This window comes from Marinobacter sp. SBS5, assembly GCF_048285575.1.
Taxonomy (GTDB): Bacteria; Pseudomonadota; Gammaproteobacteria; order Pseudomonadales; family Oleiphilaceae; genus Marinobacter.
Genome location: NZ_JBLWAZ010000004.1, coordinates 57,672 through 113,864, shown reverse-complemented (window position 1 = coordinate 113,864; position 56,193 = coordinate 57,672). Strand labels below are relative to the sequence as shown.

The following is a 56,193-nucleotide window of genomic DNA, read 5'->3' as shown; positions in this document are numbered from 1 at the left end:
TCGGATGGATGACGGGCCCGGAAGGGTCGGGGCGATAGCGTTGGATCAGGAACTCTTTCAAAGCGCAGGTGCCTCATCATGATCTGCCGGTACCGGAATTAGCCCGGAACCGGGTGTTCTTATGGTTGTTTGCCGGCGTTGCTACGAGCTGCTCATCATACTGGCTATCAAGATGAAAAAAACCTCTTGCCTAACGTGCCGCACCGATACGGAGCTGACCTCGCGGTCCGGGACGGGTCTCGGGTATACTTCGTCTATTATTCACGCAAGGGTAAACGTATGCAGACAATGAGAGCGCGTCGGTTGGGCTATGTAGCATTGTGTCTGCTGGCCATGCTCGTCATGAGTGGCTGTGGTCAGAAAGGGCCGCTGTACCGGGAAGCGCCGGTGGCAGTGGATGTTCCTGCTGCCGTATCGGAAGTTCCGGAAACGGACACCGGGGCCCTCGGTGATGAACAAACGGCGCACTGACTTTCACGTTTACCTTACCTAACGAGTTCAGGAAAAGAATGGATCATTTCAATTACCGTGATGGCGAGCTTTACGCCGAAGATCTTCCGGTTGCCCAGATTGCAGAGCAGTTCGGCACCCCGGCTTATGTGTACTCTCGCGCTACTTTGGAGCGACACTACCGGGCGTATGACGATGCATTGAGCAATCGCCCCCACCTCGTATGCTACGCAGTAAAAGCTAATAGTAATCTGGCCGTGCTGAACGTATTGGCGCGACTGGGCGCCGGTTTTGACATTGTCTCGGCCGGTGAGCTGGAGCGCGTGCTCCGGGCCGGTGGCGATGCTGGCAAGGTCGTGTTCTCGGGTGTTGGTAAGCAAGAGTGGGAGATGAAGCGGGCCCTGGAAGCCGGCGTTCGCTGCTTCAACGTGGAGTCTGATACTGAACTTGACCGTCTGAACGCTGTTGCTGGCGAGTTGGGCGTAAAAGCGCCGGTATCCTTGCGGGTGAACCCGGACGTGGATGCCGGTACGCATCCCTATATTTCAACCGGGCTGAAAGAAAACAAGTTCGGCATTGATATCGCGGAAGCACCTCAGGTATACGCTCGCGCGGCCACTTTGCCGAACCTGGATATCAAGGGGGTGGATTGCCATATCGGATCTCAGCTGACCACCGTATCCCCGTTCCTGGACGCATTGGATCGGGTTTTGGCGCTGGTTGATGCGTTGGGCGAGCAAGGTATCAACATTCGCCATCTGGATATGGGCGGCGGACTGGGTGTGACCTACGATCAGGAAACGCCACCTGAACCTTCCGAATACGTGAAAGCCTTGTCGGAGCGAATGGGTGATCGTCAGCTGGAGCTGATTCTTGAACCCGGGCGTTCCATTGCCGCTAACGCGGGTATTCTGGTGACCAAGGTGGAATTCCTTAAGTGCACTGAACACCGAAATTTTGCCATCATCGATGCCGCCATGAACGATCTGATTCGCCCGGCTCTTTATAGTGCCTGGCAGGCGATCGTGCCGGTTAAGCCACACAATGACGGTGAAGAGAAGATTTGGGACCTGGTTGGGCCGGTCTGTGAAACGGGGGATTTCCTCGGCAAAGACCGCGCGCTGACCCTGAAAGCGAACGACTTGCTGGCTGTGCGCTCAGCCGGCGCATACGGTTTTGTTATGGCCTCCAACTACAATACTCGCAACCGTCCGCCGGAGTTGATGGTCGATGGTGATCAGGTGCATGTGGTACGTCGCCGGGAAACGCTGGATGACCAGCTGGCCCCTGAAAGTTGCTTGCCAGAATGAGTGGGGAGCCGGAGATGACGCAGCAAAGACGGGGGCAAGGCCCGTTGCTTCGGTTTACCAAAATGCACGGGTTGGGCAATGACTTCATGGTGGTGGACGCGATCAGTCAGCAATTCCGCCTGCGCCCGGAAGTGATTCGTGATCTGGCCAACCGTAATTTTGGCATCGGTTTTGACCAGCTGCTGGTGGTTGAGCCTCCCGGGCTGCCCGATGTCGACTTCCGTTACCGGATCTTCAATGCCGATGGCTCGGAAGTTGAACAGTGTGGCAACGGTGCACGCTGCTTTGCACGCTTTGTCCGGGACCAGCGTTTAACGAACAAACGGGTGATTCGAGTCCAGACCGCGAAAGGGGTCATTGAACTGAAAGTTGGCAAAGATAGCCAGGTGATGGTCAACATGGGCGTGCCCGAGCTGAACCCGCCGGCGATTCCCTTTGCCGCCAACAGTGAGAAGACCGTGTATACGGTTGATGTTGACGACCAAACCGTGGAGCTTTCCGCGGTATCCATGGGTAACCCCCATGGTGTTCTTGTGGTCGAGGATGTGGATACTGCGCCGGTTTCGGTCTTGGGGCCGCTGCTGGAAAAACATCCCCGTTTCCCGGCCCGGGCTAACATCGGATTCTTGCAAATTATTGATCGTACGCACGCTCGTTTGCGGGTGTTCGAACGCGGTTCGGGTGAAACCCTGGCCTGTGGCAGCGGGGCTTGCGCGGCCGTTGTGGCGGGCCGCTTACGCGGTTTGTTAGATGAACGTGTGAAGGTAGAACTGAGAGGGGGCCCCCTAGTGATCGAATGGCAGGGTGAAGGGACCCCTGTTATGATGGAAGGCCCTGCCACAACAGTCTTTGACGGCCAGTTGCGGCTGCCGGGCGACACACTGCCCCGCCGACGGAAAAGCTCAAGAACGCATAAAAACAGGGCCTGACGGTTCAGGAGAACGTGATGACAGAACAAACGGCCCGCCAGAAGGCCGGCGAACTAACCCCGGAGCAGGTTGCGGAGTACCTTCGCGCCAACCCTGATTTCTTTCTCGACCAAGACGAGCTGCTGCGCAGTTTGACCTTGCCCCACGCCAGTGGCCGCGCGATTTCGTTGGTTGAGCGTCAGGTTCATTTGTTTCGCGAGCAACGGGATACCCTGCGCAGTGAAATGATGGAGCTGGTCTCTATTGCGCGCCATAACGACCGGTTGTTTGAAAAGAGCAAGCGCCTGTTAATGCAGGTAATAGAAGCCAAGAATCTTCAGGACATGGCCTCGGCCATTGATGACAGCATTCGGGGCGATTTTGGACTCGACGCGGCCTCGATTCTGTTGTTCGGTGACGTGAACAAGCTGGGTCAGTCCCATGGTGCCTTGCACATTGTAGGCAAAAGTCAGGCTGAACAGCGGCTGGGTGCTTTGCTTGATGGCGACCGGGCGGTGTGTGGACAGTTCCGGGAGACTGAACGTGCCTTCCTGTTTCCAGATCGTGACGAGCCGATCGCCTCGGTGGCTTTGGTGCCTCTCCGTTATGAAGGGTTGGTCGGGGTGTTTGCGGTAGGCAGTTGCGAGCCCGGGTATTTTGATCAGAGCATGGGTTCGCTGTTCCTGAGTTACATCAGTGACACCCTCAGCCGGTTGCTGCCCCCGGTGCTTAAGCGTCATGGCTCGGATGCCGCAAAAGTTGCTGAGTTAACTGTGGAGAGCGGTCAAGGGTGACCAAAACCGGTTCCGACGACCGAATGCCAGAGGCGCTTACGATGCCGCTGGCAGGCTTTGCTAACCATTTATCCTCTGAAAAACGCCATTCCCCACGCACCTGCGAACATTATCTCCGCGACTTACAACGTTTTTGTGCCTGGCTGACCACGGTCGATATTGATCAATGGGCGACGGTGACAAGCCACGATGTGCGTCGGTACGTCGCCAACCTGAGCAAAGAAGGACTGGGTGGGCGAAGCATTGCACGACACCTCTCTTCTATTCGTCGTTTTTACCAGTTTTTGCTTCGGGAAGGGATGGCAAAAGACAACCCGGCTCTGGACATCCGCGCTCCCAAAAGCGGTCGCCGCTTGCCCAAAGTGGCGGATGTGGATCAACTGAACCGGTTGCTTGAGGTTAACCCGGATGATCCGCTCGAAGTGCGTGACTTGGCCATGTTTGAGTTGATGTATTCCTCCGGTCTGCGGCTATCAGAATTGGCAGGTCTCAATTTGGGCGCTTTGGACTTGGCCGGTGGAGAAGTCAAAGTGTTGGGTAAAGGCAGTAAAGAACGGGTATTGCCGGTGGGCGCCAAAGCCGCTGCTGCCGTACGTCGGTGGCTTAAATGCCGTGCTGAGTTCGTTGCTGGTAGTGAGGCGGCCATGTTTGTCAGCCAGCGGGGCGGGCGTTTAAGTCGGCGCAGTATTCAAGCGCGTTTGGCGCGCTGGGGAACGCTCCAAGGGGCTGATCAGCGTATGCACCCCCATATGCTTCGTCATTCATTTGCCAGTCATATGCTCGAATCCAGTGGGGATTTAAGAGCGGTTCAAGAACTGCTGGGGCATGCGGACATAGCGACGACTCAGGTCTATACTCACTTGGACTTTCAACATCTTGCCCGGGTTTATGATCAAAGCCACCCTCGGGCTCGTCGGCGTTCGGGTGCCAGCACACCCGTCTTGTCTGGCAGCGATTCGGCTGGCCAATAACGGAGCATGGCATGGCATCGGAGCAATCCTGGAAGAACAAATACCAACAGGTTTTAAAAGAAGCAGAACAGCAGGAGCAGCGATGCAAGGAGCAGCGTGACCTACTAGGACGTATGCTGGTACGAACCTGTGTTGCCTCGGAAGGCCAGCGGCCTGAGCTGGATCACTTGCTGGGCCGGTTGAGAGCTGATCTACGTCGTAAAACTGTTAACGCACAAGCCTGGCTCAGTCTGCAGGAGCAGATTGATCGTCAGATCGCGCTGTTGGATGATGAAAGAGCACCGAATTCCACTGAAGGTAACGCTCGGCAGCCGTCACCAAGGGTGGCCGCGGGAGACGGCATTGATATTTCAGATCAGGATCATCGCCTCCTCATCGCCCGGCGAGTGGGACAGCTGCTGAATCAGGTTCTGGAGCAAGTGACGCTGGAGCCTGATGCCGAGGCGAAAGCCAAAGAGCTCCAACAAACGCTTCTTTCCAGTATCGATTGGAGTACGTTGCGTACCAGCCTCGAATCTGTTTCTGAGCTGTTAATCCGGGCGATTACTCGCAATCAACGTGAACTCGAAGCTTTTTTGACACGTCTCAATGATCGTCTTGAAACCTTGCGCGAGCATTTTTCGCACCAATCGGAATCCAATTCGTCACGCAAAGATGATACGGAGGTCCTCGATCAGGAAATTCGTCACGAGATTGGTTTGGTCAGCGAAGACCTCAGGGCCAGTGACGATCTGGAAACCCTCAAGCAATCGGTGGGGCAGCGGCTAGATCAGATTGGGAACGCCCTTGGGCGTTTTAAAGAAAAGGAAAGTCGGCGAGAACGTTTCATGGCTGAGCAACTTGAGTCCATGCAGCAGAAAATGGCTGCGATGGAAGCGAGTTCTGAGCAAATGCAGGAGCAGATTCGCCGGGAGCGCGCTCGCGCCATGACCGATCTGCTGACCCAACTGCCAAACCGCGAAGCGTGGCAAGAGCGACTGCATTTTGAATACAACCGTTGGCAGCGTTATAGCCACCCCTTGACCGTGTCGGTCGTGGATATTGATTTGTTTAAACGAATTAATGATAGCTATGGGCACAAGGCGGGCGATCGGGTACTGCAATTGGTTGCCCGAGAGCTACAGGGGCGGTTGAGAGCGACCGACTTCATCGCCCGTATTGGCGGCGAAGAGTTTGCATTGCTGCTGCCGGAGACCAAAATGGATGAGGCTGTTTCAGTGATGGATAAACTGAGAGGCTATGTCGAGAAACTGCCATTTCATTTTGGTGGGAATCCGGTCAGCATTACGTTTTCTTCCGGTCTTGCGCAGTTTGTTCGTGGAGACAGTCAGGACCAGGCCTTTGAACGTGCCGATCGGGCCCTGTACCGAGCCAAGGCAACAGGCCGCAACCGTGTCGTAGCTAATTAATCATCCACACTCGTGGCTCCGTGAGGGTATGCAGTGACGTTTTTTCTCCAGCTCGTGTTGTTTCTGTTGGTAAGCTTTTCGACCGCAGCTGCGCAAGCGGACCCGCCACAAGAATCACCAGCTCCCGTATTGGGCCTCGAGGATTTGATGTGGCTGGAGGAACTCGACACCATCAGAGTCGGCGTTCGACAAACCCAGATGCCACTGATTTTTGACAGTGGAAATGGGCAGTTGGTGGGGTTGCTGGCGGACTATCTCGATCTTCTTTCCCGAAAACTCGACCTCCCTGTCGAACCGTTCATGCTGGATGAGCAGGAGCAGCCTGCCGATCTGGTGCTCACAACTCGTGTTCCCGGCGCGCCCGTAATACCGGGGTTGCGGCACACTACTCCGATCATGAGTCTCACCTACGGTGTCTTTGTAAACGCCGGGGATGCCGGTTTCCGTACCTTGGCGGATTTGGAGTCGGCTAATGTCGCCATCATCGGGGACGACCCGAACCAATTCCCCCTGCTTGACCCCGTCAACAACTTCACGCCGGTGCCGGTCGATAATTTAGGAGAAGCCATCAGTCAGGTGTTGGCCGGTAGCGCAGATGCCTTCTTGGCACCGGTCCCCGTGGTCTCTGACTACCTGGAATCGACGATGGTCAACGGCATCGGATTGGCGGTCCTGTTGGACAACCGGCCGGTGGATGTGGTGCTTCAAGTGCCAACCGAGAAACATCAATTATTTCGAGTCGCTGATCGAGCGGTTGTATCCATTAGCCACAACGAGCATCGGGAAATCCGGCAGGCTTGGTTGCAAGGCGATGTCCCGATGTTGGAAGGTCGCGGCGTTGCGCTGACTGCGGCGGAGAAGGGGTGGCTCGAGAAAAATCAGGGCCTGAAGGTCGGGCTGCGTAGGGATTGGCCTCCTTTCGAATTTGAACAGGATGGCCGGCCGGCCGGGCTGATTGCGGATTTGCTGAGCAGGTTGGAAGAAAATTTGGGCATTCGTTTCGATAAACAAATCATGGATACCCGGGCCTCCGCCGAAGAGGCGTTGAAGGCCGGCACGGTGGATATTCTGCCAGGTATGTCGCGGACTCCCCGAACCGAACAGGAATTTCTGTTCACCCGTGCTTACGTGACGGTGCCCATCGCTTTGGCGATACGGGACAGCGGCCGTTTTATTGGAGACCTGCGGGAATTGCGCGACGAGAAGGTTGGCGTTGTAAATCGTCAGGCCAGCCACGATTATTTGCTGATTAACCACCCGGATCTTGATCTCTATCCTCAGGCCACTGTGGCCGATGGCTTGCTGGCGTTGTCCAACGGCGATCTTGATGTGATGGTGACGCACATCCCGGCAGTCAGCTATACGGTTGCACGATTGGGGCTGTCGAACCTCAGGATCACGAGTATCACACCGTATCAGTACGATTTACGTTTAGCGGTGCGCAAGACCAACCCGGAGTTGCACCGGATTCTTAACAAGGCATTGGGCAGCCTGCCTGAGTCTGAGGGCGAGGCAGTCTACAATCGCTGGATCCACCTGGATATCGAGCAAGAGACGGATTACACGGTGGTTCGGCGCATCATTCTGATCGCCGTCGTCGTGGTACTGATATTCCTGTACTGGAACCGAAAGTTATCCCTGGAAGTGGATGAACGCATACGGTCTGAGAACGCACTGCGACGGAGCGAGGACGAGCTGCGAGCCGCCAAGCTTGAAGCCGAACGGTTGGCGCGGGAGGCGGAAATGGCCAACCGTGCGAAAAGTGAATTCCTCGCGAACATGTCCCATGAAATCCGAACACCGATGAACGCGGTGATCGGCTACAGTGACTTGCTGTATAACTCGGTGACCGATCCGCAGCAGCGGAATTATCTGAACGCAATCCGTGCCGGTAGCCGCAGCTTGCTGATGTTGATCAATGACATTCTGGACCTGTCGAGGATTGAGGCTGGCAAAATGCGTCTGGATTTTGCTCCGGTCTCCGTGCGCCGATTACTGAGCGATGTACGTCATATTTTTGATCTGCGGGCAACGGAACAGGGCATTGCGCTGGAAGTCAGTGTGGGTGCTGGTTTGCCATCTGCGATGATGCTTGATGAAACGCGGTTGCGGCAGGTGTTGTTTAACCTGGTTGGTAATGCGATTAAGTTCACTCACGAGGGCGAAGTGACGGTCCGAGTGGTGGCCGAGTTATTGGAAGAGCCCGACGACAGCGAGGCTGACGCTCGATACTACCGGATGGTGGTGACTGTAACGGATACCGGCATTGGCATTGCTCCGGATCAGCAGGGCCGAATTTTTGATGCTTTCGAACAACACGAAGGCCAAAGCTCCAGACGCTACGGCGGTACCGGCCTGGGGCTCGCCATCAGTCGTAAGCTGGTGGAAATGATGGGGGGCGAGCTGACGCTCGAAAGTGAGGCCGGAGTCGGTTCGACGTTTACCATCGTTTTGCCCAAGGTTGAAGCCACCGGGGAAGAAGCCGAAGACGAGGGTACGCCGGAAGAGTCCGAGCGTTTGTTGGCCCAGACCATGAGCATGCAGGAGCGTGGTTGGTTACGGGAAAGCCTCGCACGAGACTTTGGCGATGAGTGGCAAGACGTTCGGGAGAGCGGCGATCCGGAACAAATGAAAGACTTTGCCCTGAGAATTATCGATTGGGGGCAGCGTCACCGTTCGCTGTCGGTTACCCGTTACGGTGAGAAATTGTTGGCAGACGTGGAAGCGTTTAATTTGGATGCAGTGAATACCGCGCTGGAGACCTTTCCCCGTCTACTTGGGCAAGGCTGAGGCGGCTTACAGGCAATCGAACTGCGACTGACGATCGAAGGCCACAGACACCATGTCGTACCCGGAGTCGGTGAGCGATTGCATCAGCTGCTGATCCTGAAACAAGGTCGTGCACACCTTGTGAACCTTGGCTTGGAGTTGCGGTTTCGATGGCGTCGGTCCTTTAAGACGGAAATCCACCACAAGGTATTTTCGGTCAACGCCAGCGGTTGCGGGGATGTCTTCTCGCTCAACGCTTTCAAAGCCGATGTAGGTTGCTTCCGCTTTTGGAAACACTTGCTGCATGAGAAGGTCCAGATTCTCTGCTTGTACATGGGTGGTCGTTGCGCCGGTCAACAGCGCCCAAGACAAGACAAAGTTTCGAATCCGCATAGGCGTATCTCGTCAGACAATGGATGCAATGCCGTAACCAAGTGTAAGTTTTGGTTACAATTAATTATTGCAGAGAGTGCCGGCTTTTGCTGCATGAAGCCGTGGGATTTTTCAATTGTTTGCAATGCTGACACAATCAGAGTTTGCTAAGAGAGTTCACTGAACACCGTGAGTCTCCTGCAGCAGTGTTTTCAGCTATGATGAAACCGAGCACCCTGAAAAGAAAAATGAGGTAACGTCATGTTCCAGCTCGTATTCAAGGGCGAATGTACTTCAGGCACTGATCTGAATACCGCCCGTGCCAACGCCCAAGCTTTGTTCAAAGCCAGTGTTGAACAACTGGACCGCATGTTCAGTGGTCAGGCGGTGGTGATCCGTAACAAGCTGGATCAGGAGCAAGCCGAGAAATACCAAGCGGTACTCAAGAAGCATGGCATGGTGGTGTATGTGCAGCCAATGGCCGAGGCAGGCCGACAGACGTCAGCCCCGCCCCGCCAGGTTGTGACGAAGGAAAACGCTGAAGGCACACCTTCTGCTCAAGAAGATAAAACTCCGATTCCAAAAGCTACTTCAGGTAAAACGCCAGAAGTGGAGCCGGGTGACCGTTTACCAGTAGCCGGTGAAAAAGTGGATGAAATTTTGGCTGGCTCGGGCCTGAGCCTCGATCCGGTCGGGGTAACTCTGGTTCAGCCTCAGGAAGTTGAAGCCCCGATGTTTGAGCATCTGGATGAGTGGAGTATAGCGCCGCCGGGCTCCGATCTTGGCGTTAAACGGGAAACGCCACCACCCATCGTTCCGGATACCTCCCATATATCGTTGGCCGACGATGACAAATCCAGCTAATTCGAACTGACCTATTTTGAACCTTTCATCAAGAACGCTCGTTCTGTTCGCTGTCGTGATGGTGTTTTCGGCGCTGCCAGTGCTGGGTGTTGCACAGGAAAACCGCCCGAAAGTGGGGCTGGTGCTGAGCGGTGGTGGCGCCAAAGGCATGGCCCATGTTGGGGTGCTCCGGGTCCTGGAAGAAATGCAGGTGCCGGTGGATATGGTCGTTGGTACCAGCGCCGGCTCTGCGGTGGCAGCCTTGTACGCTTCTGGCATGTCGGTTGATGAAATTGAACAGCGTTTCATTGATCTGGATTGGCTAGCCAGTTTCAGGGATGACCCGGGGCGTGCCTACAAACCAGTTCGTCGTAAACAATCGGATTGGCGCTTACCCATTTCGCCGGGAATCGGAGTCGACACCGAGGGCATCCATGTCGGTGGGGGCTTGGTCACCGGCCAAAATCTCGGTCTGATTCTTAATGAACTCACCAGAAATGCTGCGTTGGTGGACGATTTTGATCAACTCCCCATTCCGTTCCGTGCGATAGCGACTGATCTGGAAACCGGGGTAGAGGTGGTCATTGGTAGTGGCAATCTGGCGGAAGCCATACGCGCCAGCATGAGCATTCCCGGCGTTTACGCGCCGGTTGAACGTGGCGGCCGTTTATTGGTGGATGGTGGTGTGGCCAACAATTTGCCCGTCAGCGTAGCCCGGGATATGGGGGCCGATATTATTATCGCGGTGGACATCACCGACCCGTTGCTGAAGACCGATGAAATAAAAGAAGCATTTTCCGTCGTTGGCCAGCTAACAACGTTGCTAACCCGCCGGAATACTGAAGATCAGCTCGCCTTGATAACGGATAACGACGTACTTATCCGGCCCAAGCTGGAGGGGTACGGCTCTGCGGATTTTTATGATGGCCCGGTGCTTTTTGAATTGGGGGCTACCGCCGCTAGGGAGCATGCAGTGGAGCTTAATCGCCTAACCGTGCCGGCGGAGGAGTGGCAGGCTTTTCGTGCTGGTTTGGAACAGCGCGCAGTGTCTGTCGGGCGGGTGGCACGAATTGAGTTCAAAGCCGGGCGCAGATTATCGACGGAATTCCTCAAAGAGCGGATACGTCAGAAAGTGGGTGAGCCTCTGGATATCGAGCAACTCGAGTCTGATCTGAAACGTATCTATGGGCTGGGGTATTACGAAACCGTGTCCTGGTCTTTGCGGCCCTCGGAACAGGGCCCAATACTGGATATTCAGGCTCGCGAAAAACGCTGGGGCCCGAACTACCTTTCTTTTGGCCTGAGCTACGAAGACAATTTCAACGGCGGAACGCAGTTTAACCTCGCGTCGGGGCTTCGGATGACCGAACTCAATAGTCTGGGGGCGGAATGGCATACCGGCGTGCAGCTGGGTACAGAGCCGTGGGTTCGCACCCAGTGGTATCAGCCGCTGGACTTTGGTTACGAACGATTTGCGGTGATCGGTTTAGAACACGACCGGGATGAGTACAGTGTCTACGAGAATGGTACCCGTATTTCTGAGATTGATGTCACCCGGACGCAGGTAGATGCCGCAATAGGCATGGAGCTGGGCGGCGACGGCGAAATTCGTGTCGGTTATGTTCGAGGCTCTGCGAGAGTGGAGGATTCGGTGGGTGAAAAAGTGGCGCCATCAGGCCGGATTCACCAAGGCTACGCTAAAGTGCAGTTGGTGCACGACTCGCTCAGTGATTCTTTTTACCCGAAATCTGGTGCTTTTGCGGGGATTCGCGCCCGTTTCGAACGGCCTGAATTAGGTTCAGATCGGGATTTTGACTCAGTGACCGGCATGATACTGGGAACCACCAGTTGGCAGCGTTTCAACATCACCGGCCTGTTGTTCACCGAGCAAGTCGTGAGTGGCGAGTCGGGTATTGAGAACGCAGCCCGTTTGGGCGGGTTCAGGAGGCTATCGGCCTATGCTGCTGGCGAACTGAGTGGCAATGATACCGCATTGGCCTCAGCCTATGCTCGAAGGGAGTTTGGTGGCCCGTTCATGCCTTGGTTTGCGGGCGTCGGGTTTGAAACGGGGAATGCATGGGACAGCATCGACGATGCACGTTGGAACAATTTAGTGCGTTCGTGGAGCCTATTTGCAGGCGTCGATACCTTTGTTGGGCCGGTCCAGTTTTCTGTCGCCTACAACAACGAAGACGATTGGACTGCCTACATGAATATCGGTTTCTCGTTTACCCAACTGTTTTACTGAGCTATGGCCGTCAGCACTTGCTGGCATTGTTGCAGAGCATACCGGTGCAGAATCTCTGCCAGGGCCTGCTCATCGCGGGCTTTAATGGCTTGTATGGACTGCTCCATATGCGCCAGGTTGTCCTCGAGGACTTGTTTGCCGCCCTGACGGAAAGCCGCGAAAGCGCACCGTTTGGCTGATGGCCATAAATTGTCGATTGCAGAAACAATGAAGTAGTTGTCCGCGTAAACCAGCGATGCCTGCGTGTACTCGATCCCTAATTCCAGAAACGCCAACAAGTCGTTTTGTTCGTAGCAACGCTGCATCTTTTCGCGCAGTGATTCCAGTCGTTCCATGTCCTCGGGCTGCCACTGCCGGACCAGTTTCCGACCGGTATGGGTCAGGTAAAGCTCGAGCGTTTCATACAAACTGTGCACGAAATGCTCATCTAGTGTGGTTACGAATGCGCCTTTGCGCGGAACGTTCTTCACCAGATGCCGCTTTTCGAGTAACAGTAGGCCTTCACGTACGGAACCGAGGCTGACGTTCAGCTCTTTGGCCATGGCACTTTCGTAAATCCGTTCGCCGGAGCGGAGTTGCCCGAAGGCAATCAGGTTCTCAACGTGGCGCGCAACTTGTTCGGTCAGAGTTTCTTTCGGCTTGAATGCGTTCATGTAGGATCAGCGGCTACTTCGACTGTTTTCGAGAACGTCATATTCGCACAAGCCCTAACTGAGAACCAGTTCAAAGGAGCGGAGCGAGAAGGCGAACGGTGCGGCACCATAAGCGGAACAGCAATGAGCGATCCTCGTAATCGCTTTCGGTCATCAGCCTACAATGCCTCAGGTCGTCTTCCAGCATAGCCTCCACTTCTTGAACGAATTGAGGGCTGGTATTGATGGCCATAATTTCAAAGTTCAGGCGCATGGAGCGGTTATCGAGATTCGCGGTACCAATCGAAGCATAGCGATCATCCACCAAAACCACCTTTTGATGCATGAAGCCGGGCTGGTACCGATAGATTCCGATGCCGGCCTGGCGGGCCTGAATGAGATAAGAATACGCTGCGACCCGGATGAGTAGACTGTCGGACTTTTCGGGAATCAGTATGCGAACATCAACCCCGCGCAGTGCCGCCAACTGAAGGGCGTTGATGACCTGAACATCGGGCACAAAATAGGGCGAGGCTATCCAGACACGGGTTCGGGCGTTGTTGATACTGTTCAGGAAAAACAACGCACAGGTTTCCCAAGTATCGGCTGGGCCGGTTGGCAACACCAGAACCTTGTCCTCTCCAGGCAAGGTAAAACTCGGGGTCCAATTCAATTCAGGTTTGGTGTCGCTGGCCCAGTTCCAGTCCTCCAGCCAGGCCAGTTGCAAACCGGTCACGGCCGGCCCTTCGATTCGGCAATGGGTGTCGCGCCAGGGCTCTTGATCCATGGCGGTGCCTAAGTACTCATCGCCTAAGTTAATGCCCCCAACGAAGCCGGTCTTGCCATCACAGACCAGCAGTTTTCGGTGATTTCGAAAGTTAATCTGAAAGCGACGTCGACGAATGTTGCCTTTGCCGAAGGAGGCAACGCTGGCCCCTGCACCGGCCAACTCCTTGAGCCAGCGGCGAGACAGCGAAAGGCTGCCGATATCGTCGTAAAGCAACCACACTTCCACGCCTTCGGCCAGCTTGCGCTCTAGAATCGCTTTGATGCGTTGGCCAACGCGGTCGGAGCGGACAATGTAGAACTCCAGCAGGATGTAGTGTTTGGCATCCTCCATCGCCTGGAAGAGTGCGTCGAAGGTGGCTTCGCCATCCTTTAGCAGGGTCACTTTGTTGCCGCTGGTAAAGGGTTGGCGGCTTAATTTGCACAGAACTTGCAGCTCGTCCCCGAACTCCTGTTGAGTCGGGTCTGGTATCGAGGTGGTTTGGCACTCGAACTCTTCGAGAAGGCCGCTGAGGGCTTTGTTGCCCGAGCGCCGTGCCTTCATGTAGCCGCCGAAACGATAGCGGCCAAAGAGAATGAACAGAGGCACGGTCACGTAGGGCAAAGCGATCAGCGTGGTGATCCAGGCGATAGCGCCCTGAGTCGTGCGGTACGTGAGTAGAATGCGATAAATACAGGCCAGGGCCGCGATATAGAGCAGCCCAAGCGGGATCGCCAGTAATGTAAAGGTGTCCTCTGTCATGAACTGCTGTCCTTGTGTTCGGCTCGGAATTGGGCCGGTGCGACGCCCGTCCAGCGTTTAAAGGCCCGGCTGAAGGCACTAAGTTCCGAAAAACCGAGCAGAAAAGCAATCTCGCCCAGCGCGTATTGGTCGTTGGCCACATACCGAAGTGCTTTATCACGGCGTACTTGCTCCACCAGATCCTGAAAACTCAAACCCTCTTTCTTCAATCGGCGATAAAGGGTTTGTCGGCTCATGTGGCACTGGCGGGCCAAAGTATCTGCGTCAATTTTGTCGGTCGCCATCTGCCGGGAGATGAGTCTTCGCACCTTGCGGCTGAACGAGCGGCGGGTTTGAAGCCGGGCCAACACGGCGTTGACCTGTTTCAACACCGCGGAGTACACGTAAGGGTTGCGATGTGGAATGGCGTGGTCCAGATGCTCGCTTGAGAAGGCGATGCGAGTAATGCCGCAGCCGAACATGACGGGACCGCCGAACAATTTCTCGTATTCCTTTGCATAGGTCGGCGCCGGGTGGGCGATTTCGACCCAGTCCGCGGCCATGCCTTTGTGAATGAAATGCCGGGTTCGGCAGATAGCCGCAGCGAGCGTGCGGTCCATATCCAAGCGAGAGTAATAATCAGGGTTGTCAGGTTGCCAGGTCAGGATTGCCTGGTTCGGTGTTTGCTCGAAACTGAGGGTGACCGACTCGTTAATCAAACGGTACAGGCGAACGTACTGGATCACCGCTTCACCTAAAGTGTCGCAATTAAAAAATACGTGCCCGACCAGCCCCATTCGTTCGGGATCGATAATACGGCCAGCATCCAGACCCACAGCGGGGTTGCCGGTTAACTTTTCGGCCCGCTCCCAAAGACGGTAATGGATGGTCGCGGGAATGCGAAGGTCGGGGTCTTTCAGCTTGTCCAGATCCAAGCCAGTTTCACGCTCGACCTCCGCACGGTTGAGCAGCCCTCGAGTGTCCAGATAGTGCAGCAACGCGAGCGTGCTGGAAGCCGCAACCTGCGGAACATGTGCATTGTCTGAGTGGACGTCAGTCATGCGAGTGCCTGAAATGTGTGGTTTTTGTAAGAAGTGTTACAAAATGTCAAGTGAATGGCACGGCGCGTCAACGGCCAATCACTGTTTAGACGATAGCATGTGTGGCATCAGGTTGAAGTAACCGAAAGGTCAAAGTGGAGGTGTCGCATGGAACAGGAAATCTTTGTACCGCACAGTCAGAGTGAACGTGAAAACGTTATGGCTCTCGCAGAGTACCTTGGCGGAATGTATTACTGCTAAGCATTCAGGCGTACGGAAGACATGGTTATAGCCGGGCTAAATGCCCGGCTTTTTTGTGGGCGGTTGCTTGCTGAAATTTCCTCTTGCTCCGTTATCTGGCGATGGTAATGTAGTCGGCTACATTCTTTGAGCCGGAGAGTGCCCCCTATGAGTGTTGAACTGAATCACCGGATATCCGGGCAAGGCGAACCGTTGATCCTGCTACACGGGTTGTTTGGTTCGTTGGAAAACCTGGGTGGCGTGGCCCGCCGTCTTGAAGACAGCTGGCAAATTCACGCGCTGGACCAGCGCAATCACGGCAGTTCTCCTCACACGGAAGAGATGAATTATCCGGCGATGGCATCAGACGTAGTGGCTTACATGGATGCCAAAGGCATCGAAAAAGCCCGCCTTCTCGGCCACTCCATGGGCGGTAAAGTCGCCATGCAGGTCGCTCTGAGCTATCCCGAACGCGTGCAGGCGACCATCGTTGCAGACATAGCCCCGGTTACCTACCCGCCACGCCACGATGCCATTCTTGACGGCATGAAAAGTTTGGACCTGCGGGGCGTTAAATCGCGAACTGAGGCGGATGCTCGCCTGGCCGAGTATGTTGAAACCCCCGGTGTGCGACAGTTTCTGCTGAAAAACCTCGAGCGTATTCCCAAAGACAAGAGCGACCAGGATAACCTGCTGTTTCGCTGGCGCTTGAACCTGCCTGTGATCGATGCCAGCTATACCAACCTTGCGGCCGCTCCCGAGGGCGAGGGCCCGCACGAAGGCGACGTTCTGTTTATCAAAGGCGCCGATTCCGCTTACATCCAGGAAAAGCACCAAGACACGATCCAGAGCTTGTTCCCCAGCGCTGAATTGAAAATTATTGAAGGCACGGGGCATTGGCTGCATGCGGAAAAAGCAGATACCTTCGCCAACTTGTGTCGACGATTTCTGGAGCAGTGAGCGCCTGCCTTCACCCGCCACTCGTTAATGTTTGCTAAGGTAAGGAGGCTCTGATGAGTCTCCGAGACGCCTGAGGAATAACAATGATAAAAAGGGTTGGATGTACATCATGAAGTGGTTGTTAATCGGTTTGCTGGTGCTGTTCCTGATGTCCGGTGGTGTTCTGTTGGCACCGTCTCCTGTGGATAGCAAAGCTTGGGAAGCGCCAAAACCGCCACCGATGACGGGTGTTTATGCGCCGAATGAGTATTTGCGCCAAGCGGAGCTGTTAGCGCTGGGGCAGGTGTATGGCCCGGAGGATACAACCGTCGGTGCTGATGGTGCGCTCTACGCCGGCACTCAGGATGGCAAAATTATTCGCGTTTACCCCGATGGCCGGGTGGATACCTGGCTGGAAACCGGAGGCCGACCGCTTGGGATGGTGATGGACGGTCGCGGCAACCTGTTGGTTGCTGATTCCGGAAAGGGCTTGCTGTCGATTACACCGGAAGGTGACATCACCGTACTCACCCGAGAAGCCGCTGGGACACCTTTTCGTTTCACCGATGATTTGATCGTTGCGCCGGATGGCCGAATCTATTTTACCGATGCCAGCTCTCGTTTTGGTCAGCAGGACTATCTGCTCGACCTGCTGGAAATGCGCCCTCACGGCCGCCTGCTTCGGTACAACCCGAAAACCCGAAAAACTGAAGTACTGCTGGCGAATCTGCACTTCCCCAATGGCGTTGCTGTGTCGCCGGAAGGCGATTACGTGTTGGTCAACGAAACCTGGAAGTACCGAATTCTAAAACACTGGATTGCGGGTCCTAAAGCCGGTCGTACCGAAGTGTTTGCCGACAACCTGCCGGGGTTCCCGGATAACCTGGCCATTGATCACGCAGGCCGTTACTGGGTCGCCTTCCCCACGCTGCGAAACCCCCGAGTGGATGCGATGCACGCCAAACCGTGGCTGAAGAACCTGGTGGCGAAACTGCCCGACAGTTTTAAACCAAAGCCGCAAGAGTATGGTCTGGTGGTGGCGTTTGATGCCACGGGTAAGGCGCTTGTTAGCCTGCACGATACAACGGGCAGCCACTTGCAGGAAATCACCTCGGTGAATCCTCATGACGGGGTCTTGTACTTCGGCTCACTGCACAATGACCGAATTGGAAAATTATCGATGCAGGCTATTCCCGGTATCGGAGAGCACTCCGAGTGAACTGGCCACGGTGACCCGAGCACTGCTCGAACCGAAACCGCTGGAAGCGCATAGAGTCGAAAGTCTGCTAGTCTGAACTTGAACACGATTGCCTTTGTTGACACCTGATCCAAACCTGTCTGGAGAGACCCCATGGCCCCCAATGATTCAACGGAAGCCGAGACTATGCGCCAAGTGGTTTATGACCGGTTTGGTGACAGTGATGTGCTGCAAGTTGTGGATGCGCCGATTCCTGAACCCGGGGCGGGCGAGGTGTTGATCCGTGTTCATGGCGCCGGATTGAACCCCATCGACTGGAAAACGCGTTTAGGCTTGGGTTTTGTAGCGAGCCAAATTGAAAATGATCTGCCCTGGGGGCCGGGTTACGATGCCGCCGGTGAGGTGGTTGCCGTAGCCGAGGATGTCACCACCCTCGCCAAGGGCGATCGGGTGATGGGGATGATTGGTTTCCCTGTGACCGGTGGTGCGTGTGCGCAATATGCCGTTGCCCGAGCCGACGAGCTGGCAATTGTCCCGGAGGAATTGGATTTGGTGACCGCAGCGGGCGTGCCTTTGGCTGCGCTCACAGCGTGGCAAGGTTTATTCGAGATTGCCCGGTTAGAGCCCAACCAAAAGGTGCTGATACACGCGGGCGCTGGCGGGGTTGGCCACTTTGCCGTTCAGTTCGCGTTGGCTCGGGACGCTCATGTAATTGCCACGGCTTCTGCAGGGAATCGCGACTTTTTGGCGGAGTTTGGTGTCCATGAAGTCATTGATTACAAAACGATGGACGTTGCCGACGAGTGCTTCGGGTTGGACGTGGTTTTGGATCTGGTGGGGGGCGAGGCCGGCATGCGTTCCCTTCACACCTTGGGAGCATCTGGGGTTCTGGTCACCATACCGACCGTCTCCGCGGATGAGGTTGTCAGTGCCGCGGAAGCGATGGGCGTTCGGGCCCACGGTATGCGTGTTCGCCCTGACGTGTTTCATCTCGAAGAGATTGCCGAATTGATCGAAGACGGCGATGTCCGGGTGCACATCGAAAAAGTGTTTCCGATGGAGCAGGTGCGTGAAGCACATGACCTGCTGGAAGCAGGCCATGTTCGTGGCAAACTGGTGCTCGATTGCCGCTAGCTCGCCCCGAGCTGAGGCATTAATCGGCTGTGGTGGCTTCCGCTTCCTGACTTCCGTTCGTGTCGCGATCTTTCTGAGGTTGCGGCGGCACGAGGCTGATCAAGATCCAGTCGTCTTCCGGTTCCAGGGAGTCCATGTCTTTCACCGGGTGAATGTGCTCTTTGCTGTCGATGGTGAACAGCACCAGAGCCTGTTGCTGGTATTGTCCCAAGAAATCCTCGTAGCTGAACTCGTCGCTTAATTGGGTCGTTTTGACGCTGTAGCCTTGGCTGACCAAACTGGCGAGCTTGGCGTAGCTTACGCCATCAAATACACCTCTTGTGCGCTGCACCTTGCCCGCTGTCTGCAGGCGGGCTTTCTGATCCTGGTCGCCTTCGGTTAAGCCAAACACGGAGTTGTCACCGAACCAATCCATAAAATGATAGGTGGCCGAGCTGTTCATCTGCTTGTAGGGGGACAAAATCAGCAGGTTGCCAATGCCCGTCAGATCCATATGGGTAGCGGCGTGTTCAGAAGCCGGGTTGCCAAAGTACACCGGCAGGTTTTCCATTCTGGATTGGCGGACGTTTTCCCAGTTGGTGTCTGAGAGCATGACCGGTATCTCGTGTTTTTTCAGCGATTGAGCAATCAGCCGGGCAATAGGGTTGGCTCCCAAGATCAGGAAGCCGTGTGCTGGCGGCTCTTTCACGCCCAAAAGCTTTGCCATCGGCCGGGCAGTCAGGCTTTGCAAGGTTACGGTGGTGATGATCAGCATGAACACCAGTGGCACCAGAGCCTCTGCCCCTTCATACCCGAGCCTCTCCAGCTGGAAGGCAAACAGCGCGGAGACCGCTGCTGCAACAATGCCGCGGGGCGCAATCCAGCTCAGATACAGCTTTTCGCGCATGTTCAACGAGGTACCGATACCTGAGAGAAAAATGCTGATCGGGCGGGCGATAAACATCAGGCAGGCCAAAACGGCCACCAGCCCCCAGCCCAGATCCACAATGGCCGAGAACTCGACCCGCGCTGCCAGAATGATAAACAGGGCAGAGATCAATAGAACGCTCAGGGATTCCTTGAACTCCAGAATGCTATCGATCGGAACCCGCTTCATATTGGCCATCCAGATCCCCATAACGGTTACCGTCAGGAGTCCGGACTCGTGGGCCATCTCATTAGAAATGGCGTAAACGCCCAGCATGAACGTGAGTGTGCCCGCATTATGCAGGTACTCGGGTAACCAGTGTTTTCTTAGGGCCTGACCGTTCAGGTAGCCCGCGACGGCGCCAATGATAAAACCGACAACCAGGGTTTTTCCGAAAATATAGAGTGAGTGGCCGAAGACATTGCCCTGGCCCCAGGAAACAATGCCTTCAAAGACCAGAACGGCCAGCAGAGCGCCCACCGGGTCAATAATGATGCCTTCCCAGCGCAGTATGTTGGAGAGCTTGGCCGTGGGCCGAACCGCTCTCAATAGCGGCGCGATGACAGTAGGGCCGGTCACCACGGAAATGGCCCCGAACAAGAGTGCGACCTCCCAGGAAACCTCCAGTATCCAGCGCGCGGCCAGAGTGCCGATCGTGCAGGTGACTATGGAGCCTACGGGCACAAGGTTTCGGACCATCTTGCCGTGATCTTTGATCTCTTCGTAGCGGAGCGTCAGGCTGCCTTCGAACAGAATAATGGCGACCGCAAGAGAGATGACGGGAAACAGAATGTCGCCAAAGACTTCCGCAGGCTGAAGAAACCCTAATACCGGCCCTGCGATGATCCCCCCGGCCAACAGAAACAGAATTGCTGGCATGCGCATGCGCCAGGCAAACCATTGGCAAAACAGAGAGGTAACACCGATACCGGCGAGAATCAGAGCTGTACTAACGGCCATAAGGGCTTCCGATTAAAGAGTTTATAAGTTGGCTCTGCGAGCAATTCGATTAAGCAATCTGGAGGCTGCAAAAAAACCGAAGCTTGCTGTCACAGGACTGGCAGCGCCAAAACCCGATGCGCAATCAAGTCGAACCGGGCCTTCCGTTGCGGGTTTCTGGTGGCAGACCTCGCCATCAGGAGCCGGGTAGGTCAGCTGTTCCAATGAGTATACGGCCTCGATGCCAAAACGGCGCTTCGGATTGCGAGAAAAATTATATTCGCGCCGCAGCAGATTGCGAACTTTTGCCAGCAAAGGATCTTGGGTGGTTTTGCTGAGATCCGCCACCTGAATTTGAGTGGGGTCCATCTGGCCTCCCGCGCCACCGGCAACGACGACGGGTATCTTACGGCGCTGACAGTGAGCAATCAGACCTGCTTTGGCTTTCACGCTGTCGATCGCATCCACTACGCCGGTGATGTCATCGGTAATCAGTTCTTGCACGTTGTTGGTGGTTAGAAACCCAAAGTGCACCCGAATATCGGCCTGAGGATTGATCGCCCGCAACCGCTCCGCCATGGCATCCGTTTTGGTTTGGCCGTACTGACCCTGTAAAGCGTGAAGTTGCCGGTTGGTGTTGGAAACACAAATGTCGTCCATATCGATCAGCGTGATCGTGCCAATGCCGCTTCGAGCCAGAGATTCGGCCGCCCAAGAGCCCACGCCGCCCAAACCAACAATGGCAATGTGGGCGTTCCTGAAGGCGGTCAGCGCTTTTCGACCATAGAGGCGCTCTATGCCACCGAAGCGAAAGCTGTAATCGTCAGGCTGGGGGGAATCAGTGTTCATTCAGGGCTCGTGGTGTTTGGGTGAACGTGTTGTGCTGCAAAGTGGGGGAGATTGTAACGCAGGGGCTGTGGCAGGGGCCATTGGGTGTGAGCAATGAAAACGGCGAACCCCTTAAAGAGGTTCGCCGTTTTGATCTCAAGAGGAAAGCGTGGTGTTTATTTAGGAGTTACATCCACCAATACTGCCAAGCCCAGCTCTTCGTAGTCTATGGCATCAGTCGCAACATAGCCGGTAGTGAAAATTCCCAAACTGGCATCTGCGTTGAAGAAGCCTTCGAACTTGGTAGCTCCGTCAGGGTCAGGGATGGTGATGGTTGTGCTGCCATTGCTGCCAATTTCAACGTTAAATGCAAGGTCGGTTTCTTTATGCACTTTGGCATCAATGTCGGCGCCAAGGCCTTGTGCCTTGCTAATCTCAGAGAAGTTGCCGTTGAGCTTTCCGGCGGTATTGCTGTCCATCGTCATGAAAGTGTTGAATTGACTGGCGAACATGGCGATGGATGAGGATGCGCCGCCCTCAAGGTATGAGCTGACCATCATGAGTCGGTATTTTTTGCCGCTGACACTTGGGGCAGAATCGCCTAGTTTGATCAGCATGGTTTTGTCGAAGTCTGCGAAGCCCCCCATGTTTTCCCCAGCGCTTTCGGAGAAATCGACATACCCCGCATCTTCACTGACAAAGCCTATTGCGCCTCCGTCGGGCCCATTAGTGATCGTACCATCCGCGGTCACCGTTAATGTGAACGTTTCCGAGGCTGTGTCCTGGTCGCCATAGTAGGCTGCGCCACTGCTGTTAACGATGATTTCACGCTCTATGCCAGCGCTAAGAGTGCCGCTGAAGCCAGATTCAAAGGTTACCGTATTGTTCGCGCTGAGAAGTTCAATACTCCCGGAACTGAGACTAGAGCCAAAGTACACTCGCCCGTAATCGCCTATCATCGCCGTGTCCGATAGGTTAGCTGGCTTTCGCGCGAATACTTCAAGTGTTCGGAACACCTCATCGCCGTGCTTGTCGTCAGGGTCGATAGCATCGTAAGTGCCATCGTTATCTGAGTCGATGGTGCCGTAGCGAACGGAGGCCTCGTGATTGAGGCCAAAGAACAGGCCCTTACTACTGACCTGTTGGAACACGTAGGTCATGGCCGGAGAGCGCCAGCCGTATGGTTCATCCCCTTCAATCTCTTCTTCAAACTCACCCTGTACCGCCAGAATTCCCCGCGTGTTGAGGGATCCGTCAAACGTTTCTTGGCTGTCGCCGTCGTCGAGTTCAGCGTAATAGTCAACCATGCTGTTTTCTATCGCGGTTCCCGAAAGGTTGGCCCAGACGCTGTTCTCAGATAAATAGGTGATGTTAACGGTGCCTTCACTGCCGTCAGCGAACGAAAAGTCGCTAAGCCACATCTCGTGGGCAAAGGTGCCGTTGCTCATGTCGTCGTTATCGTGCAGCTGGAAACCAAATGCCGCGTTGTTATAGTCGCCGGCTATAGCACTGACATCCGCGCCGTTAGCGGAGACGGAGGCAACTTCTGTTTCAACAAACGCACCGACCTCTTGCTCGAGTACATCAAACATTTGTTCCAGATTTGCGCCAGCCGTCAGGTCGAACGCCTCGACTTTGCCGTTCAACTTGACCACGTCAGAGACGACGAGTTGATCCAGCTCCGCCCCGGATTCGATGAACTTGCGTAAAACGAACTCGGAGACTGGGCTGATATCCACTTTCTTCTCGACTACCTGAGCCCTGAGTTCTTGATTGGGGCCTGATATGCGAACAATCAGGTTGCCGGCCAGGCTGACACCGGCAGGCAGTGTCAACGTGTAATCTCCGGTGATTGAGGTACTGGTTTTGGCGAGTACGTCGCCTACCTGTTTGCCATCATCGTCGACACGGATCAGCTCTACGCCGGCGCCTTTGATCGGTTCCAGTCCAGTTATTGCTGCTGCAACCTCAGGGACAACAAAAGAAAGTGCGATTTCAATTGCGCTGGGCTGATTAAACTTGGCTACCGTTCCGTTAGGGGCGGATGCGTTGCCTGAAACCGTCTCTCCAGAAGCGCTGTCACCACCGCTACTGCCACTGTTACTGCAGCCTGTTACTGCGAACATGCTGGCGATTGCAGAAGCTAGTGCCAGTTTTTTCACGTTGTGCATAAAGATCTCTCCAAGAAAATAGTCGTCCGTAGTTCTGGAATAGGCCAGAGCGCCATAAACATCCGGCCTATAAGGTATAGGCGATGGTTCGGATGCAGGCGCCACCCATTTGGGGGGGAATAGGGAGTGATTTGTATGGGAAGTGTAATTGTGAGGTTTTGAATAAGTTCAGAGTGTGAGCTAATTTGTGTCGCTAAGGATGACGTAAATTCGAGGGATTCGGGTGGGCAGGAGTCGTTGCGGTTCAGGGAATGATTTGTATGGGTTGATTGGCTTGATTTATGAGTCAATCTCTAGCGATGCTGGTTTTCAGCCATTTCTACACGCTTTAGGGCAAGTGCTGGACTGCCGTGGCGCTTTTATTGCGGTGAAGTCTCTGGCACAACCGGCACTGGCCGCATCTTGGGTTTCCAACATTTCGATGTCGGTCGTTGCTTACTACAGCGACACGTTGACAGTTTCGAGCGGTGACGGGCCGCAATGGCAAACCAGCCCGGGAGTTAGCGAGATCGTTGTCGCTGTTTCAGAGGTAGAGTCGCGCCATGTCTGTTTCTTCGGCGTTCAATGTAGAAGAGGCCAAGATAGTTTTCAGAACCGTGAACTCGCAGTTATAGAGGCGATGCTTCCGCATGTTGAGCGCGCGGTTGCCATACACACTAGGCTGAGTGAGCATCCTTCCCAAGCTGAAATCAGCCTCAAGCGGTTAAAGGAAATGTTTGGGTTTACCTCTGCAGAAGCTCAGATTGCCTAGCAGCTTGTCGCTGGGAAAAGCCTCGCGGACATTGCCAAAAGTTCTTGCCGGTCGCGAGAGACTGTCAAATACCATCTCAGCAACATGTTCAGAAAAACAGATACATGCCGCCAGGTAGAGTTGGTCTCTTTGCTCGTTCGGCACTGATTTTCTCCTTGTCTCTCTTCCGTGTGACCGGCGAAAAAAAACCACGCAAAAGCGTGGTTAAAAGAAGATACCCAACTCTCTTAAAGAGTCGGGCTGGACTAGTTCAGAGACACTAATCAGCGTGGCTAGTATTCACTGTCCGGCTGTTGTAATGAAGGTCACAAACTGCCATTGATCGGTCATTTTCGGCCATAAGCCGTGTCTGGGGTTATACGTGTGATTGAATAAACTGGTTCACTGGAAATCAACCTGAAGGGAGCATTTGTGCGTATGACACAGAGACAGGATTGGTATTCATTCAGGAGTGAGAGCTATGGCCGTTGTCATTGCCGGGATTTCCGGTGCAATTGGTAGTGCGCTCGCTGAGCGCTTTCTGACCGAGCGGCCAGACGAGCCTCTGATAGGGTTGGCCCGGGATGTTCATAAAGTGAGCAAGGCGCTTAGGGAGCATTCCGGAGTGCACGTGCTTGATTGGCAGGCGGAGCTGCCACTGGATTTGACCGGGCACCCGGAAGTCAGGGAGCAACTCGAGTTGGCGAAAGGCGGCGTGACTCTGATCTATGCCGCGGGATTGCTGCATGATGAGGGCGTTTCGCCAGAAAAACGGGTGGAAGATATTGATCAAGCCAGCATGCTCCGGGCGTTTCAGGTGAACTGTATCGGTTTGGGTTTGTTAGTTCAGACGTTGTCTCCTTGGTTTCGGGGTAAGCGATTGGCTTGTGTGGCAGCCGTGTCGGCCAAGGTGGGGTCGATAGACGATAATCAGCTCGGTGGCTGGTATGCCTATCGATGTTCGAAGGCCGCTTTGAACATGATGGTGAAAAACCTGTCCGTCGAACTGCCCCGGAAATATTCGCCCATAGCGTGCGTTGCTTTGCATCCGGGCACCACTCGTTCAGCCCTAAGCGACCCATTTAGTCAGTCGCTGGCAAAGCTGACCGTGCATGAGCCTGACGCAACAGCGGCGAATCTATATGGGATTCTTGCCGGCTTATCGGAGGCGGACAATGGGCGGTTTATCAGCTGGGACGGGCGAGATATACCGTGGTGAGGCCTGCAGGCTGGGGCTGAGCCTGCAGTGAAGAGGAGTTAGCGGATAAAAGGGTTCAACAAGCGCCCAAAGGGCCCCGTCAGCTTCAATGGTGCACTTAGAATCGACAGCGTGATGCAGTCTTCATGGCCAATGGCCACTGGCTTGTGCACATCTTTGTCGGTCAGAACAACAAAATCCCACTGGTTGAAGACACCTTTTGCGTCTGAGAAGGCGCCTTGCAGAACGATCGTGGTTTCAGTGCCGCGATGGGTGTGGGCCGGAGCCTTGCCGCCCGCTGCCAGCTTCTGGAGAATGACCCGCTCCTTCTGACCAGGAAATTTGTCGCTGATATCGACAACGCTCACGTCCGGTAATTGCCGTTTCCAAGGCAGGTCGTTCATATCATCACCGAGTAATTTCTGGAGCGGACTCAGGCGCGGCGTATCCCGTTCAGGACGAGCCTCTGGCGTCTCCTCGAGACGTGCCAGAAGCTGTTCGAAACTGGTGTCCGAGACGGAGACGTTAGGCTGCTGCTCCATCATCACAGCACCCAGACTGTTCAGCGTGTCGACCCGGCTGCGGCAATGTCCGCACTGATCCAGATGCAAGCGTATGCACAGGGCATGGGGTTCGCTCAGGTTGCCTGCGCTGTACTCCATCAGGCTTAGACTGTCCGGATGATGTCGAGTCATACGTTCTGGTCCTGCAAAATCACTTTCAGTTTATTCAACGCCAGGCGGACTCGGCTTTTTACAGTGCCCAAGGGCAGGTCGAGCTCGTCAGCCACCATTTGGTGGGATTTGTGCTCCATATAGACCTTGGCAATCACCGTCACTTGCTCTTGAGGCAGCAGGCTCAACGACTCACGAATTCGGCGTTCTGACGTCAGTCGGTGCAGTGAAGTAACGGGTTCTTCGTTGTGCTCGCCCGGGATCTGCCAGAGATCTTCCGTTTCTATCGCTATCTCGGCGCTTCGACGCTGCATTTTGCGGAGCATATCAATGCGCTGGTTACGAGCAATGGTGAAGATCCAGGTGGATGCTGCTGCCTTGCGCCAATCGTAAAGGCTGGAACGCCTCCAAATAGCAATAAAGACTTCTTGCACGAGCTCTTCGGCGTGGCTAGCTATGCCGTTGGAGATGGCGTAGTACTTGATTTGTGGTGCGAAGTGCTCGAACAGCGCGTGGTAAGCAGCTTTATCCTGATGCCTGCCAACCTTTTCCAATAGAGCGCCCCAAGGGTCTTTGCGGCCCTCGCGTCTCGCGGATTGCTGTCCCAGTGTCGTCACTGGACGCTCCTTGGCTGTCTCAGGGTTTATTTTGGCTACGGTCATGATTCTATGCACTCACCACGTTTTTGTCAGTGTTTGATGTACGTTGGCCTCACAGAATCAGATTGCTGAATTGAACATAAATTTTGTGGGAGCTGGCCGGATAGTCGCCATTCAAAGTCAAGGAAGTAATTGTTGGCAGGTTAACTTGAAGCTACTCTTGGCGAACAAGCTCGTTAAGGGCGCCACAATAACAACAGATTCCCGACCCATGAGTCAGACAACTAACCAAAGTACGCTACCCGCAATGCGTGCCCATTACGTCGATATTCTGTGCCAGCTGGCCGAGGAAAAAGGCGTCCGACGCGCGGATTTGCTTTCGGCTGCGGGCATCGTCAGCAGTCGTCTAAGCCATCCTGAAAATCTCGTTGCTGGCGACCAGTTTGCGGAATTGTGTCGGCAAGCACTGGACCGCACCGGAGACCAAGGTTTGGGGTTGGAGTTTGGTTTGCGGCTCAAATTCACCACGCACGGAGCTATGGCTCAAGCGGCGATCAGCTGCGATACATTGGGGCAAGCCATCCGTGTGTTGATGAAGTATCTGCATATCCGCTTTGCCTACCTGACCATGGACTTTTCTGTTGAGGGTAATGACGCCGTCATCGAACTAGATGTATTGCATGACAAGTACGATCTGTACCGCTTTAACGTTGAGGTGTTTCTGGCCGCCTTGTTAGACGTCAGCATTTTGTTGGTGGGCTCTCGTATCTTTGACGGTGGGCGTTGTCAGGTGAGCTATCCCCGTCCTGAAGGGGTTGGCTTGTATTCCAAGCTGTTCGGCGATGCCATTTGCTTTGAATCAGGGGTTAATCAGTTACGTTTCCAAAAGCAGTGTCTGGACTTGCCAATGCTTTTGGCGAACCCTGTGGCGCGCAGAGTGGCCGAAGCCCAGTGTGAAGAAGAGCTGCGTAAACTTCAGGTAATAACCTCGGTAACCGATCAAGTTGCACGTTTACTCGAATCGGTTCGTGAGGGCCGGTTGTTGGGGCTCGAGGATGTTGCTGAACAGATGCACGTTTCGTCCCGCACGCTACGACGCCAGCTGGCCGCCGAGGGTTCCCGCTTTCAGGACCTGCAAGAGAACGTTCGCCACCACCGGGCGCTAGAACTGATGCGTCGTAACGTGCAAATGAGCATTGATGAAGTTGCCCAACAACTCGGCTATAGCGATCCCTCCAATTTCAGCCGTGCTTTTCGTAAATGGGAAGGCATTTCGCCTTCCATATGGCGCAGCATGCAGGTGGATCGCTTGGCCTGAGGCTTACTCTTCCAAGTACGTATAGCCGTCGAGTCCTGCCTCCAGTTCGGCCAATAGCGCTTTTTGCAAGCCAGGTTCGAGATCGCTCTCCTGGAATTTACGTTGATACGTTTGCAGGATACGGTTTGGTTCGAAGTTCACATACCGCAGCACTTTGGCAACGCTGTCCCCGGTGATGGGCTCACTGATGACATAGTCGCCCTGTTCGTTCAGGCGCACATCCACGGAATGTGTGTCGCCAAACAGGTTGTGCATGTCGCCCAGAATTTCCTGGTAGGCGCCGGTCATGAAGAATCCGATCAACAAAGGCTCTTCCGGGTTGTGTTCGGGTAGCGGCAATGTGGTTTCAATACCTTGGCCATCGACGTATTGGTCGATCCGGCCATCCGAGTCACAGGTAATATCCTGCACCACCGCGCGGCGGTTCAACGGTCGATTCAATCCGTTAATGGGCATGACCGGGAAAATCTGGTCAATGCCCCAGACATCCGGCAGCGACTGGAACAGGGAGAAGTTCACGAACAGTTTTTCGGCCAGCTTCTCGTTCAGCTCGTCGATGATTTCCCGATGCGCCCGGTTGGCGCTATCAAGCTGGCTCCGGATCAAACGGCAGCAGCGGGTGTACAAAGTTTCGGCCTGTGCGCGTTCGGTCAAAGACAACAGGCCGTGAGCGAACTGGGCGTGCACATCGGTCATGGCATGCAGCACGTCGTGGTAAATTTCAGCCAATGAACGAGGGCATTGGTCATCCTGCAGGCTGCTCAGGTCACGCCATAGATCCTGTAACGGGGCTGGCGCGGTGATCGCAGGCTCGGATACTTCACGATGAATGGGGGTTTCCCGGTCTATCACGTTGGTGATCAACACCGAATGGTGCGCGGTCAGGGCTCGGCCGGATTCGCTGATCAGATCCGGGTGAGGTAAGCCCAACCGGTCGCACTCAGCTTGCAGAACGTGCACCACGTTGTAGGCATACTCGAACACGGTGTAATTCATAGAGCAACTGCTACGGGAACGGGTGCCTTCGTAATCCACACCCAAGCCGCCGCCAATGTCGACCGTGCCGATAGGCGCGCCGAGATGGCGCAACTCGCTGTAAAACCGAGCGCATTCTTTAAGGCCGGTTTGAATGTCCCTGATGTTGGCAATCTGAGAGCCCAAGTGGAAGTGTAGCAACTGCAAGGTATCCAGCGCGCCTGCCTGTTTCAGGGTTTCGACCACTTCCAGTATCTGGCTGGCGGACAGTCCGAACTTGGACTTCTCACCGCCGGTGTTTTGCCAGTTGCCCTTGCCGATGGTGGCCAGACGGGCCCGTACACCAATCAAGGGTGAAACCTCGAGCTTTCTGGCTTCTTCCAGAATCAGCGGCAGTTCCGACTGCTTTTCTACAACAATAAACACCCGGTGGCCCAGTTTTTGGCCAATCAGCGCGAGCCGGATGTATTCGCGGTCTTTGTAGCCGTTACAGACGATCACCGAGCCGGTTTTGCGAGCGAGTGACAATACGGCGAGGAGTTCCGGCTTGCTACCGGCTTCCAAGCCAATTTGGTTGTTTGAGGCTGCAGGTTCGGCGGCCACCAGCTCTTCGACGACCCGCCGCTGCTGGTTTACCTTGATCGGGTAAACCGCCGTGTAACGGCCTTGGTAGCCTTGTTCTTGGGTGACCTTGTTGAACGCACCACAGAGTTTGTTAACCCGGTCGTGAAGGATATCGGTGAATCGAACCAATACCGGCAGGGCCAGGCCGGATTCGGTCAGCGACTGCGTCAGCTTGGGCAGGTTGATGTGAGCCGCGCTCCGGCCGCGATCCGGGCAGATCTCCACTTCGCCCTCGGTATTAACGGAAATATAGCCGTCACTCCAATGAGCGATGTTGTAAACCTTGTGTGCAGGTGATGCGGTAGATTCTGCCATTATTGCTATCCTGTCAGGAAACCCGAATCGGCGGGAAAACCGTTGAATGCTGCATTGTAGGAGGTGACCGCTGCCCCTACAATACGCCTCTTTCGAGATGTCCGGGCGCGGTGCAGCGGCATACAGTTGGAGAGTAATATGACAGCATTGAATGAAGGCTGGTTTACCGAGGTATTCCAGGACCAGGGCACGGCCTTTTCCCTACAGGTAAAGGGCAAACTCCATGAGGAGCAGACACCGTTCCAGAAGCTCGAGATATACGAAACCGAGACCTTCGGCAACCTGATGGTGCTGGATGGCTGCGTGATGCTGACCACTCGGGACAACTTTCTGTACCACGAGATGATGACGCACCCGGCGCTGTTCACCCATAAAAACCCGAAGAAGGTGGTGATTGTTGGGGGCGGCGACTGCGGCACCTTGAAAGAAGTGTTAAAGCACCCGGGCGTGGAAGAAGCCTGGCAGGTGGAAATTGACGAGCGGGTAACCCGCATGTCAGAAAAGTATTTCCCGGAACTGTGCGAAGCCAATGGCGACCCACGGGCCAATTTCTTTTTTGGTGACGGTGTGAAGTGGATGCGCGAAGTAGAGCCGAACAGCATCGACCTGCTCATTATCGACAGCACCGATCCGGTTGGCCCAGCGGAAGGTTTGTTTGCGTTGGATTTCTATCGCGATGCGATGGTGGCGCTCAGAGATGGTGGCATTGTGGTTCAGCAAAGCGAGTCGCCGTTGCTGCATACCGAATCGATCATTAAAGATATTCACACAGACATGCGCAAGGCCGGTTTCAGCCATGTGCAAACACTGCCTTTTCCGCAACCTGTGTACCCCACGGGTTGGTGGAGTTGCACCATGGGCAGCAAGGACAATCCGCTGAAGTACTTCCGTGAGGAAGACGTGAATGATCGCCCGTTCGTGACCCGTTATTACAACGCGGGTATTCACCACGGAGCGTTGGCCATGCCGCAATTCATGATTGATGCACTGGAAGATCAGGTCAGGCCGGAAGAGGGCTGACCGAGCCGAGACTAGCAGGCCATACAGACAAAAAGGGCGCCCGAGGGCGCCCTTTTTGGTTTGACTGACAGCGTTACTGCTTGCTGCTGCCGAACTCTGGGTAGGCTTCCAAGCCACATTCCGCAAGATCGACGCCTTCATATTCTTCTTCGGCGCTGACACGGATGCCCATTACGGCTTTCAGAATGCTCCAGACGATCAGGCTGGCGATGAACACCCAAACGAAGATGGTCAGGGCGCCAATCAATTGGCCGCTGAAAGTGACGTCTCCGTTAGTGACAGGTACCAGCATCAGGCCGAGGAAGCCACACACACCGTGGGCAGAAATCGCACCAACCGGATCATCAATGCGCAGCTTATCGAGCGCGACGATGCTCAGCACGACCAGGCCACCGCCCAACGCGCCCCAGAGGGTAGCGGTCAGAGCGCTAGGTGTTGACGGTTCGGCGGTAATCACCACCAGACCGGCAATGGCGCCGTTCAATAGCATGGTCAGGTCGGCCTTGCCGAACATCAACCGGGCAACGGCCAAGGCGGTGATAGCACCACCGGCTGCGGCGGCATTGGTGTTCAGGAAGACCATGGCTACGGAGTTTGCGCTAGCGATGTCGCCGAGCTTCAGTACTGACCCGCCGTTAAAGCCGAACCAGCCCATCCACAGAATCAAGGTGCCCAAAGCTGCCAGCGGCATGTTTGCACCCGGAATAGCGCGGATTTCTCCGTTCGGACCGTACTTGCCTTTACGGGCACCCAGCAAAAGTACGCCAGCAAGCGCAGCAGCTGCACCGGCCATGTGTACGATGCCGGAGCCGGCAAAGTCGCTGAAGCCCAGGTCGCCCAGGTTATACAGGCCGAACACGTCTTTGCCGCCCCAGGTCCAGGCGCCTTCTAGTGGATAGATGACGCCGGTCATGACCACTGCAAAGGCTAGGAAGGCCCAAAGCTTCATACGCTCAGCAACGGCGCCAGAGACGATCGACATGGCGGTGGCTACGAACACAACCTGGAAGAAGAAATCAGAGGCTCCAGAGTAGATAGAGCCACCCTCGAAACCATCTTCACGGCTGGCAAACTCGCCGAGTACCGCGTCCACATCCACATCGGCGATGCCGGAGAGGAACAGAGTGCCGTCATACATGATCGCGTAGCCGCACACCATATACATGGTGCTGGCAATCGCAAACAAGGCAACGTTTTTAGTGAGAATTTCAGTGGTGTTCTTGGAACGCACTAAGCCGGCTTCTAGCATGGCAAAGCCAGCGGCCATCCACATGACTAATGCGCCGCAAATCACAAAATAAAAGGTATCTATAGCATACTGCAGGTGAAAGACATTGCTTTCCATAGGAAGCCCTCCGCACAAGGCTCGTCAGGTATTTAGTTTTTTTTGCGTTGGCTGAATCCGGGGTCAGGCCGGTGTCAGACTGCTTCTTCGCCCGTTTCGCCGGTCCGGATTCGGATCGCTTGCTGCAACTCGGTCACGAAAATCTTACCGTCACCGATCTTGCCGGTATTGGCTGCTTTGGTGATGGACTCGATCACCTGGTCCAGCAGGTTGTCGCCAATGGCGATCTCAACTTTTACTTTCGGCAGGAAATCCACGACGTATTCCGCGCCACGGTAGAGTTCGGTGTGGCCTTTCTGGCGACCGAAACCTTTCACTTCCGTTACGGTTACGCCTTGCACGCCTATTTCGGATAGTGCCTCACGGACATCATCCAATTTGAAAGGCTTAATGATCGCTGTCACAAGTTTCATTGCTTTCTCCTTGGTAAAGCCATCTCAACTATTTATGTGGTTGAGTTCGGGATGCTGCCACCTCGCACATCAATTGTGCGGATCGTGTACAAGGTTTAGCATCAGGTATGCCAACGCAAAAAATTATAATAAAAACAAGTGGTTGCTTGTTTGTTGTTCCGAAATGATGCATTTGAGTGCACCAAATCAGGGCGCTACGCCCCACTCTGACTCAGGGGTGAGCCGCCAGCGGGCACGGCGTGGCACCTATTATACTGCCCAGCGGGTACAGTATGGCAGGGGCAGCGGTGTGATACACTCCCAGCCATAACAGTATTCGACGGGCGTTTGGCCTGAGCGAACGGAAAGATCGATTTCACGAGGTGTAACATGAAAGGCCCCCAAGATTTCTTTGCACAGCTACAAGGTCAGTTTGGTCAGTTTGTTCCGGATATGGCGCGGGCCGCCCGGGAAGATTTTGAAACCCAAGCCAGAGCGACGGTGATGTCTGTGCTGTCCAAGTTGGAGTTGGTCACTCGTGAAGAATTCGAAGGCCAACAAGCCGTATTGATGAAAACCCGTGAGAAAGTTGAAGCCTTAGAGAAGCGAGTCGCTGAGCTGGAGCAAAAAGCCCAGTCGTAATTTGCTCGTGATGCGGGCGCAGGACGCGCCCGGTACATTTCAGCCCACCATGGAAGGTAATCATGTTAGCGATTGTTCACTCCCGCGCCAGCATTGGCGTGTCTGCCCCTGAAGTAACCGTTGAAGTGCATTTGTCCGGCGGACTGCCGGCACTCTCCATCGTAGGCTTACCTGAAACCGGTGTACGCGAAAGTAAAGATCGCGTTCGCAGTGCCCTGCTGAATGCCGGCTTCGAATTTCCCGCACGTCGAATTACCATTAATCTTGCCCCTGCAGACCTGCCGAAAGAGGGTGGCCGTTTTGACCTGCCCATTGCGCTGGGGATTTTGGCCGCCTCGGGGCAGATACCGCCTGACAGCCTTAAAGAGTTGGAGTTTATGGGGGAGCTGTCGCTTGATGGTGCCCTGCGGCCTTTGAAAGGCGTGTTGCCCGCAGTGCTGGCAGCACGTGAAGCTGGGCGCTCGCTCCTGATTCCGCAAGCCAACGCGGAAGAAGCCGCGCTCGCAAGTCAGAATGATGTGCTGGCGGCAAGCCACATTCTGACGGTCTGCGAGCATTTGACCGGGCGCGCGAAATTGGTGCCGGTGCCAAAGCCTGAAACCGATACAGATCAAACGTCCGGCGCGGAGAATGGGGCTGATCTTGCCGATGTTCGAGGCCAACAGGTGCCTCGCCGGGCGCTGGAGATTGCCGCGGCAGGTGGCCATAACCTACTGTTTTTCGGCCCTCCGGGTACGGGTAAGAGCATGCTGGCTAGCCGTCTTCCTGGAATACTGCCCGCTTTAGAGGATGCCTCTGCTATGGAGGTGGCCAGTGTTCACTCAGTGGCAGGGCACCCGTTACAGCCTGGCGGATGGCGCCGACCGCCGTTTCGGTCGCCGCATCACACCGCGTCGGCGGTGGCACTGGTGGGTGGGGGTAGCAGTCCCCGGCCGGGAGAAATCTCACTAGCGCACCGTGGTGTGCTTTTCCTTGATGAGCTGCCGGAGTTTGAACGGCGTGTATTGGAAGTGCTTCGAGAGCCCATGGAAACTGGCGAAATTGCCATCAGTCGTGCCGCTCGACAAGTCACTTTTCCGGCTAAATTTCAGGTCGTAGCTGCAATGAACCCATGCCCATGCGGTTACAGCGGCCACCCGAATATTGAGTGTCAGTGTACGCCCAGTCAGGTGATGCGCTACCGGTCCAAGATCTCGGGCCCATTGTTGGACCGGTTTGATCTGCACGTTGAGGTGCCGGTGCAGGCTGGCGATGTGCTGCTTCGCCAAGGTGAATCCGGTGAAAGCAGTGCCAGCGTGAAAAAACGGGTGTTGAAGGCCAGAAGCTACCAGCGAGAGCGTGGAGGCTTGAATGCTTCGCTTGCGGGTAAGGCGCTGGATCAGGCGTGCCGCATCGATGCCGGCAGCGAAAAGTTATTGGCCCATGCCATGGAGCGGCTGGGGTTATCGGCCCGGGCGCTGCACCGGATTCTCCGGGTGGCGCGTACCTTGGCGGATTTGGACGGACAGGCAACTCTGTCCCAACAGCATCTGATAGAAGCGCTGGGCTATCGGCAGTTGGATCGACAGCAAGGGCAAAGTGCTTTGGTCTCCGCTTGATGCCTCGGACTCTGTTAAACTGTCCGGTAAATTTCAGCAATCAGATCCGCAGTGGCGGTTGAGGACAACAAATGGCCGACCAGAACGACTCCCAAGATTCCAAAGGTGAAAACCCGATTACCACTCGCCGCGGAGTCCGCAGCTTTGTATTACGCCAAGGCCGGATGACCGAAGGTCAGAAAAAAGCTTTCGAGCGGAGCTGGCCGAAGTATGGCTTGGCTCGCGAAGATGGCGTGATTGATCCCCGAGAAGTGTTTGGCCGGGACAGCATGCTGAATCTGGAAATCGGTTTCGGCATGGGGCGCTCGTTGGCTGATATGGCAGAAGCCGCGCCAGAACAAGACTTTATCGGTGTGGAAGTGCATCTGCCCGGTGTGGGTGCCTTGCTCAAAGAGGTTGAGGATCGCGGGCTGGAGAATGTGCGGGTTTATAACATCGATGCCAATGACGTCATCGACCTGTGCTTGCCGGATGCGTCACTTGACCGCGTGATGGTGTTCTTCCCCGACCCTTGGCACAAAAAGAAGCACCACAAGCGCCGATTGGTGCAGCAGGAATTTGTGCAGCGCATTCGTCATAAGTTGCGTGTGGGTGGCGTTCTGCATCTGGCAACAGATTGGGAAAACTACGCCGAACACATGTTGGAAGTGATGGAAAACTCGCAAGGTTTTGCCAACACGCAGGAGCAGGGTGGCTATTCGCCCCGACCGGACGATCGCCCGATTACCAAGTTCGAGCAGCGCGGCGAAAAACTGGGCCACGGTGTTTGGGATCTGCTTTACTACCGCACCAACTAAGTCCTCCAGCCCCGGCTTTAAGAAGCCGGGGTCAAAGGTTGCCGGCGGGCAGCGCGAATGATGATGAGCCCCGCCAATCCGAGCAACAACCCCGTGAATTTAAGCAGCGAAAACATGCTGGCAGCCACGCTCAGGCTGTTATCGGGTGGGTTGAAGTTGTTTAGCAGGGCAATGTTTTCAATCACGTCGCTGGTGCCCGCTACGATAAACAGCAAGCGCACCCACTTGGCGATGATTTTTTCCCGCACGCCGGGGCGATCCAGCGAGAACCTCCGGGTAAGCTGCAGCAACACAGCCAGATACGCAGCGATGAATAGAAAGTCTACCCAGAGCGAAGCTTGGGCCAACGATACGTTATTTGGCTGCCAACTCGCTAAGATAGCTTGAGCCTGCTGTGCAGTGCCTGCCAACTGGAAACTGATCATACCTTGCGGCGCGCTAGCCGTTTTTAGCGGCTGGTTCATTACAAGAAGCGCAATAAATAAGGCTGTACTGAGTGCAAGCGAAACCGCTAAGGGTAGTCCAAGGGGGTGCTTTGAAGGATGCCGGGCTTGGTCCATCAGAGAAACTGCTCCAACAAGCTGTTGAGATAGCGCTGGCCTTGCTCGGTGGTTTGTATCCGGTGGTTAACCAGCAGCTTTTGCTTTCGCAACTGCTCAAGTTGTACCTCAACGGGGCTCAGGGGTAAACCTGTACGTTCAGTGAACAGTTTTTCTTCGACGCCTTGTTTGAGCCGTAAAACGTTCATCATGAACTCCAGCGGCCGTTCCTTCGTTTCAATCTCTTCGCTGCCTGCCGTGCGGGAACCGATCCGGTTCAAGTAAGCTTCCGGCTGGCGGGTTTTCCAGTATCGAATGATCCGGCCATCGGCGAGGCTGATTTTGCCATGTCCGCCGGCCCCCAGAGCCAGATAATCCCCAAACTGCCAATAGTTCAGGTTATGACGGCTTTCGCGGTTGGGCAGGCTCCAAGCAGAAACCTCGTAATCATCGAAATTGTGGGCGCGGAGATACTCCGAACCCTGTCGATAAATTTCCCAAAGGCGATCATCGTCTGGTAAATCCGGCGGACGGGAGAAAAACTCGGTGTTGGGTTCAATGGTCAGTTGATACCAGGACAAGTGCGAGGGTTGATGATCCAGCGCTTGTCGCAAATCATCCAAGGCTTGTTCGGGTGTTTGATCCGGCAAGCCGTGCATCAAATCAACGTTGAAGTTGCTGAAACCCGCCGCTTTCGCGGTCTCAATCGCGCGGTGAGCGGCGTTGGCGTCGTGAATGCGCCCGAGTGTTTTAAGATGTTCCTGATTGAAACTTTGCACACCGATCGAAAGCCGGTTAATACCCGCTTGGCGGAAACCTTCGTAACGGCCTTCTTCCAAGGTGCCAGGGTTGGCTTCGAGCGTGATTTCGGCATCGGGTGCGAAGGTCAGTCGCTGGCGAAGTCCTTCAAACAAGCGCTGGTAGAAGCCGCTGGTCATGAGCGATGGCGTGCCGCCGCCGATGAACACGCTCTCAATCGGGCGGCCGCGAACAAAGCTCAAGTCATGCTCTAGGTCTTCCAGCAGAGCTGCGAGGTAAGCCGCTTCAGGAATGTCGCCCTTTATAGCGTGTGAATTGAAGTCACAGTAGGGACACTTGCGTACGCACCAAGGCACGTGGATATACAGCGACAAAGGCGGGCAAACCGCGACAGGGGGTGAGGACGGCACGTTTAGTGGGTGCCCTTGAGTTGTGCCAGCAAGCTGGCTAGGGCGCGCCCGCGATGGCTTATGCGGCCCTTTTGTTCGCGGGTAAGTTCGGCGGCGCTGCAATCGTGTTCCGGTGCGAAAAATACCGGATCGTAGCCGAAGCCGCCTTCGCCCCTCGGAGCGCTAAGAATCTGACCCGGCCAGCGGCCATGGCAGATAATTGGCGTAGGATCATCGGCGTGACGCAGATAAACCAGAACACAATGAAACTGGGCACCCCGTTCCTGTTCCGGAACATCTTTCATGGCCTCCAGCAGCGCTTCAACATTGTCTGCGTCTGTTGCGTTGGTGCCGGCGTAGCGCGCAGAGCGCACGCCGGGTTGGCCACCGAGGGCATCGACAGCAAGGCCGCTGTCGTCGGCCAGAGCCGGAAGCCCGGTTTCACGGGCCGCGTGACGGGCTTTCAAAATGGCATTTTCAACAAAGGTAACAGCCGGTTCTTCGGCCTCGCCTACACCCAGCTCGCCCTGAGCAATGGGGGTTAACCCCAGCGGATTGAGCAGATCGGTGAGTTCGGCAATCTTGCCCTTGTTGTTGCTGGCAATAACGAGTTTTTGAGGCATGGTTTAGTCGTTATACAAAGAGTGGGCGAAGCGTACCTTCAGGCCTTGTGGATAACCTGTTGGGCGCGCCGTAATGTTGAAGGTCATCAATTCGGCTGGGCGATATTGATACTGAGCGATGAAGTAAACCGCATCGCCTTCTTGAATCCTGCGGAAGGCGAGGAACTTGACCTGCTGGATGTCGTTGGCAACCTGGCCTTCTACTTGACCGCCCATGGGCTGAGGCTGGCCGTGTTCATCGTTGGTCATGATGGCAATGTTAACCACGCCGATGCTTTTGCTGCGCTGAAGGTTATTGGCTTTAGCCACTTCCGGCGTCAGCATGGTGCTGGGGAAAACGCTCCAGTGCAGTTGGTAGTCGCCAAAGTCTTTTTCTCCGGCATGGCTGTGGCTTGCGAGCAGCAGTAGGCCAAACGCCAGGGCAATAAAGCGGGTGACAGAACGAATGATCATCAGGTGTTCTCCCGTGTGATTCGGTAAATCGCAATCTCGCCCAGCAGGTTCGGCCACGCACGGGCCAGCCAGCTGTTCTGATGTTGGCCGTCGACAACTCGTCGGCTTTTGATCTTTATCCCTTTCTGCCGGCACAAGGCTTCAAAATCCTTGAACGTGCACAGGCGGATGTTGGGCGTGTTGTACCACTTGTACGGCAGGGCGTCGGACTCTGGCATGCGGCCGCTCAGAGTCAGTCCCCAGCGCAGACGCCAGTGTGCGAAGTTGGGGAAGGTGACAATGCCTTCGCGGCCAACCCGAAGCATCTCATCAATCACCTTATCAGGCCTGCGTACGGCTTGCAGTGCTTGTGTCATCAGCACAATATCGAACATGCCATCATCGAAGTTGTCCAGCCCCTGAGTGTCCAGGTTCTGCTCGATGACCGACACGCCTTTGCCCATGCAGGTGGTGATGTGGTCCGGGTTGATTTCCAGACCGAAGCCCGTGGCGTTCCGTTCCTGCTGTAAGTAATGCAGTAAAGTGCCATCACCGCAACCGAGATCGAGAACGTGGTGGCCGGGCTGAACCCATTGCTGAATGATTTCCAGATCCGCTCTCATGCGTCCACCTCCCGCGCCACTCGATCCATGTACGCAGTGAAGGCGTTGGTGTATCGGGGGGTTGGAATCAGGAACGCATCGTGGCCCCAAGGCGCATCGATTTCGGCGTAACTGACTTTCTTGCGAGCGGAAATCATGGCATTCACCATTTCTTCAGAGCGAGCAGGCGAGAAACGCCAGTCTGTGCTGAAGGAAAGCACCAGGTATTCGCACTGGGCAGGTGCCAGAGCCTTGGACAAGTCGCCGCCGAATTCGTAGGCCGGGTCAAAATAGTCCAGCGCACGGGTCATCAGCAGGTAGGTGTTGGCATCGAAGGTTTCGGAGAAGCGCTCGCCTTGATAGCGCAGGTAGCTTTCAACCTGAAACTCGGCGTCATAACCGAATTTGAACGCTTCTTCCCGCAGTTCACGGCCAAATTTCTCGCCCATCGCAGCGTCTGACAGGTAGGTGATGTGCCCCACCATCCGCGCCAGCATTAAGCCGCGCCTTGGCAGAGTGCTGGCGTCGTCGTAGCGGCCCTCATGAAACTCAGTATCAGAGGTAATGGCCTGACGGGCGACTTCGTTGAAGGCGATGTTTTGCGCAGTCAGCCGAGGTGTTGAGGCAATGATCACCGCATGCCGAATACGGTCGGGGTAATCCAGACTCCATTGGAGAGCCTGCATGCCGCCGAGGGATCCACCAACAACCGCCGCCCACTGTTGAATGCCGAGATGATCTGCTAGTCGAGCCTGGCTCTTCACCCAGTCGGCAACGGTGATGACTGGGAAATCCGGCCCGTAAAGCTTGCCGGTGGTTGGGTTGATCGAATTGGGACCGCTACTGCCGTGGCAGCCGCCGAGGTTATTCAAGCAAACCACGAAAAAGCGGTTGGTATCGATCGGCTTTCCCGGGCCAATACAGCTGTCCCACCATCCGGGCTTTTTATCATCATACGAGTGATAGCCCGCGGCGTGGTGATGGCCGCTGAGAGCGTGGCAAATGAGAACCGCATTGCTGGCTTCGGCATTTAAGGTGCCGTAGGTTTCCACGACCAAATCATAGCTTTCCAAGGATTGGCCACAGGCCAGTTCGATGGGGGTGTCGAAATGAATGGTTTGCGGGCTAACGAGGCCTACGGAATCCATAGGCAGGGAGTCGGGCATGAGTGTGTTGATATCCTGATCCAGTCCACATGAGTCAGGCAATAGGCCTGAGGTGGCGCAGAAACTGGCGCCGATAGGGCAGTTTAAAGGCGGGGGGTGGTTGCTGCAACCGGCGCGTGCCGCCTGCAGCAACCTGGGGGTCAGGCGGAGCCGTAAATGTTAACGACTTTTTGCTGGATCATGGTTGGTGCCGGCTTGCGAATATGACGCACCATGTTATCGGCCAGTTCGAGTTGCTTGCGCAGGTCAGCGATGGAATGCTGCAAACGTTCTCGCTCGGCACGGCTGTCGCGGTCGTTGCGAACCAAGTCCCGAAGCCTGCTGATTTGGTGTTCCAGCAACTGCTTTTGCTCCATGGAGTACTGGATGATGGGCAGTAAGGCTTCGTGGGGCCAGCGTTCAACGTCGGACCTTGCCCGACCGTGCAGTGTGCGGGCTTCGCTGACCATCACATTGAAGAACCTGCGAATCAGCAGAGACTGTTCAGACATCAGGTTTTTGGGGCTGATGCGGAAGCGGCGCGCTTTCTTGCGCAGTTCCCGAATGGCGATGACATGGCGCCCGGCTCTGAGCGGAATGGGCTCCAAGTGTCTGGCGCGAGAGTCTTCGTTGTAGCGTCGGTAGATAGAAGCGACCATTTTCTCGGCCAATTGGCCTTCAGCAAGCAGGTTGCTCAGGTCGGTCTCAAGCAGCTCAAAGAAGTGATCCATCGCACGGATCATGCCGGCCGTGGACCAACTCTTCGTCATAATGTTGCGCACTTTGTCAGCGTGGGCTTCAAAGCGTTTTTCGCTGATCAGGTTGTTCAGAATGTCACCTTGCGAGTCCATCAAACGACGCGACGACCGCAAGGTGATCAGCTTTTTGTAGTAGAAGTCGTAGTCTTTCTGCGCTCTTTCTGCGAGTCGGGCGAGGGCAGGCTTGTCCAGTGCTGAACCGGTGCAAGCCGCGTACTCTTCTTCTAGCGACTTAAGCCGGTACTGCATCGCGGCCTGGCTGTTTTGCAGCATGCCCAGAAGATCGTTGATGAGGTGCTGAGTGATCAGCTGCTCTTTATGGGTGAGGATGCGTTGGACAATCAGCTTTTCCAGTAACCCGAGATTCGAACGACCAAACAGCTCGGCATCGTTTCGTACCCTTGCCAGCAAGCCTTGTTTCGCGGAAAGAGGGATGACATCGTGTTGGTTCATGCCCAGGTGTTCGGCGGTATAGCTACGTACTCGTTCGATCGAATCGGACGTGTGTTCTTCGCCCTGAATGTCGTCCCAAAGCACATCAATTTTGTTCAGTACGGCAAAACGGCCTGCGCGATGGTCTGCGTGATCCGTGTTGATGTGTTCTTTCCAGATGGCCATATCGCTGGCGGTGACGCCGGTATCGGCCCCAAGCACGAAAATGACCGCGTGCGCGCGCGGTAGCATGCTCATGGTCAGCTCAGGCTCAGAGCCCAGGGCGTTCAGACCTGGAGTGTCGAGAATGCGCAGGCCACGCTCAAACAGAGGGTGGCGAATACTGATTTGGGCATTACGCCACGCAGGTACCAGTACATTGCCCGGGATTTGGGGGTCTGATTCCAGCATATCTTCATCGAATCCGAGCTTTCTTGCGTCACCGATGGATACGCTTTTAACCCGGGCGACTTCAGCCAGTACTTCGCGCATCACCTCAGGGGTGCTCTCGTCCAGCTCATGGCGCACCCAGTTTTCCGGTCGTTTGCGCTGTTGCTGTAAGGACAATTCGCCGGTGCGGGTTTCGATCGGGAGCAGCAGCAGATAGCTCTGATTGGTGGTTCGATCAAAGAACAACTCGGTGGGGCACATGGTGGTTCGCCCCGCCTGAGAAGGCAGCAATCGCTGGCCGTAGCTGGCGAAAAACAGCGCATTGATCAGTTCGGTCTTACCACGGGAATACTCGCCGACAAATGCGATGGTTAGCTCATCTTCGATCAAAAGTTCCAGCCCGTGACGAATGCGGCTGCTGATGTCTTCTGAAAAAAGATTGTTGTCCTGAAGCCACAACCGGTAGCGGCCGATCTGGCGTATCAGATCTTTCTTCCAGTCGTGGTAGGCTTCCACCTGCTGCGACAGTGTTCCCTGCTGGCTCATGAGGTAATCCTTTGGCGCGACGTTCGGGAGATAGATCGTCCCAAGTTAAATGTCGGCAATCATAGCCCGATTATCCACCCGTGGAATGGCCGCTTTGAGCCGTCCGTGTTGGTTGGCACCAAATGACAAAAGAAAAAGGCCGACGTATCAATGGGTTGATAGGCCGGCCTTGAGATGTTTAATGTTTTGGCGTTATGTAACGATATGTATATTTGTGAGGCAGGTTACATGCCGGCACCAAGAAAGCCCATGCCTGCGGCAATCTTCATATGATTTAGCACCACATCCAGCACGTTCAGGATCAGGAACACAATAATCGGCGATAAATCGAGGCCGCCCATGGATGGCATGATATTCCGGACAGGGCGCATGACCGGTTCGGTGATCTGCGCGACCAATTGTATGGCTGGGTGCCCGCTCTGAGGCGCTATCCAGCTAACCACCACGACGGCTATGACCGACCAGAAGTAAATCTTTACGATCAGGCTGAGAACGTTCAAAGCACCCCATACCAGTAAGGTAAGCGGGTTGAAGGCAGGCATGCCCGAGTTGTAAATCAGCAACATGAAAAAGAACGTAACGGCTTGAATCAATACCGCCAGCACCAGTGCAGCACCGTCGATGCCTCCCCAGCCCGGGATGATTCTACGCAACGGCCGTAACGGTGGGTTCGTTGCTTTTACAACAAACTGGGAAATCGGGTTGTAGAAATCGGCCCGGGCCAGTTGCAGAAGGAATCTAAGCAGCACCACCGACATATAAAAGGTGGATGCAATCATCAGGATCGTGATCAGAATGTCTGCCAGCATGAAGCTGTGTCTCCGTAACGGTTACTGTTTGTCTGCCAGTTCTTGTGACATCTCTTCAGAGCGAGTGAAAGCGGCATCGTAGGCTTTTTTCACCAATTCGCGCATGCCACCGTCTTCAAAGGTGTTGATTGCCCTTTCGGTGGTGCCACCGGGGGACATGACGTTGCGCTTCAGTTGAGCGGGATCGTGCTCGCTGCGGGCAGCCATTTCGGCCGCGCCAGCCATGGTTTGAATGGCCAGCTTTCTGGCCGTGGCGGGCTCGATTCCGGCGTCCGTAGCGGCACTTTCCAGCGCTTCAAGCATCAGGAAGAAATAGGCGGGGCCGCTGCCTGACAGCGCTGTTACGCCGTGTATCAGGTTCTCGTCTTCTACCCAAAGCGCGGTGCCGATGCTTTCAAACACCGTTTGTATCATGGATTTCTGTTCTTCCGACACCTTGGCGTTGGCAAACAGGCCGGCAGCGCCTTTCCCGACCAGTGAGGGTGTGTTCGGCATAACGCGAACCAGCGGCAGCCCACCGCCGAGCCATTGGTCAATCGTTTCGGCGGTCAAGCCGGCGGCAATGGATACAATCAGCGGACGGGTGTTCTGCACGACCGGTGCGATGTCGCGGCAAACGTCTGCCATAACCTGAGGCTTCACCGCGAGGACAACGATGTCGGCCTGCTCCACGCAATAGCGATTGTTCGTGGTAACGCTCACGCCGAACTGATTTCGAACAGCTTGCAGGTGGCTGTCATCAGGCGCGCTAACCCAAACATTGTCGGCTTCGAAGCGGTTATCCAGCATGCCTCCAATAATAGCGTTGGCCATATTGCCTGCGCCGATAAACGAGATGACGGGTGATTTGCTCAAGGTTCGCTCCAAATGCTTGCTCGGTAAATGGTGTGTTCCTGATGATAACAGGAACACGTGAATTCAGCTTAGGCTCTATTTGGCCGGCCGCTCGCCGAACAGGGCGGAGCCTACCCGAACCCAGGTGGCGCCCTCTGCGATGGCCATTTCCAGGTCGCTCGACATGCCCATCGAAAGTGTGTCGAGTTGCTGCGCGTCGGGTAGCGTTTGCTGGAGCAGAGCCAGTGCGCCGGCCAGTTTCCCGAAACTCTGTTTCAGATCGGCGTCGTTTTGGTTCGGGTCAGGAATCGCCATCAGGCCTCGCAGGGTCAGATTGGGCAGTACGCTGACGGAGGCCGCCAGCTCGGGCAGTTCAGTTAACGAACAGCCGGATTTACTCTCTTCATCGTTAACATTCACCTGCAGGCACAGGTTCAGCGGGCCGAGTTCCGCTGGTCGTTGCTCGCTGAGCCTACGAGCAATCTTCAGGCGGTCAACGCTGTGTACCCACGAAAAAGATTCGGCGATCTGTCGGGTTTTGTTGGACTGGATGGGCCCGATAAAATGCCACTCAAGATCAGCGAGGTCTTTCAGCGCTTCGATTTTATCCAACGCTTCCTGCAGGTAGTTTTCTCCAAACGCCGTTTGACCCGCGTCTGCCGCCGCCCGTAAATCTTCCGGTGGCCGAGTCTTGCTAACTGCCAACAACCGCACACTGTCGGGCTTGCGGCCGGCTTGCTCTGTTGCTTTTTGTATGCGTCGGGTTACGCTTCTGATGTTGTCTGCTATGCTGCTCATAGTGTGAGTTTGCCGCGTCTGAATTAAAAGAAAAAGCCTTCCGAGGATCCCTATGGATATTACTGAACTGCTTGCCTTTTCGGCCAAACAAGGTGCGTCGGATTTGCACCTGTCTGCAGGCCTTCCCCCCATGATTCGTGTAGACGGCGATGTACGCCGAATCAACCTGCCCCCGATGGAGCACAAAGAGGTGCACGGGTTGATTTACGACATCATGAACGACAAGCAGCGCAAGGACTACGAAGAATTTCTGGAAACCGACTTCTCGTTCGAGGTCCCGGGGGTTGCTCGTTTCCGAGTGAACGCTTTTAACCAGAACCGGGGTTCTGGTGCCGTCTTCCGGACCATCCCTTCGAAAGTACTGACCATGGAAGATTTGGGCATGGGTCAGGTTTTCAAGGACATTGCCTCCGTGCCGCGTGGCTTGGTGTTGGTCACCGGGCCAACCGGTTCCGGTAAGTCGACCACGCTGGCAGCGATGATGGACTACATCAACGATACCCGCTATGAACACGTTCTGACCATTGAAGACCCAATCGAATTCGTACACGAATCCAAAAAGTGTCTGGTTAACCAGCGGGAAGTCCACCGGGATACCTTAGGGTTTAACGAAGCCCTGCGCTCCGCCTTGCGGGAAGACCCTGACATTATTCTGGTGGGTGAGCTTCGGGACCTTGAAACCATTCGTCTTGCGCTGACCGCCGCAGAAACCGGCCACTTGGTTTTCGGTACTCTGCACACCACCTCCGCCGCCAAGACCATCGACCGGGTTGTTGACGTGTTCCCGGCCGAAGAGAAGTCCATGGTGCGGTCGATGCTGTCAGAATCACTGCAAGCGGTTATATCCCAGACCCTGATGAAAAAGATGGGCGGTGGTCGAATTGCGGCCCATGAAATCATGATGGGTACCCCGGCCATCCGGAACCTAATTCGTGAGGACAAGATCGCGCAGATGTATTCGTCTATTCAGACGGGTGGCTCTCTCGGCATGCAAACGTTGGATCAGTGTTTGGAAGGCTTGCTGAGAAAAGGGCTGATATCTCGTGAAGACGCTCGTCTGAAGGCGAAGATTCCGGATAATTTTTAAGTATTTGCAACGATCTTGAAACAAGTAGGTACAAAAAATGGAATTTGAAAAGCTGTTGCGGCTAATGGTGGAAAAAGGCGGTTCGGACCTTTTTATCACCGCAGGTGTTCCGCCTAGCATGAAGGTGAACGGCAAGGTACTGCCCGTCACTAAAAATGCGTTGACGCCGGAACAGACTCGAGAGTTTGTCTATGGCGCGATGAATGATAAGCAGCGCGCAGAGTTTGACGAAAGCCACGAGTGTAACTTTGCAATCAGCGCCCGAGGGATAGGGCGATTCCGTGTCAGTGCATTTTTCCAGCGCAACTTGTGCGGCATGGTGTTGCGGCGGATTGAGGTGAAAATCCCACAAATTGATGAGCTTTCCTTGCCGGAAGTCGTTAAAGACTTGGCCATGACCAAGCGAGGGTTGATCATGTTTGTGGGCGCTACCGGTACCGGTAAGTCTACCTCGTTGGCCGCCATGCTCGGGCACCGTAACCGGAATAGCCGAGGGCATATTATTTCTATTGAAGACCCCATCGAATTCATCCACCAGCATCAAGGCTGTATCGTCACTCAGCGTGAAGTGGGTATAGATACAGAGAGCTTTGATGTGGCGCTGAAGAATACTTTGCGGCAGGCCCCAGATGTCATCCTGATTGGTGAGGTGCGTACCCGCCAGACGATGGAGTACTCGGTGCAGTTTGCTGAAACCGGCCACCTTTGTTTGGCAACCTTGCACGCGAACAACGCGAACCAGGCGCTGGACCGGATTATCCAGTTCTTCCCGCCCGAACAGCACAACCAGATCTGGATGGACTTGTCACTCAACCTGAAAGCCATCGTGGCTCAGCAGTTGGTGCCAACGCCGGACGGCAAGGGCCGAAAAGCGGTTATTGAGGTGCTGATCAATACGCCGCTGGTTGCCGACATGATTCGGAAGGGTGAAGTACACAAACTGAAAGAACTGATGTCGAAATCGAACGAGAGCGGCATGCAGACCTTCGATCAGGCGCTGTATAAGCTTTATTCGGAAGGTTCGATCACCTACGAAGACGCTTTGGCCCACGCAGACTCGGCTAACGATCTTCGCTTGATGATTAAGCTTGGCAGTGATGCTAAGGGTGCTGACAGCTTGTCTTCATCGGTCGATAAATTGACCATCCAAGACGACTGATTTTCGATGGCAAAAAGCCCCCAGCTGGGGGCTTTTTGCGTTTTGGGTGCTGCAGAATCGATTAGCTTTGCAAATAGGTAGTTTTGGCATTTGAGGCCATAACCCACTGCTGCGTATACTCCGCGCAAACTAATAAGGAGACACCATGCACAAGAATACCAACGTACTCGTGAAGGCAATTCGTTTTGCCACTTTAGCCGCTGTTGCTGCCCCTGCGACCGTTATGGCAGGTGGTTTTTCATTGAACGAGCAAAGCGCCAGCCAGATGGGCGTAGCCAACGCCGGCGCGGCCGCCAACCCTGAAAACGCAACCACCGTTTTCTTCAACCCAGCCGGTATGAGCCAGCTTTCCGGTACCAACATTTCTTTTGGTGCGGCGATTCTGGATATTGATGCTGAGGCGAAAAGCTCCAGTGCCACAAACACCTTGGGCGGTTCTGTTGAAGGAAGTAATGGCGGTGATATCGCAGACCCTGCTGTGCTGCCGAATTTTTATCTGACTCATGAAATTAGTGATTCCATTGACGTGGGTTTCGGAATTCATGCTCCTTATGGTTTGGCAGCAGACTATGAGAACGACTTTAAAGGGCGGTTCTTTGCGGATAAAACAGAGTTAACGGCTATCGCGTTTACCCCATCTATCGCTGTTAATAATGGCGAAGGTTTGTCGATGGGTATTGGTATGAACATCATGTACGCGGAAGGACGCCTGACAAAGTATCAGGACATTCGTGGTGCGCTTGCGCAGCAAGTCGGCCTAGCTGCGGCGGGTCCTTTGGCTGACGCCTATGAGGGGCAGTTCGGAGCTCCTTACGCGGATATTGAAGGTGACGATGTTGCCGTTAATTTCCGTGTCGGTTTTTTGTATGAGGTCTCTGACCGTACCCAGTTTGGTTTAACTGCTCAGACTGGTACTGAATTTGAGCTGGAAGGCGATGCTGAAATTAGCAACTTTCCTGTGCAAAGTGCACAGTCGCCAATTGGCTTAGCACCGACAACATTAAATGAAAAAGTGCGTGTACCGTTGGCTATCCCTGAAAGTATCACTGCAGGCGCGCGGCATCAGTTGACTGAAACGGTAACACTGCTTGCTGGCGCCACATACGCTCGCTGGGGACGTTTTGAAGAGCTCGATATCTATAGCCGTGAAGGTGGCAACGGAGAAGTATCGAGCGTAGCTGGCGATCCCATCACCCACATCACTGAAAAGTGGAAAAACACGTGGCAGTTCAACGTGGGTGGTATCTGGCAGGCGAACCCTGAGTGGGCTTTCAAAGCAGGTTACGCATTTGATGAGTCTCCTGTGGATCAGTATCTGACTGCGCGAATCCCTTCCGAGGACCGTCACTGGCTGACCTTGGGTGCTCAGTGGAACGATGCTGCGAGTGGTTGGACAGTTGATGCGGCTGTTGGGACGCTGATTTTCGCGGATGATGTTAAGGTTGATGAGTATCAGTACCTTCACAGCGATCCGTCCACAAAAGATCCGAGAGCTGGTGCGTCTAACTACAAAGGTGAGTACGAACTCAGCGCCTGGAGTGCTGCGATCGAGGTCAGCAAAGCGTTCTAATAAATCGCTTAGCTAACAGCAATAAAAACGCCCGGTCGAGGAAACTCGCCGGGCGTTTTGCGTTAGTGGGCTTGGTCCCAATTATCACCCACGCCCGCCTCTACGATAAGCGGCACATCGAGCTTGGCAGCGGCAGACATGCGCTGCACCAGCCCGGCTCTGACTTTTTCCACAGCCTCTTCCCGAACTTCGATGATCAATTCATCGTGTACCTGCATGGTCATTACGGCATCGTCGGCGTGGTTTTCGTACAGCCACTGGTCCACATCAATCATTGCGCGCTTGATGATGTCTGCTGCGGTGCCTTGCATCGGTGCGTTGATGGCGGTGCGTTCGGCGGCCTGTTGCAGCTGCTTGTTCCGTGCGTTGATCTCCGGCAGGTACAGGCGGCGGCCATACAGCGTTTCCACATAGCCGTCGTCGTGGGCCTGTTTACGAATGTTATCCATGTAGCGCAACACACCCGGGTAACGATCGAAGTATCTATCAATGTATTCCTGAGCCACTTTCCGTTCTACACCCAGCTGGCGGGCCAGTCCGAATGCCGACATGCCATAAATCAGGCCGAAGTTAATGGCTTTGGCGCTGCGGCGCTGGTCGGAGCTAACTTCAATCAGACTCACGCCGAACACTTCCGCCGCCGTGGCTTTGTGAATATCTTCGCCGTGCTCGAACGCTTTTAGCAGACCTTTGTCGCCAGAGAGGTGCGCCATGATGCGCAGCTCGATTTGGGAATAGTCCGCGGCCAGCAGTTTGTAGCCTTCAGGCGCGATAAACGCCTGGCGAATCCGGCGGCCTTCTTGGGTTCGAATGGGGATGTTTTGCAAGTTCGGCTCGGAGGATGAGAGTCGTCCTGTGGCGGTCACCGCCTGATGGTAAGACGTATGCACCCGGCCAGTTCGGTGATGAATCAGCTCTGGCAAGGTATCGGTATAGGTCGATTTCAGCTTGCTCAGGCTACGGTGTTCCACGATCAATCGGGGCAGTTCATGCTCGTGTGCGAGTTCTTGCAGCACAGGCTCTGCGGTAGAGGGAGCGCCTTTCGGGGTTTTCTTGATGACTCTTAGACCGAACTTGTCGTAGAGAATGGCTTGTAGCTGTTTGGGGGAGCTAAGATTAAAGGCTTCGCCGGCTGCGTCGTGCGCTTGTTTCTCAAGCTCTGCCATGCGCTCGGCCAGTTCCTGGCTGTGCTGGCGCAGCGTGCTGGCACTGATCAGCGTGCCTCGCTGTTCCATGCGGGACAGTACGGGCACCAGCGGCAAGTCGATGTCCCGGTAAACGGATTCCAGCTTGCCGGTTTCTTTCAGTTTTGGGCTCAAAGCGCGGTGCAGGCGCAGGGTGATGTCCGCATCTTCGGCCGCGTAGGGGCCGGCCTTTTCCAGGTCGATCTGGTTGAAGGTCAGTTGCTTGGCGCCTTTGCCCGCGATGGACTCGAAGCTGACGGTCTGCTCGTCCAGATAAGCTTTTGCCAAGCTGTCCATGTCGTGGCGGGTTGCGACTGAGTTGAGTACATAAGACTCCACCATGGTGTCGTCGCTAATACCTTCCAAATGAATGCCGTGATTGGCCAGTACGTTCTTGTCGTACTTCAGGTTCTGGCCAATTTTCGCTTGCTTCGGGTTCTCAAGCAGCGGTTTAAGCTGGGCCAACACCTTATCCCGGTCCAGTTGTTCCGGCGCGCCCATGTAATCGTGGCCTACGGGTACATAAGCCGCTTCACCTGGATTGATGGCAAACGACACGCCGACTATTTCGGCGTCCATATAGCGCAGGCTGGTGGTCTCGGTGTCAAAGGCAAACTGATCTGCGGCTTCCAAGCGTTTTAGCCAAGTATCGAACTCGCTTTGCTCGGTGATGACGGTGTAAGTCCTTTCGATGACTTGCTTGGGTTCTTCCGCGGTAGCGGCAGTGTCAGCTTCTGGCTTTGCGGTATCGCGATTCTCCAGCTGGGCAATCCAACCCCGGAACTCGTACTCTTTGAACAGTTCCAGCAGCGCATCGTCGTTTTGCTCGCGCTCGGTCAGGTCTTCCAGTCCGAATTCCAGATCTACGTCCAAGCGAATGGTGGCCAAATCTCGGCTCAGGGGCAGGGTGTCGATGGCTTCTCGCAGGTATTCGCCGATCTTGCCTTTGATTTCGCCGGCATGCTCGATCAGGTTGTCGAGATCGTTATAAGTCTGAAGCCATTTGACCGCGGTTTTCGGGCCGCATTTGTTCACGCCGGGAATGTTGTCCACTTTGTCGCCAACAAGCGCCAGGTAATCGATAATTTGTTCCGGCGTTACGCCGAATTTCTCGATCACGCCATCTCGGTCCATAGCGGTTTCGGTCATGGTGTTGATCAGCGAGACGTGATCGCTCACCAGTTGGGCCATGTCTTTGTCACCGGTGGAGACCACCACATCAATGCCTTTATGGGTGGCCTCATGAGCCAGTGTGCCAATCACATCGTCTGCTTCAACGCCGGGGACGATCAGCAGGGGAAAGCCCATGGCCTTCACAATCTCGTGGATCGGCTCAATCTGCATGGCTAAGTCTTCTGGCATTGGCGGCCGGTTGGCTTTGTACTCTTCGTACATCTCGTGACGGAAGGTTTTGCCCTTGGCATCAAACACCACCACTACCTTGGATTCCGGAAAGTCCTGGTCCAGTCGACGCAGCATGCTGACAACACCTTTGATAGCGCCGGTTGGATGGTTCTTGCTGGTGGTCAGCGGAGGGAGAGCGTGGTAGGCACGGAACAGATAGGATGAACCGTCTACCAGAACCACGGGTGGAGTCTTTTTCTCTGTCATGTCGATGCAAATCCGGATTCTGATTGAAGCGTGGGTTGGCTTGTGCAACTCTTAACTTAGAGTGTAATTCAAAGCCTGAATGATGAGTCAGAGGGTACCATGAAAATGAAACGAATCGCCTGTTCCGCCCTGTTGTTGGGCTGTTTCTCTGTGCCGCTGATGGCTCAGGATGAGGGGGCTTTGGATGCCACTCCGGTGGAAACGCCTAAAGAGCCGGTTGTCATCACCGACTACCAGCCGCCCGCGGGCGGTACCGAGATTGTGATCCGCCCGGGTGACGGCGAAGTGTTCTATGAATACCGGGTAAACGGGCAGCTGATGGAGATCAAAGTAGTGCCCGAGGTGGGGCCTGAGTATTACCTGGTGCCTGCTGATGGGGGGGGCTGGGTGCAGGACACGGATTCGGACCTCCTTGTCCCCAGCTGGGTACTGTTCCGCTGGTAAATTATCCCCGCTACATTGCCGCTTAAATAAGGTTGACCTCAACCGACGCTGAGCGTCGGCTTTCCAGTCCTTCTACGTCCACCGTGGTGATGGCGAATTCGTAGGCACCGGGTGGCATCGCTGCGAGAGGGTATTTCGTTTTACTGGCATCATCCACCGAAATCACGTTGAAACGATCTTTGTGTTTCAGGCGGTAGTAAATTCTGTATTCCGCAATTTGTCCCGCCGCCAGTGAGGAGCCATCCTCGCGGGTCAGTGGGGCGCTCCAGACCAGTGTTTTGGGCTCCACTCGATCTGCCGACGTTTGATCCCCGGCCGATTGCTTCAGGCCCGAGTCTGTGTACTGAGAGGCTTGTTCTGTATCTGACTGGGAGGTTTGGCCGCCTTCCTGGCAACCCGCGATAATCAGTGCGGTTAACGCCAAAGCAAGCGCGGGCAGCCCGCGCCGTGTCGCTGAAAAAAATACGTTCATGGTTCACTCGCATACGGGGTCTATTGCAGGCGCCCCTTTGATGGGTATGTATGGAGCCTGAATACAACAGGGAGACTGGCCACGAAAAATCAGTTTCGGATTATGCCTGTGGCTAAGAAGTGATCAAGTGAAAAAATGGTAAAGGCGACGTAATGAGTTTTAGTATGAACATTCTAATTTTTATCCGTACCTTGAGAGATGAAATCTACTAAAGGCCACCGGGGTTTCCGGTTTCAGGGCTGAAAGAGACTAAACCAAGGAGAATTATTATGGGTAAACTTAAATCTTACCAAGAGCAGCTTCAGGACATCGTTGAGAAGGGTATCAACGCTGCAGAAGAACAGCAGAAGAAACTGGCCGCTAAGCCTTTCGACTACGCTGAGAAGCTGGAAGCTGAAGTTCGCGAATACACCATCCAGACTCTGCGCGAGCGTTACAACGGTTACTCTGACACTTTGTTCAGCCAGCTGCGTAGCCTGAACACCCGTTTCGGCGATTTCGCTGCCGAGCTGGTAGCCAAGCTTGAGAAAGAAGCTGCTGAAGGCGCAGACGCCGTTGCTGAAGCTGCTGAAGACGTAGCTGAAGCCGCTGAAGATGCGAAGAAGGCCGTTGAAGGCAAGAAGCCTGCAAAGAAGACTGCAGCTAAGAAGAAAGCCGCTGCTTCTGCCTAATGATTTAGGTTGTTGCAGTAACGAAAAAGGCGCTCCATAGTGAGCGCCTTTTTTATGTCTGTTTCCCCGCCTAGATTGAACTGGGTTACTCCGAGCTGGCTGCGCCTGTATCTTTCAGGGGCAGGGTGCGCTCTAGGTCTGTAATTTCTTCCAGCCGTTTAATGTCGGACAGAAAGCGCTGGGCTACGGCGTCGATTTCCAGCCTCTGCGCCGCGATTTCACGTTCGATATCGCGCACCTGGCCTTCCAGACGATAGATTTTTTTCAGAGTAGCGTCGGGAACGTTTCTGCCGGCCCTTTCCATCTCGGCCGCTCGCCGTTGTTCGTTGTCGAGCTGGCTTGTCAGCACGGAAATGTTGCCCCGCTTCAAGGAAATGAGGCCCTCAAGTTCTTCAACTTTCCGGTGCATCGCCCGAACAGCCTGATCCGGATGGCTAAACCGCTTGAGCAGCAACCGGTCTTGCTCTAGCTGGGCTTCCCGCTGTCTTTTGCGTTCCTTGGCGGCTTCGCGAGCGGCGAGTTCTTCGGCGGTAGGGGCGGGGGCAATGGTTTCGATGACCCGACCGCTGTCGCTGATAATGTCGTAGCCGCGTTTGGTGGCTTCCTGGGGAATGGTGTTGCTGATCACCAGTTGGCCGTTAGCATCTGTGTAGCGATACATGCCCGCCTGCAAACCTGCGGAGGTTAGCAGTCCCAAGGTGATGAGACTGGCTAGAACCGGGGCTTTGGTGAGGCGGTGTTGCATGTATCAGACTCCGTAGCGGTCCCGATAACTGGCTACGCTTTCTGCGTGGCCGGCAAATTCGGGGTTAGACTTTAAGTAGTCTAGTACTTGTTCCAAGCGAATGATGCTAACCACAGGAATGCCGAACTCTTGTTCAACTTCCTGAATGGCTGAAAGCTCGCCGTTGCCTTTTTCCTGGCGGTCCAGGGCAATCAACACTCCGGCGGGCTCTGCTCCGGCGGCTCGGATGATCTCAATGGATTCCCGAATGGCGGTGCCAGCGGTGATTACATCGTCAACAATCAGTACCTTACCTTGTAGTGGCGCACCGACAATATTGCCACCTTCTCCGTGATCTTTCTTCTCTTTACGGTTAAAGGCAAAGGGTTTGCTGTTACCGTCTGTAGCAAGGGCCATGGCGGTGACTGTGGCCAACGGAATGCCCTTATAGGCGGGTCCGAAAATGATGTCATAATCCAATCCGCTTCGCTCGATAGCGGCGGCGTAGGCTTTGCTTAGTTGCAGCAGGTCGTCTCCGGTGTTGAACAGTCCGGCATTAAAAAAGTAGGGACTGGTGCGTCCGGATTTGAGGGTGAATTCCCCAAAACGAAGAACATTTCGCTGAATGGCAAACTCGATAAAATTTTTCTGATAGTCGTGCATGGCAAGGCTTCTGGCGGGGTTTGACTTTAATTAAAGCGTAAAACCGGTATCATACACAGAAACCGAATCAGGGAATACGTATGCGCGTAGTATCCATTAGCGTCAACGGTCTGGAGCAGGCTGTTGAGAAAGGCTTTTTTGACTGGCTGGCAGAGCAGGATGCCGATGTGGTGTGCGTTCAGGACCACCGCATGCGTGCCTATGAAGTCGAAGACAAAAAACTGATTCCAGAAGGCTATGAGGCTTACTTTATTGATGGTGAGCTGAATGAGCATGGTGGGGTCGGTATTTATACCCGTCACTTCCCGAAGGCGATTATGTACGGGTTTGCCAATGAGCAGGCGGACCGTGAAGGTCGGTTCGTTCAGGCAGATTTCGATAAGGTCTCTGTGGCTTGTGTGCTGGCGCCGTGTGCGCTGGGGCGTGAAGAGGAGCTGACCGGCGATGATGATCTGACGGTTCTGGACCACAAAGATGAGTTCCTCGATGCTTTTGGTGTGCATATGCAGAAGACTCTGCGTAAGCGTCGTCAGTTTATTTTCTGCGCTAACCTGCAGTCGGCCCATCATGTGACCGACGCCAGCCCGCTGTATCACAAGACGGATTTTTCCGGATTTTTACCTCACGAGCGTGCCTGGCTGGATCGTTTGTTCGATGAGATGGGCTGTATTGATGCGTTCCGTGAGATCAATAAGCAGAGCAATCAGTTTACTTGGTGGCCTGAGCAAACCGAGGGTTCTCGCAAGAAGGCGGGGATTCGGGTGGATTATCAGTTGCTGACGCCAGGTATTCGCAAGACCATCCGTGATGGTTGGATTGATGGCGGTACGCGTTTCTCTGATCACGCTCCGGTGATCATGGATTACGATATAGAGATTGGCTTCTGAGCCAGTAGGTCTCGCTTCGGGGGAGGGCGCCGTTTCGGTAAGCCTTCCCCAGAACCGCTACGAGCACATTCATGTGCGCTTCTCTCCGGCCATCCATGGCCTACGAAATTCTGGGGAAGGCTTACCGAAACGCCGCCCCAGACTTCTAGCTTAGCCTTCTAAAGCTTCTTTCTGAATTTCAAACAACTGGTTAATAGCCTTGCGTGCCAAGCCAAGCATGCTGTCGAGTTCTGTCTGCTCGAAAGGCGCGCCTTCCGCAGTGCCCTGAATCTCGATGAAGCCGCCTTTGTCGGTCATGATCACGTTCATGTCGGTTTCAGCTTCTGAATCTTCCGGGTAGTCCAGGTCAGCAACCGGAGTGCCTTTGTAAACGCCCACGGAGATAGCCGCAATCATCTGCTTCAGCGGGGATTTCTTCAGGCGTTTGGTTTCTACCAGGTGGTTCAGGGCGTCTACCAATGCCACGCAGCCGCCGGTGATGGCTGCGGTGCGGGTGCCGCCGTCGGCTTGGATGACGTCGCAGTCGATGGTGATGGTGTGCTCACCCAGAGCTTCCATGTCTACTGCGGCGCGCAGGCTGCGGCCGATCAGGCGCTGGATTTCGACGGTGCGGCCGCCTTGTTTGCCACGGGCGGCTTCACGGCCCATGCGGCTGCCGGTAGAGCGGGGCAGCATGCCGTATTCAGCGGTGATCCAGCCTTTGCCTTCGCCGCGCAGGAAGGGTGGTACTTTGTTTTCTACAGACGCGGTGCAGATGACTTTGGTGTCTCCGAACTCAACCAGCACAGAGCCTTCGGCGTGGCGGGTGTAGTTGCGGGTGATCCGGACG

The 56,193-nt window shown here is 55.0% G+C and carries 53 protein-coding genes and 1 pseudogene (2 of these 54 running past the window's edge); 26 read left to right on the top strand and 28 right to left on the bottom strand.

All coding sequences use genetic code 11. The features are described from left to right. Positions 1-61 carry the 5' end (the start) of an EAL domain-containing protein gene (locus ACNQ6O_RS12090; RefSeq protein ID WP_418053480.1) on the bottom strand. 2,384 nt of this gene lie to the left of the window's left edge, so 61 of the gene's 2,445 nt are visible here — the first part of the coding sequence; the start codon lies at positions 59-61; its stop codon lies beyond the left edge, outside the window. A 218-nt stretch (positions 62-279) separates the two neighbouring features. Here ACNQ6O_RS12090 and lptM point away from each other — a divergent pair, with 218 nt between their 5' ends. The 7 genes from lptM to ACNQ6O_RS12055 all read left to right on the top strand — a co-directional run bounded on the left by lptM (position 280) and on the right by ACNQ6O_RS12055 (position 8,632). Beyond that, entirely contained in the window at positions 280-471 is a 192-nt protein-coding gene (gene lptM / locus ACNQ6O_RS12085) for an LPS translocon maturation chaperone LptM (RefSeq protein WP_418053479.1), read from the top strand. Positions 472-509: 38 nt separating this feature from the next. Next, positions 510-1,760 carry a diaminopimelate decarboxylase gene (lysA, locus tag ACNQ6O_RS12080; RefSeq protein WP_418053478.1) on the top strand — a complete coding sequence of 417 codons (1,251 nt, stop codon included), beginning with the start codon at positions 510-512 and terminating at the stop codon, positions 1,758-1,760. A gap of 14 nt (positions 1,761-1,774) precedes the next feature. Then, complete coding sequence (dapF, locus tag ACNQ6O_RS12075; RefSeq protein WP_418053477.1) at positions 1,775-2,689, top strand: diaminopimelate epimerase; 915 nt, start codon at positions 1,775-1,777, stop codon at positions 2,687-2,689. A gap of 17 nt (positions 2,690-2,706) precedes the next feature. Further along, positions 2,707-3,462, top strand: a complete 756-nt coding sequence (locus tag ACNQ6O_RS12070; RefSeq protein ID WP_418053476.1) for a DUF484 family protein — start codon at positions 2,707-2,709, stop codon at positions 3,460-3,462. Between the two features lie 23 nt (positions 3,463-3,485). Continuing rightward, positions 3,486-4,433, top strand: coding sequence for a tyrosine recombinase XerC (gene xerC / locus ACNQ6O_RS12065; RefSeq protein ID WP_418053844.1), 948 nt, complete (start codon positions 3,486-3,488; stop codon positions 4,431-4,433). Positions 4,434-4,444: 11 nt separating this feature from the next. Beyond that, complete coding sequence (locus ACNQ6O_RS12060) at positions 4,445-5,842, top strand: diguanylate cyclase (protein ID WP_418053475.1); 1,398 nt, start codon at positions 4,445-4,447, stop codon at positions 5,840-5,842. Positions 5,843-5,989: 147 nt separating this feature from the next. Then, a complete protein-coding gene (locus ACNQ6O_RS12055; RefSeq protein ID WP_418053474.1) occupies positions 5,990-8,632 on the top strand; it encodes an ATP-binding protein in 2,643 nt (880 codons plus the stop codon). A 6-nt stretch (positions 8,633-8,638) separates the two neighbouring features. Here ACNQ6O_RS12055 and ACNQ6O_RS12050 read toward each other — a convergent pair whose 3' ends face one another. Continuing rightward, positions 8,639-9,004: a hypothetical protein gene (locus tag ACNQ6O_RS12050; RefSeq protein ID WP_418053473.1), complete on the bottom strand. Its 366-nt coding sequence runs from the start codon at positions 9,002-9,004 to the stop codon at positions 8,639-8,641. 240 nt (positions 9,005-9,244) lie between these two features. On the opposite strand from ACNQ6O_RS12050, the gene ACNQ6O_RS12045 reads away from it, so the two are divergent. Beyond that, the gene (locus ACNQ6O_RS12045; protein ID WP_418053472.1) at positions 9,245-9,847 is read left to right on the top strand and encodes a hypothetical protein; all 603 of its coding nucleotides are present in this window, start codon (positions 9,245-9,247) and stop codon (positions 9,845-9,847) included. A gap of 58 nt (positions 9,848-9,905) precedes the next feature. Further along, positions 9,906-12,074, top strand: a complete 2,169-nt coding sequence (locus ACNQ6O_RS12040) for a patatin-like phospholipase family protein (RefSeq protein WP_418053843.1) — start codon at positions 9,906-9,908, stop codon at positions 12,072-12,074. Here the strand turns inward: ACNQ6O_RS12040 and ACNQ6O_RS12035 are convergent. The 3 genes from ACNQ6O_RS12035 to ACNQ6O_RS12025 all read right to left on the bottom strand — a co-directional run bounded on the left by ACNQ6O_RS12035 (position 12,068) and on the right by ACNQ6O_RS12025 (position 15,274). Next, positions 12,068-12,727, bottom strand: coding sequence for a GntR family transcriptional regulator (locus ACNQ6O_RS12035; RefSeq protein ID WP_418053471.1), 660 nt, complete (start codon positions 12,725-12,727; stop codon positions 12,068-12,070). The two genes, ACNQ6O_RS12040 and ACNQ6O_RS12035, sit on opposite strands and share 7 nt — an antisense overlap. 70 nt (positions 12,728-12,797) lie before the next feature. Further along, positions 12,798-14,234 carry a cardiolipin synthase gene (gene cls / locus ACNQ6O_RS12030; RefSeq protein WP_418053470.1) on the bottom strand — a complete coding sequence of 479 codons (1,437 nt, stop codon included), beginning with the start codon at positions 14,232-14,234 and terminating at the stop codon, positions 12,798-12,800. Next, complete coding sequence (locus ACNQ6O_RS12025; RefSeq protein ID WP_418053469.1) at positions 14,231-15,274, bottom strand: AraC family transcriptional regulator; 1,044 nt, start codon at positions 15,272-15,274, stop codon at positions 14,231-14,233. The genes cls and ACNQ6O_RS12025 overlap by 4 nt, the downstream gene beginning before the upstream one ends. 387 nt (positions 15,275-15,661) lie before the next feature. On the opposite strand from ACNQ6O_RS12025, the gene ACNQ6O_RS12020 reads away from it, so the two are divergent. The 3 genes from ACNQ6O_RS12020 (at position 15,662) to ACNQ6O_RS12010 (ending at position 18,764) form a co-directional block, all read left to right on the top strand. Continuing rightward, the gene (locus tag ACNQ6O_RS12020; protein WP_418053468.1) at positions 15,662-16,453 is read left to right on the top strand and encodes an alpha/beta fold hydrolase; all 792 of its coding nucleotides are present in this window, start codon (positions 15,662-15,664) and stop codon (positions 16,451-16,453) included. Between the two features lie 109 nt (positions 16,454-16,562). Next, positions 16,563-17,651, top strand: a complete 1,089-nt coding sequence (locus ACNQ6O_RS12015) for an SMP-30/gluconolactonase/LRE family protein (RefSeq protein ID WP_418053467.1) — start codon at positions 16,563-16,565, stop codon at positions 17,649-17,651. A gap of 132 nt (positions 17,652-17,783) precedes the next feature. Continuing rightward, entirely contained in the window at positions 17,784-18,764 is a 981-nt protein-coding gene (locus tag ACNQ6O_RS12010; RefSeq protein WP_418053466.1) for an NADP-dependent oxidoreductase, read from the top strand. A 19-nt stretch (positions 18,765-18,783) separates the two neighbouring features. Here ACNQ6O_RS12010 and ACNQ6O_RS12005 read toward each other — a convergent pair whose 3' ends face one another. The 3 genes from ACNQ6O_RS12005 to ACNQ6O_RS11995 all read right to left on the bottom strand — a co-directional run bounded on the left by ACNQ6O_RS12005 (position 18,784) and on the right by ACNQ6O_RS11995 (position 23,609). Beyond that, positions 18,784-20,631 (bottom strand): cation:proton antiporter, encoded by a 1,848-nt coding sequence (locus tag ACNQ6O_RS12005; RefSeq protein ID WP_418053465.1) that lies wholly within the window; start codon positions 20,629-20,631, stop codon positions 18,784-18,786. Positions 20,632-20,652: 21 nt separating this feature from the next. After that, complete coding sequence (gene tcdA, locus ACNQ6O_RS12000) at positions 20,653-21,459, bottom strand: tRNA cyclic N6-threonylcarbamoyladenosine(37) synthase TcdA (RefSeq protein WP_418053464.1); 807 nt, start codon at positions 21,457-21,459, stop codon at positions 20,653-20,655. A 155-nt stretch (positions 21,460-21,614) separates the two neighbouring features. Continuing rightward, entirely contained in the window at positions 21,615-23,609 is a 1,995-nt protein-coding gene (locus ACNQ6O_RS11995; protein ID WP_418053463.1) for a hypothetical protein, read from the bottom strand. 256 nt (positions 23,610-23,865) lie between these two features. Here ACNQ6O_RS11995 and ACNQ6O_RS11990 point away from each other — a divergent pair, with 256 nt between their 5' ends. From ACNQ6O_RS11990 to ACNQ6O_RS11980, 3 genes and pseudogenes are all read left to right on the top strand, one after another. After that, a complete protein-coding gene (locus tag ACNQ6O_RS11990) occupies positions 23,866-24,360 on the top strand; it encodes a hypothetical protein (protein WP_418053462.1) in 495 nt (164 codons plus the stop codon). Between the two features lie 15 nt (positions 24,361-24,375). Beyond that, positions 24,376-24,507 (top strand): annotated as a pseudogene (locus ACNQ6O_RS11985) (helix-turn-helix transcriptional regulator); the annotation flags it as partial. Positions 24,508-24,820: 313 nt separating this feature from the next. Beyond that, positions 24,821-25,558: an SDR family NAD(P)-dependent oxidoreductase gene (locus ACNQ6O_RS11980; protein ID WP_418053461.1), complete on the top strand. Its 738-nt coding sequence runs from the start codon at positions 24,821-24,823 to the stop codon at positions 25,556-25,558. Positions 25,559-25,596: 38 nt separating this feature from the next. Here ACNQ6O_RS11980 and ACNQ6O_RS11975 read toward each other — a convergent pair whose 3' ends face one another. Beyond that, positions 25,597-26,232: a ChrR family anti-sigma-E factor gene (locus tag ACNQ6O_RS11975; RefSeq protein WP_418053460.1), complete on the bottom strand. Its 636-nt coding sequence runs from the start codon at positions 26,230-26,232 to the stop codon at positions 25,597-25,599. After that, on the bottom strand, positions 26,229-26,828 hold the full coding sequence (locus tag ACNQ6O_RS11970; RefSeq protein ID WP_418053459.1) for a sigma-70 family RNA polymerase sigma factor: 600 nt from the start codon (positions 26,826-26,828) through the stop codon (positions 26,229-26,231). Before ACNQ6O_RS11970 ends, ACNQ6O_RS11975 begins: the two co-directional genes overlap by 4 nt. Positions 26,829-27,081: 253 nt before the next feature. On the opposite strand from ACNQ6O_RS11970, the gene ACNQ6O_RS11965 reads away from it, so the two are divergent. Next, on the top strand, positions 27,082-28,128 hold the full coding sequence (locus ACNQ6O_RS11965) for an AraC family transcriptional regulator (protein WP_418053458.1): 1,047 nt from the start codon (positions 27,082-27,084) through the stop codon (positions 28,126-28,128). 3 nt (positions 28,129-28,131) lie between these two features. Here ACNQ6O_RS11965 and speA read toward each other — a convergent pair whose 3' ends face one another. Beyond that, positions 28,132-30,042, bottom strand: a complete 1,911-nt coding sequence (gene speA / locus ACNQ6O_RS11960) for a biosynthetic arginine decarboxylase (RefSeq protein WP_418053457.1) — start codon at positions 30,040-30,042, stop codon at positions 28,132-28,134. Between the two features lie 138 nt (positions 30,043-30,180). Between speA and speE the strand changes: the two genes are divergently transcribed. After that, the gene (gene speE, locus ACNQ6O_RS11955) at positions 30,181-31,062 is read left to right on the top strand and encodes a polyamine aminopropyltransferase (RefSeq protein WP_418053456.1); all 882 of its coding nucleotides are present in this window, start codon (positions 30,181-30,183) and stop codon (positions 31,060-31,062) included. 73 nt (positions 31,063-31,135) lie between these two features. Here the strand turns inward: speE and ACNQ6O_RS11950 are convergent, their stop codons facing one another. Both ACNQ6O_RS11950 and glnK read right to left on the bottom strand, forming a co-directional pair. Then, positions 31,136-32,407 (bottom strand): ammonium transporter, encoded by a 1,272-nt coding sequence (locus tag ACNQ6O_RS11950; RefSeq protein WP_418053455.1) that lies wholly within the window; start codon positions 32,405-32,407, stop codon positions 31,136-31,138. Between the two features lie 74 nt (positions 32,408-32,481). Continuing rightward, positions 32,482-32,820, bottom strand: coding sequence for a P-II family nitrogen regulator (gene glnK, locus ACNQ6O_RS11945; RefSeq protein ID WP_091997389.1), 339 nt, complete (start codon positions 32,818-32,820; stop codon positions 32,482-32,484). A gap of 369 nt (positions 32,821-33,189) precedes the next feature. On the opposite strand from glnK, the gene ACNQ6O_RS11940 reads away from it, so the two are divergent. The 3 genes from ACNQ6O_RS11940 (at position 33,190) to trmB (ending at position 35,836) form a co-directional block, all read left to right on the top strand. Beyond that, on the top strand, positions 33,190-33,441 hold the full coding sequence (locus tag ACNQ6O_RS11940) for an accessory factor UbiK family protein (RefSeq protein WP_114334821.1): 252 nt from the start codon (positions 33,190-33,192) through the stop codon (positions 33,439-33,441). Positions 33,442-33,503: 62 nt separating this feature from the next. Next, entirely contained in the window at positions 33,504-35,039 is a 1,536-nt protein-coding gene (locus ACNQ6O_RS11935; protein ID WP_418053454.1) for a YifB family Mg chelatase-like AAA ATPase, read from the top strand. 71 nt (positions 35,040-35,110) lie between these two features. Further along, positions 35,111-35,836: a tRNA (guanosine(46)-N7)-methyltransferase TrmB gene (gene trmB / locus ACNQ6O_RS11930; RefSeq protein ID WP_418053453.1), complete on the top strand. Its 726-nt coding sequence runs from the start codon at positions 35,111-35,113 to the stop codon at positions 35,834-35,836. Between the two features lie 17 nt (positions 35,837-35,853). Here the strand turns inward: trmB and ACNQ6O_RS11925 are convergent, their stop codons facing one another. The 10 genes from ACNQ6O_RS11925 to ACNQ6O_RS11880 all read right to left on the bottom strand — a co-directional run bounded on the left by ACNQ6O_RS11925 (position 35,854) and on the right by ACNQ6O_RS11880 (position 44,892). Continuing rightward, positions 35,854-36,300, bottom strand: a complete 447-nt coding sequence (locus ACNQ6O_RS11925) for a hypothetical protein (protein WP_418053452.1) — start codon at positions 36,298-36,300, stop codon at positions 35,854-35,856. Positions 36,301-36,395: 95 nt separating this feature from the next. Further along, positions 36,396-37,508 carry a radical SAM family heme chaperone HemW gene (hemW, locus tag ACNQ6O_RS11920; protein WP_418053451.1) on the bottom strand — a complete coding sequence of 371 codons (1,113 nt, stop codon included), beginning with the start codon at positions 37,506-37,508 and terminating at the stop codon, positions 36,396-36,398. 38 nt (positions 37,509-37,546) lie between these two features. Then, positions 37,547-38,146, bottom strand: coding sequence for an RdgB/HAM1 family non-canonical purine NTP pyrophosphatase (gene rdgB, locus ACNQ6O_RS11915; RefSeq protein ID WP_418053450.1), 600 nt, complete (start codon positions 38,144-38,146; stop codon positions 37,547-37,549). 3 nt (positions 38,147-38,149) lie between these two features. Then, positions 38,150-38,599: a DUF4426 domain-containing protein gene (locus tag ACNQ6O_RS11910; protein ID WP_418053449.1), complete on the bottom strand. Its 450-nt coding sequence runs from the start codon at positions 38,597-38,599 to the stop codon at positions 38,150-38,152. Next, on the bottom strand, positions 38,599-39,201 hold the full coding sequence (metW, locus tag ACNQ6O_RS11905; RefSeq protein WP_418053448.1) for a methionine biosynthesis protein MetW: 603 nt from the start codon (positions 39,199-39,201) through the stop codon (positions 38,599-38,601). The genes ACNQ6O_RS11910 and metW overlap by 1 nt, the downstream gene beginning before the upstream one ends. Continuing rightward, positions 39,198-40,346 carry a homoserine O-succinyltransferase MetX gene (gene metX / locus ACNQ6O_RS11900; RefSeq protein ID WP_418053447.1) on the bottom strand — a complete coding sequence of 383 codons (1,149 nt, stop codon included), beginning with the start codon at positions 40,344-40,346 and terminating at the stop codon, positions 39,198-39,200. Before metX ends, metW begins: the two co-directional genes overlap by 4 nt. 140 nt (positions 40,347-40,486) lie before the next feature. After that, positions 40,487-42,451 carry a dynamin family protein gene (locus ACNQ6O_RS11895; protein ID WP_418053446.1) on the bottom strand — a complete coding sequence of 655 codons (1,965 nt, stop codon included), beginning with the start codon at positions 42,449-42,451 and terminating at the stop codon, positions 40,487-40,489. A gap of 224 nt (positions 42,452-42,675) precedes the next feature. Beyond that, complete coding sequence (locus ACNQ6O_RS11890; RefSeq protein ID WP_418053445.1) at positions 42,676-43,260, bottom strand: YggT family protein; 585 nt, start codon at positions 43,258-43,260, stop codon at positions 42,676-42,678. A gap of 21 nt (positions 43,261-43,281) precedes the next feature. Beyond that, positions 43,282-44,115, bottom strand: a complete 834-nt coding sequence (gene proC / locus ACNQ6O_RS11885; RefSeq protein WP_418053444.1) for a pyrroline-5-carboxylate reductase — start codon at positions 44,113-44,115, stop codon at positions 43,282-43,284. A 75-nt stretch (positions 44,116-44,190) separates the two neighbouring features. Next, positions 44,191-44,892 carry a YggS family pyridoxal phosphate-dependent enzyme gene (locus tag ACNQ6O_RS11880; protein ID WP_418053443.1) on the bottom strand — a complete coding sequence of 234 codons (702 nt, stop codon included), beginning with the start codon at positions 44,890-44,892 and terminating at the stop codon, positions 44,191-44,193. Between the two features lie 52 nt (positions 44,893-44,944). Between ACNQ6O_RS11880 and ACNQ6O_RS11875 the strand changes: the two genes are divergently transcribed. The 3 genes from ACNQ6O_RS11875 (at position 44,945) to ACNQ6O_RS11865 (ending at position 48,708) form a co-directional block, all read left to right on the top strand. Further along, complete coding sequence (locus tag ACNQ6O_RS11875) at positions 44,945-45,979, top strand: type IV pilus twitching motility protein PilT (RefSeq protein ID WP_418053442.1); 1,035 nt, start codon at positions 44,945-44,947, stop codon at positions 45,977-45,979. A gap of 37 nt (positions 45,980-46,016) precedes the next feature. Beyond that, a complete protein-coding gene (locus ACNQ6O_RS11870; protein WP_418053441.1) occupies positions 46,017-47,138 on the top strand; it encodes a PilT/PilU family type 4a pilus ATPase in 1,122 nt (373 codons plus the stop codon). A gap of 145 nt (positions 47,139-47,283) precedes the next feature. Next, on the top strand, positions 47,284-48,708 hold the full coding sequence (locus ACNQ6O_RS11865) for an OmpP1/FadL family transporter (RefSeq protein WP_418053440.1): 1,425 nt from the start codon (positions 47,284-47,286) through the stop codon (positions 48,706-48,708). A gap of 62 nt (positions 48,709-48,770) precedes the next feature. Here ACNQ6O_RS11865 and polA read toward each other — a convergent pair whose 3' ends face one another. Then, positions 48,771-51,503, bottom strand: a complete 2,733-nt coding sequence (polA, locus tag ACNQ6O_RS11860; RefSeq protein WP_418053439.1) for a DNA polymerase I — start codon at positions 51,501-51,503, stop codon at positions 48,771-48,773. Between the two features lie 105 nt (positions 51,504-51,608). Here polA and ACNQ6O_RS11855 point away from each other — a divergent pair, with 105 nt between their 5' ends. Continuing rightward, positions 51,609-51,947, top strand: a complete 339-nt coding sequence (locus ACNQ6O_RS11855) for a DUF2782 domain-containing protein (RefSeq protein ID WP_418053842.1) — start codon at positions 51,609-51,611, stop codon at positions 51,945-51,947. Between the two features lie 22 nt (positions 51,948-51,969). Here the strand turns inward: ACNQ6O_RS11855 and ACNQ6O_RS11850 are convergent, their stop codons facing one another. Next, the gene (locus ACNQ6O_RS11850) at positions 51,970-52,419 is read right to left on the bottom strand and encodes a fibronectin type III domain-containing protein (protein ID WP_418053438.1); all 450 of its coding nucleotides are present in this window, start codon (positions 52,417-52,419) and stop codon (positions 51,970-51,972) included. 269 nt (positions 52,420-52,688) lie between these two features. Between ACNQ6O_RS11850 and ACNQ6O_RS11845 the strand changes: the two genes are divergently transcribed. Further along, positions 52,689-53,090 carry a hypothetical protein gene (locus ACNQ6O_RS11845; RefSeq protein WP_418053437.1) on the top strand — a complete coding sequence of 134 codons (402 nt, stop codon included), beginning with the start codon at positions 52,689-52,691 and terminating at the stop codon, positions 53,088-53,090. Between the two features lie 85 nt (positions 53,091-53,175). Here the strand turns inward: ACNQ6O_RS11845 and ACNQ6O_RS11840 are convergent, their stop codons facing one another. Further along, positions 53,176-53,835 carry a DUF4124 domain-containing protein gene (locus ACNQ6O_RS11840; RefSeq protein ID WP_418053436.1) on the bottom strand — a complete coding sequence of 220 codons (660 nt, stop codon included), beginning with the start codon at positions 53,833-53,835 and terminating at the stop codon, positions 53,176-53,178. 3 nt (positions 53,836-53,838) lie between these two features. Continuing rightward, positions 53,839-54,477, bottom strand: coding sequence for an orotate phosphoribosyltransferase (gene pyrE, locus ACNQ6O_RS11835; RefSeq protein WP_418053435.1), 639 nt, complete (start codon positions 54,475-54,477; stop codon positions 53,839-53,841). Positions 54,478-54,557: 80 nt separating this feature from the next. Between pyrE and ACNQ6O_RS11830 the strand changes: the two genes are divergently transcribed. Next, the gene (locus ACNQ6O_RS11830; protein WP_418053434.1) at positions 54,558-55,364 is read left to right on the top strand and encodes an exodeoxyribonuclease III; all 807 of its coding nucleotides are present in this window, start codon (positions 54,558-54,560) and stop codon (positions 55,362-55,364) included. A gap of 150 nt (positions 55,365-55,514) precedes the next feature. Here the strand turns inward: ACNQ6O_RS11830 and rph are convergent, their stop codons facing one another. Further along, positions 55,515-56,193 carry the 3' portion of a ribonuclease PH gene (rph, locus tag ACNQ6O_RS11825; RefSeq protein ID WP_418053433.1) on the bottom strand. Its footprint extends 38 nt past the window's final position, so 679 of the gene's 717 nt are visible here — the last part of the coding sequence; the start codon falls outside the window, past its right edge; its stop codon occupies positions 55,515-55,517.

Bases quoted from the DNA above. Each gene is read 5' to 3' on its own strand.
- ACNQ6O_RS12020 (WP_418053468.1), top strand. From the start codon at position 15,662: ATGAGTGTTGAACTGAATCACCGGATATCCGGGCAAGGCGAACCGTTG.
- xerC (WP_418053844.1), top strand. From the start codon at position 3,486: ATGCCAGAGGCGCTTACGATGCCGCTGGCAGGCTTTGCTAACCATTTA.
- ACNQ6O_RS11840 (WP_418053436.1), bottom strand. From the start codon at position 53,835: ATGCAACACCGCCTCACCAAAGCCCCGGTTCTAGCCAGTCTCATCACC.
- rdgB (WP_418053450.1), bottom strand. From the start codon at position 38,146: ATGCCTCAAAAACTCGTTATTGCCAGCAACAACAAGGGCAAGATTGCC.
- ACNQ6O_RS11975 (WP_418053460.1), bottom strand. From the start codon at position 26,232: ATGACTCGACATCATCCGGACAGTCTAAGCCTGATGGAGTACAGCGCA.
- tcdA (WP_418053464.1), bottom strand. From the start codon at position 21,459: ATGAACACTGATTCCCCCCAGCCTGACGATTACAGCTTTCGCTTCGGT.
- pyrE (WP_418053435.1), bottom strand. From the start codon at position 54,477: ATGCACGACTATCAGAAAAATTTTATCGAGTTTGCCATTCAGCGAAAT.
- speA (WP_418053457.1), bottom strand. From the start codon at position 30,042: ATGGCAGAATCTACCGCATCACCTGCACACAAGGTTTACAACATCGCT.
- ACNQ6O_RS11995 (WP_418053463.1), bottom strand. From the start codon at position 23,609: ATGCACAACGTGAAAAAACTGGCACTAGCTTCTGCAATCGCCAGCATG.
- polA (WP_418053439.1), bottom strand. From the start codon at position 51,503: ATGACAGAGAAAAAGACTCCACCCGTGGTTCTGGTAGACGGTTCATCC.
- ACNQ6O_RS12050 (WP_418053473.1), bottom strand. From the start codon at position 9,004: ATGCGGATTCGAAACTTTGTCTTGTCTTGGGCGCTGTTGACCGGCGCA.
- ACNQ6O_RS11850 (WP_418053438.1), bottom strand. From the start codon at position 52,419: ATGAACGTATTTTTTTCAGCGACACGGCGCGGGCTGCCCGCGCTTGCT.
- ACNQ6O_RS11875 (WP_418053442.1), top strand. From the start codon at position 44,945: ATGGATATTACTGAACTGCTTGCCTTTTCGGCCAAACAAGGTGCGTCG.
- ACNQ6O_RS11950 (WP_418053455.1), bottom strand. From the start codon at position 32,407: ATGGAAAGCAATGTCTTTCACCTGCAGTATGCTATAGATACCTTTTAT.
- ACNQ6O_RS12055 (WP_418053474.1), top strand. From the start codon at position 5,990: ATGTGGCTGGAGGAACTCGACACCATCAGAGTCGGCGTTCGACAAACC.
- ACNQ6O_RS11925 (WP_418053452.1), bottom strand. From the start codon at position 36,300: ATGAACCAGCCGCTAAAAACGGCTAGCGCGCCGCAAGGTATGATCAGT.
- ACNQ6O_RS11870 (WP_418053441.1), top strand. From the start codon at position 46,017: ATGGAATTTGAAAAGCTGTTGCGGCTAATGGTGGAAAAAGGCGGTTCG.
- ACNQ6O_RS11845 (WP_418053437.1), top strand. From the start codon at position 52,689: ATGGGTAAACTTAAATCTTACCAAGAGCAGCTTCAGGACATCGTTGAG.
- ACNQ6O_RS11855 (WP_418053842.1), top strand. From the start codon at position 51,609: ATGAAACGAATCGCCTGTTCCGCCCTGTTGTTGGGCTGTTTCTCTGTG.
- ACNQ6O_RS12070 (WP_418053476.1), top strand. From the start codon at position 2,707: ATGACAGAACAAACGGCCCGCCAGAAGGCCGGCGAACTAACCCCGGAG.
- speE (WP_418053456.1), top strand. From the start codon at position 30,181: ATGACAGCATTGAATGAAGGCTGGTTTACCGAGGTATTCCAGGACCAG.
- ACNQ6O_RS12035 (WP_418053471.1), bottom strand. From the start codon at position 12,727: ATGAACGCATTCAAGCCGAAAGAAACTCTGACCGAACAAGTTGCGCGC.
- lptM (WP_418053479.1), top strand. From the start codon at position 280: ATGCAGACAATGAGAGCGCGTCGGTTGGGCTATGTAGCATTGTGTCTG.
- ACNQ6O_RS11830 (WP_418053434.1), top strand. From the start codon at position 54,558: ATGCGCGTAGTATCCATTAGCGTCAACGGTCTGGAGCAGGCTGTTGAG.
- ACNQ6O_RS11965 (WP_418053458.1), top strand. From the start codon at position 27,082: ATGAGTCAGACAACTAACCAAAGTACGCTACCCGCAATGCGTGCCCAT.
- lysA (WP_418053478.1), top strand. From the start codon at position 510: ATGGATCATTTCAATTACCGTGATGGCGAGCTTTACGCCGAAGATCTT.
- ACNQ6O_RS12040 (WP_418053843.1), top strand. From the start codon at position 9,906: ATGGTGTTTTCGGCGCTGCCAGTGCTGGGTGTTGCACAGGAAAACCGC.
- metW (WP_418053448.1), bottom strand. From the start codon at position 39,201: ATGAGAGCGGATCTGGAAATCATTCAGCAATGGGTTCAGCCCGGCCAC.
- ACNQ6O_RS11895 (WP_418053446.1), bottom strand. From the start codon at position 42,451: ATGAGCCAGCAGGGAACACTGTCGCAGCAGGTGGAAGCCTACCACGAC.
- ACNQ6O_RS11880 (WP_418053443.1), bottom strand. From the start codon at position 44,892: ATGAGCAGCATAGCAGACAACATCAGAAGCGTAACCCGACGCATACAA.
- dapF (WP_418053477.1), top strand. From the start codon at position 1,775: ATGACGCAGCAAAGACGGGGGCAAGGCCCGTTGCTTCGGTTTACCAAA.
- ACNQ6O_RS12060 (WP_418053475.1), top strand. From the start codon at position 4,445: ATGGCATCGGAGCAATCCTGGAAGAACAAATACCAACAGGTTTTAAAA.
- ACNQ6O_RS12010 (WP_418053466.1), top strand. From the start codon at position 17,784: ATGGCCCCCAATGATTCAACGGAAGCCGAGACTATGCGCCAAGTGGTT.
- ACNQ6O_RS11910 (WP_418053449.1), bottom strand. From the start codon at position 38,599: ATGATCATTCGTTCTGTCACCCGCTTTATTGCCCTGGCGTTTGGCCTA.
- ACNQ6O_RS11935 (WP_418053454.1), top strand. From the start codon at position 33,504: ATGTTAGCGATTGTTCACTCCCGCGCCAGCATTGGCGTGTCTGCCCCT.
- ACNQ6O_RS11980 (WP_418053461.1), top strand. From the start codon at position 24,821: ATGGCCGTTGTCATTGCCGGGATTTCCGGTGCAATTGGTAGTGCGCTC.
- ACNQ6O_RS12005 (WP_418053465.1), bottom strand. From the start codon at position 20,631: ATGGCCGTTAGTACAGCTCTGATTCTCGCCGGTATCGGTGTTACCTCT.
- ACNQ6O_RS12045 (WP_418053472.1), top strand. From the start codon at position 9,245: ATGTTCCAGCTCGTATTCAAGGGCGAATGTACTTCAGGCACTGATCTG.
- cls (WP_418053470.1), bottom strand. From the start codon at position 14,234: ATGACAGAGGACACCTTTACATTACTGGCGATCCCGCTTGGGCTGCTC.
- ACNQ6O_RS12015 (WP_418053467.1), top strand. From the start codon at position 16,563: ATGAAGTGGTTGTTAATCGGTTTGCTGGTGCTGTTCCTGATGTCCGGT.
- trmB (WP_418053453.1), top strand. From the start codon at position 35,111: ATGGCCGACCAGAACGACTCCCAAGATTCCAAAGGTGAAAACCCGATT.
- metX (WP_418053447.1), bottom strand. From the start codon at position 40,346: ATGCCCGACTCCCTGCCTATGGATTCCGTAGGCCTCGTTAGCCCGCAA.
- ACNQ6O_RS11890 (WP_418053445.1), bottom strand. From the start codon at position 43,260: ATGCTGGCAGACATTCTGATCACGATCCTGATGATTGCATCCACCTTT.
- ACNQ6O_RS11865 (WP_418053440.1), top strand. From the start codon at position 47,284: ATGCACAAGAATACCAACGTACTCGTGAAGGCAATTCGTTTTGCCACT.
- glnK (WP_091997389.1), bottom strand. From the start codon at position 32,820: ATGAAACTTGTGACAGCGATCATTAAGCCTTTCAAATTGGATGATGTC.
- ACNQ6O_RS11940 (WP_114334821.1), top strand. From the start codon at position 33,190: ATGAAAGGCCCCCAAGATTTCTTTGCACAGCTACAAGGTCAGTTTGGT.
- ACNQ6O_RS12025 (WP_418053469.1), bottom strand. From the start codon at position 15,274: ATGACTGACGTCCACTCAGACAATGCACATGTTCCGCAGGTTGCGGCT.